50 protein-coding genes, 1 tRNA gene and 1 other RNA gene (1 of these 52 running past the window's edge) are annotated in these 56,699 nt (G+C 65.6%); 39 read left to right on the forward strand and 13 right to left on the reverse strand.

What is annotated here, in order from left to right:
* Positions 1 to 140 precede the first annotated feature (140 nt).
* Complete coding sequence (locus tag CAL19_RS02325; protein WP_170941494.1) at positions 141 to 617, forward strand: MmgE/PrpD family protein; 477 nt, start codon at positions 141 to 143, stop codon at positions 615 to 617.
* Positions 618 to 1,093: 476 nt separating this feature from the next.
* Here CAL19_RS02325 and CAL19_RS02330 read toward each other — a convergent pair whose 3' ends face one another.
* Positions 1,094 to 1,372: an SWIB/MDM2 domain-containing protein gene (locus tag CAL19_RS02330; RefSeq protein WP_026641087.1), complete on the reverse strand. Its 279-nt coding sequence runs from the start codon at positions 1,370 to 1,372 to the stop codon at positions 1,094 to 1,096.
* Positions 1,373 to 1,518: 146 nt separating this feature from the next.
* Here CAL19_RS02330 and CAL19_RS02335 point away from each other — a divergent pair, with 146 nt between their 5' ends.
* Both CAL19_RS02335 and pyrC read left to right on the forward strand, forming a co-directional pair.
* Positions 1,519 to 2,712 carry a M20 aminoacylase family protein gene (locus tag CAL19_RS02335; RefSeq protein ID WP_026641086.1) on the forward strand — a complete coding sequence of 398 codons (1,194 nt, stop codon included), beginning with the start codon at positions 1,519 to 1,521 and terminating at the stop codon, positions 2,710 to 2,712.
* Positions 2,713 to 2,731: 19 nt separating this feature from the next.
* Positions 2,732 to 3,790 carry a dihydroorotase gene (gene pyrC, locus CAL19_RS02340; RefSeq protein WP_094795928.1) on the forward strand — a complete coding sequence of 353 codons (1,059 nt, stop codon included), beginning with the start codon at positions 2,732 to 2,734 and terminating at the stop codon, positions 3,788 to 3,790.
* Positions 3,791 to 3,856: 66 nt separating this feature from the next.
* On the opposite strand, the gene CAL19_RS02345 is transcribed toward pyrC, so the two are convergent.
* Entirely contained in the window at positions 3,857 to 5,674 is a 1,818-nt protein-coding gene (locus tag CAL19_RS02345; RefSeq protein WP_026641084.1) for an ATP-binding cassette domain-containing protein, read from the reverse strand.
* 84 nt (positions 5,675 to 5,758) lie between these two features.
* Here CAL19_RS02345 and rnpB point away from each other — a divergent pair.
* The 16 genes from rnpB (at position 5,759) to lpxC (ending at position 24,733) form a co-directional block, all read left to right on the forward strand.
* Positions 5,759 to 6,172, forward strand: an RNA gene (rnpB, locus tag CAL19_RS02350) — RNase P RNA component class A.
* Between the two features lie 271 nt (positions 6,173 to 6,443).
* Entirely contained in the window at positions 6,444 to 6,872 is a 429-nt protein-coding gene (gene mraZ / locus CAL19_RS02355) for a division/cell wall cluster transcriptional repressor MraZ (RefSeq protein WP_026641083.1), read from the forward strand.
* Positions 6,873 to 6,880: 8 nt separating this feature from the next.
* Positions 6,881 to 7,972 (forward strand): 16S rRNA (cytosine(1402)-N(4))-methyltransferase RsmH, encoded by a 1,092-nt coding sequence (gene rsmH / locus CAL19_RS02360; protein WP_026641082.1) that lies wholly within the window; start codon positions 6,881 to 6,883, stop codon positions 7,970 to 7,972.
* Positions 7,972 to 8,262, forward strand: a complete 291-nt coding sequence (gene ftsL, locus CAL19_RS02365; RefSeq protein WP_026641081.1) for a cell division protein FtsL — start codon at positions 7,972 to 7,974, stop codon at positions 8,260 to 8,262. Before rsmH ends, ftsL begins: the two co-directional genes overlap by 1 nt.
* Positions 8,259 to 9,989: a peptidoglycan D,D-transpeptidase FtsI family protein gene (locus tag CAL19_RS02370; protein ID WP_026641080.1), complete on the forward strand. Its 1,731-nt coding sequence runs from the start codon at positions 8,259 to 8,261 to the stop codon at positions 9,987 to 9,989. The genes ftsL and CAL19_RS02370 overlap by 4 nt, the downstream gene beginning before the upstream one ends.
* On the forward strand, positions 9,986 to 12,814 hold the full coding sequence (murF, locus tag CAL19_RS02375) for a bifunctional UDP-N-acetylmuramoyl-L-alanyl-D-glutamate--2,6-diaminopimelate ligase MurE/UDP-N-acetylmuramoyl-tripeptide--D-alanyl-D-alanine ligase MurF (protein ID WP_038852600.1): 2,829 nt from the start codon (positions 9,986 to 9,988) through the stop codon (positions 12,812 to 12,814). Before CAL19_RS02370 ends, murF begins: the two co-directional genes overlap by 4 nt.
* On the forward strand, positions 12,804 to 13,973 hold the full coding sequence (gene mraY, locus CAL19_RS02380; RefSeq protein ID WP_026641078.1) for a phospho-N-acetylmuramoyl-pentapeptide-transferase: 1,170 nt from the start codon (positions 12,804 to 12,806) through the stop codon (positions 13,971 to 13,973). The genes murF and mraY overlap by 11 nt, the downstream gene beginning before the upstream one ends.
* Positions 13,970 to 15,502, forward strand: coding sequence for a UDP-N-acetylmuramoyl-L-alanine--D-glutamate ligase (gene murD, locus CAL19_RS02385; protein ID WP_094795929.1), 1,533 nt, complete (start codon positions 13,970 to 13,972; stop codon positions 15,500 to 15,502). The genes mraY and murD overlap by 4 nt, the downstream gene beginning before the upstream one ends.
* Positions 15,502 to 16,695 (forward strand): putative lipid II flippase FtsW, encoded by a 1,194-nt coding sequence (ftsW, locus tag CAL19_RS02390; RefSeq protein ID WP_026641076.1) that lies wholly within the window; start codon positions 15,502 to 15,504, stop codon positions 16,693 to 16,695. The genes murD and ftsW overlap by 1 nt, the downstream gene beginning before the upstream one ends.
* Entirely contained in the window at positions 16,692 to 17,765 is a 1,074-nt protein-coding gene (gene murG / locus CAL19_RS02395; RefSeq protein WP_094795930.1) for an undecaprenyldiphospho-muramoylpentapeptide beta-N-acetylglucosaminyltransferase, read from the forward strand. Before ftsW ends, murG begins: the two co-directional genes overlap by 4 nt.
* A complete protein-coding gene (gene murC / locus CAL19_RS02400) occupies positions 17,762 to 19,168 on the forward strand; it encodes a UDP-N-acetylmuramate--L-alanine ligase (RefSeq protein WP_026641074.1) in 1,407 nt (468 codons plus the stop codon). The genes murG and murC overlap by 4 nt, the downstream gene beginning before the upstream one ends.
* Complete coding sequence (locus tag CAL19_RS02405) at positions 19,165 to 20,145, forward strand: D-alanine--D-alanine ligase (protein WP_094795931.1); 981 nt, start codon at positions 19,165 to 19,167, stop codon at positions 20,143 to 20,145. Before murC ends, CAL19_RS02405 begins: the two co-directional genes overlap by 4 nt.
* Positions 20,146 to 20,157: 12 nt before the next feature.
* Positions 20,158 to 20,982, forward strand: a complete 825-nt coding sequence (locus CAL19_RS02410) for a cell division protein FtsQ/DivIB (protein ID WP_026641072.1) — start codon at positions 20,158 to 20,160, stop codon at positions 20,980 to 20,982.
* Positions 20,983 to 20,986: 4 nt separating this feature from the next.
* Entirely contained in the window at positions 20,987 to 22,213 is a 1,227-nt protein-coding gene (ftsA, locus tag CAL19_RS02415; protein WP_026641071.1) for a cell division protein FtsA, read from the forward strand.
* 192 nt (positions 22,214 to 22,405) lie between these two features.
* Positions 22,406 to 23,587, forward strand: a complete 1,182-nt coding sequence (gene ftsZ / locus CAL19_RS02420) for a cell division protein FtsZ (RefSeq protein ID WP_026641070.1) — start codon at positions 22,406 to 22,408, stop codon at positions 23,585 to 23,587.
* Between the two features lie 222 nt (positions 23,588 to 23,809).
* The gene (gene lpxC / locus CAL19_RS02425) at positions 23,810 to 24,733 is read left to right on the forward strand and encodes a UDP-3-O-acyl-N-acetylglucosamine deacetylase (RefSeq protein ID WP_094795932.1); all 924 of its coding nucleotides are present in this window, start codon (positions 23,810 to 23,812) and stop codon (positions 24,731 to 24,733) included.
* A 7-nt stretch (positions 24,734 to 24,740) separates the two neighbouring features.
* On the opposite strand, the gene CAL19_RS02430 is transcribed toward lpxC, so the two are convergent.
* A complete protein-coding gene (locus CAL19_RS02430) occupies positions 24,741 to 25,232 on the reverse strand; it encodes a flagellar hook-length control protein FliK (protein ID WP_026641068.1) in 492 nt (163 codons plus the stop codon).
* A 42-nt stretch (positions 25,233 to 25,274) separates the two neighbouring features.
* Between CAL19_RS02430 and CAL19_RS02435 the strand changes: the two genes are divergently transcribed.
* The 3 genes from CAL19_RS02435 to CAL19_RS02445 all read left to right on the forward strand — a co-directional run bounded on the left by CAL19_RS02435 (position 25,275) and on the right by CAL19_RS02445 (position 29,912).
* On the forward strand, positions 25,275 to 26,261 hold the full coding sequence (locus CAL19_RS02435) for a M23 family metallopeptidase (protein ID WP_170941506.1): 987 nt from the start codon (positions 25,275 to 25,277) through the stop codon (positions 26,259 to 26,261).
* A gap of 161 nt (positions 26,262 to 26,422) precedes the next feature.
* The gene (gene secA, locus CAL19_RS02440) at positions 26,423 to 29,182 is read left to right on the forward strand and encodes a preprotein translocase subunit SecA (protein WP_026641066.1); all 2,760 of its coding nucleotides are present in this window, start codon (positions 26,423 to 26,425) and stop codon (positions 29,180 to 29,182) included.
* A 10-nt stretch (positions 29,183 to 29,192) separates the two neighbouring features.
* Complete coding sequence (locus CAL19_RS02445; protein ID WP_026641065.1) at positions 29,193 to 29,912, forward strand: VOC family protein; 720 nt, start codon at positions 29,193 to 29,195, stop codon at positions 29,910 to 29,912.
* Between the two features lie 15 nt (positions 29,913 to 29,927).
* On the opposite strand, the gene CAL19_RS02450 is transcribed toward CAL19_RS02445, so the two are convergent.
* Positions 29,928 to 30,461: a cysteine dioxygenase family protein gene (locus tag CAL19_RS02450; protein ID WP_094795933.1), complete on the reverse strand. Its 534-nt coding sequence runs from the start codon at positions 30,459 to 30,461 to the stop codon at positions 29,928 to 29,930.
* Between the two features lie 191 nt (positions 30,462 to 30,652).
* Here CAL19_RS02450 and CAL19_RS02455 point away from each other — a divergent pair, with 191 nt between their 5' ends.
* Together CAL19_RS02455 and CAL19_RS02460 are read left to right on the forward strand one after the other, a co-directional pair.
* Positions 30,653 to 31,915 (forward strand): D-amino acid dehydrogenase, encoded by a 1,263-nt coding sequence (locus CAL19_RS02455; protein ID WP_094795934.1) that lies wholly within the window; start codon positions 30,653 to 30,655, stop codon positions 31,913 to 31,915.
* Between the two features lie 26 nt (positions 31,916 to 31,941).
* Positions 31,942 to 32,409 carry an Lrp/AsnC family transcriptional regulator gene (locus tag CAL19_RS02460; protein ID WP_026641062.1) on the forward strand — a complete coding sequence of 156 codons (468 nt, stop codon included), beginning with the start codon at positions 31,942 to 31,944 and terminating at the stop codon, positions 32,407 to 32,409.
* Positions 32,410 to 32,427: 18 nt separating this feature from the next.
* Here the strand turns inward: CAL19_RS02460 and mgtE are convergent, their stop codons facing one another.
* The 3 genes from mgtE to CAL19_RS02475 all read right to left on the reverse strand — a co-directional run bounded on the left by mgtE (position 32,428) and on the right by CAL19_RS02475 (position 35,161).
* Positions 32,428 to 33,903, reverse strand: a complete 1,476-nt coding sequence (gene mgtE / locus CAL19_RS02465; protein ID WP_094795935.1) for a magnesium transporter — start codon at positions 33,901 to 33,903, stop codon at positions 32,428 to 32,430.
* Between the two features lie 26 nt (positions 33,904 to 33,929).
* Positions 33,930 to 34,337, reverse strand: a complete 408-nt coding sequence (locus CAL19_RS02470; protein ID WP_026641060.1) for an acyl-CoA thioesterase — start codon at positions 34,335 to 34,337, stop codon at positions 33,930 to 33,932.
* Between the two features lie 125 nt (positions 34,338 to 34,462).
* A complete protein-coding gene (locus CAL19_RS02475; protein ID WP_026641059.1) occupies positions 34,463 to 35,161 on the reverse strand; it encodes a FadR/GntR family transcriptional regulator in 699 nt (232 codons plus the stop codon).
* A 216-nt stretch (positions 35,162 to 35,377) separates the two neighbouring features.
* Here CAL19_RS02475 and CAL19_RS02480 point away from each other — a divergent pair, with 216 nt between their 5' ends.
* The 4 genes from CAL19_RS02480 to CAL19_RS02495 all read left to right on the forward strand — a co-directional run bounded on the left by CAL19_RS02480 (position 35,378) and on the right by CAL19_RS02495 (position 38,505).
* Positions 35,378 to 36,070 (forward strand): molybdate ABC transporter substrate-binding protein, encoded by a 693-nt coding sequence (locus CAL19_RS02480; protein WP_094795936.1) that lies wholly within the window; start codon positions 35,378 to 35,380, stop codon positions 36,068 to 36,070.
* A gap of 28 nt (positions 36,071 to 36,098) precedes the next feature.
* On the forward strand, positions 36,099 to 37,079 hold the full coding sequence (locus CAL19_RS02485) for a Bug family tripartite tricarboxylate transporter substrate binding protein (RefSeq protein ID WP_094795937.1): 981 nt from the start codon (positions 36,099 to 36,101) through the stop codon (positions 37,077 to 37,079).
* Positions 37,080 to 37,135: 56 nt separating this feature from the next.
* On the forward strand, positions 37,136 to 37,531 hold the full coding sequence (locus CAL19_RS02490) for a RidA family protein (protein ID WP_170940277.1): 396 nt from the start codon (positions 37,136 to 37,138) through the stop codon (positions 37,529 to 37,531).
* 98 nt (positions 37,532 to 37,629) lie between these two features.
* Positions 37,630 to 38,505 (forward strand): fumarylacetoacetate hydrolase family protein, encoded by an 876-nt coding sequence (locus tag CAL19_RS02495; RefSeq protein WP_026641056.1) that lies wholly within the window; start codon positions 37,630 to 37,632, stop codon positions 38,503 to 38,505.
* Positions 38,506 to 38,531: 26 nt separating this feature from the next.
* On the opposite strand, the gene CAL19_RS02500 is transcribed toward CAL19_RS02495, so the two are convergent.
* Positions 38,532 to 39,575, reverse strand: a complete 1,044-nt coding sequence (locus tag CAL19_RS02500) for a YeiH family protein (protein ID WP_094795938.1) — start codon at positions 39,573 to 39,575, stop codon at positions 38,532 to 38,534.
* Positions 39,576 to 39,685: 110 nt separating this feature from the next.
* Here CAL19_RS02500 and CAL19_RS02505 point away from each other — a divergent pair, with 110 nt between their 5' ends.
* Positions 39,686 to 40,579 (forward strand): LysR family transcriptional regulator, encoded by an 894-nt coding sequence (locus CAL19_RS02505; protein WP_094795939.1) that lies wholly within the window; start codon positions 39,686 to 39,688, stop codon positions 40,577 to 40,579.
* Here the strand turns inward: CAL19_RS02505 and CAL19_RS02510 are convergent, their stop codons facing one another.
* Entirely contained in the window at positions 40,580 to 41,788 is a 1,209-nt protein-coding gene (locus tag CAL19_RS02510; RefSeq protein ID WP_026641053.1) for a M20 aminoacylase family protein, read from the reverse strand. It lies immediately after the preceding gene.
* 81 nt (positions 41,789 to 41,869) lie between these two features.
* Between CAL19_RS02510 and CAL19_RS02515 the strand changes: the two genes are divergently transcribed.
* The gene (locus tag CAL19_RS02515; RefSeq protein WP_026641052.1) at positions 41,870 to 43,555 is read left to right on the forward strand and encodes an AMP-binding protein; all 1,686 of its coding nucleotides are present in this window, start codon (positions 41,870 to 41,872) and stop codon (positions 43,553 to 43,555) included.
* 6 nt (positions 43,556 to 43,561) lie between these two features.
* Here CAL19_RS02515 and CAL19_RS02520 read toward each other — a convergent pair whose 3' ends face one another.
* Positions 43,562 to 44,434, reverse strand: a complete 873-nt coding sequence (locus tag CAL19_RS02520; protein ID WP_094795940.1) for an inositol monophosphatase family protein — start codon at positions 44,432 to 44,434, stop codon at positions 43,562 to 43,564.
* Positions 44,435 to 44,580: 146 nt separating this feature from the next.
* Between CAL19_RS02520 and mnmC the strand changes: the two genes are divergently transcribed.
* The 9 genes from mnmC to CAL19_RS02565 all read left to right on the forward strand — a co-directional run bounded on the left by mnmC (position 44,581) and on the right by CAL19_RS02565 (position 55,383).
* Positions 44,581 to 46,470, forward strand: coding sequence for an FAD-dependent 5-carboxymethylaminomethyl-2-thiouridine(34) oxidoreductase MnmC (mnmC, locus tag CAL19_RS02525; protein WP_094795941.1), 1,890 nt, complete (start codon positions 44,581 to 44,583; stop codon positions 46,468 to 46,470).
* Positions 46,471 to 46,701: 231 nt separating this feature from the next.
* On the forward strand, positions 46,702 to 48,927 hold the full coding sequence (locus CAL19_RS02530; protein WP_026641049.1) for a glycoside hydrolase family 31 protein: 2,226 nt from the start codon (positions 46,702 to 46,704) through the stop codon (positions 48,925 to 48,927).
* 194 nt (positions 48,928 to 49,121) lie between these two features.
* A complete protein-coding gene (locus tag CAL19_RS02535; protein ID WP_026641048.1) occupies positions 49,122 to 50,210 on the forward strand; it encodes a methionine ABC transporter ATP-binding protein in 1,089 nt (362 codons plus the stop codon).
* Positions 50,167 to 50,820, forward strand: a complete 654-nt coding sequence (locus CAL19_RS02540) for a methionine ABC transporter permease (RefSeq protein ID WP_026641047.1) — start codon at positions 50,167 to 50,169, stop codon at positions 50,818 to 50,820. The genes CAL19_RS02535 and CAL19_RS02540 overlap by 44 nt, the downstream gene beginning before the upstream one ends.
* A 29-nt stretch (positions 50,821 to 50,849) precedes the next feature.
* Entirely contained in the window at positions 50,850 to 51,647 is a 798-nt protein-coding gene (locus tag CAL19_RS02545) for a MetQ/NlpA family ABC transporter substrate-binding protein (RefSeq protein WP_026641046.1), read from the forward strand.
* A 50-nt stretch (positions 51,648 to 51,697) separates the two neighbouring features.
* Positions 51,698 to 51,773, forward strand: a tRNA-Lys gene (locus CAL19_RS02550).
* 298 nt (positions 51,774 to 52,071) lie between these two features.
* Entirely contained in the window at positions 52,072 to 53,697 is a 1,626-nt protein-coding gene (locus CAL19_RS02555) for a GMC family oxidoreductase (protein ID WP_094795942.1), read from the forward strand.
* Positions 53,698 to 53,739: 42 nt separating this feature from the next.
* Complete coding sequence (locus CAL19_RS02560) at positions 53,740 to 54,483, forward strand: YdcF family protein (RefSeq protein WP_026641044.1); 744 nt, start codon at positions 53,740 to 53,742, stop codon at positions 54,481 to 54,483.
* Positions 54,484 to 54,561: 78 nt separating this feature from the next.
* Positions 54,562 to 55,383, forward strand: coding sequence for an alpha/beta fold hydrolase (locus tag CAL19_RS02565; RefSeq protein WP_094795943.1), 822 nt, complete (start codon positions 54,562 to 54,564; stop codon positions 55,381 to 55,383).
* Here CAL19_RS02565 and CAL19_RS02570 read toward each other — a convergent pair.
* The 3 genes from CAL19_RS02570 to CAL19_RS02580 all read right to left on the reverse strand — a co-directional run.
* Positions 55,352 to 55,726, reverse strand: coding sequence for a winged helix-turn-helix transcriptional regulator (locus CAL19_RS02570; protein ID WP_026641042.1), 375 nt, complete (start codon positions 55,724 to 55,726; stop codon positions 55,352 to 55,354). The two genes, CAL19_RS02565 and CAL19_RS02570, sit on opposite strands and share 32 nt — an antisense overlap.
* A gap of 188 nt (positions 55,727 to 55,914) precedes the next feature.
* Positions 55,915 to 56,613, reverse strand: a complete 699-nt coding sequence (locus CAL19_RS02575) for an isochorismatase family protein (protein WP_038852595.1) — start codon at positions 56,611 to 56,613, stop codon at positions 55,915 to 55,917.
* A 4-nt stretch (positions 56,614 to 56,617) separates the two neighbouring features.
* Positions 56,618 to 56,699 carry the end of an FAD-dependent oxidoreductase gene (locus CAL19_RS02580; protein WP_094795944.1) on the reverse strand. The gene runs 1,136 nt beyond the window's last position, so 82 of the gene's 1,218 nt are visible here — the last part of the coding sequence; its start codon lies off the right edge, out of view; it ends in the stop codon at positions 56,618 to 56,620.

Here is a 56,699-nt window from a genome sequence, read left to right on the forward strand (position 1 = left end):
AACACCGAACGCCCGCATAGCGCGCTGGGATACTTAACGCCGGAGCAGTTTGCTCAGGCGCATCGACAACAACGGTTTTTAACCCTGGACTCTATGTCGGTGCCGTACTAAGTCTGGGGGCAGGTCATGATCACGTAAAGGTGCAGTGTGATCCCCACGCCGCAAGCCTGCCGCTTTGGTACAGCCGTGAAATCGAATCGGAAATCGAAGCCCAGATGAACGTGCCGTATGCTGTGGCGATGGTCGCCCTTGGGTTCAAGAGCGGCGCCGAGTGGCACGATGATGCTGCGATGAATGATCCTCGCGTGCGGGAATTCATGCAGCGTGTCACCGTGGCGTCGCACCCACACTTCGAAGAGGTGCTAAAAGAAGACTCTCAGGCACGCATAGGCAGCGCTGAGGTTCACGCACGCGGCAAGCGTTTCACGCACGAGCTCCGGTATCGCAAGGGCTCTCCCGCTACCGACGCATCGCGAATGACGGACGACGAGCTGACCGATAAGTTCCACCACTGCGCCTCACGGGTGTTGTCGGAAGAGCGCGCTCGCCGAGTTGCGGACACGGTCTGGAACCTTGAAAAGCTCCAGGATCTAACCGGGCTTGCGCAAATCTGGTGATCTGTTGCTGGCCGGTGCAATCAGACGTCGGCTGGCCAGCCCTGTTCTTGCCTTGGCGTGAACCACGATAAACGTTTCCAGGACCTTGGCCAACGCCTGGGCTTCGTGGAACCCGACCCGCAGGCAACAACTTTCCGAAGATGTAAACATTGCCGAGTGCGCCAAGGCGCCGGGCGGCATGGTGGCATCATGGCAGCCACCGTACACTGCGGCAGTGTGCCCGTAACGCGGTAAGACGGAATTGCCTGGATTTCGGGTGTAGGCAGACGTGGTTTGCCTTGGGCCGTCCTGGCCGAGGCTCTGGGGAAAGCCGGCCACCGGATGCCGGCCACCGGGTCTGCCGGCCGCCGCGTCTGCCGGCCACCGGATAGGCCGGGGCCGCTTGCTGGTCCGCGCATGCCTCGCTCGGGGGCCGAGGGGCTCGCGCCGGGCCGGCGGCGAGAGGCAGGGACGTACCGGGTACGCCCTTTGCCTGCTTATTTCAGGTGGGCGTTGACCAGTTTGGTCAGTTCGAACATCGTGACTTGATCTTTGCCGAAGATCGGACGCAGCTTGGCGTCGGCATTGATGTTGCGCTTGTTGCTGGCATCTTGCAGGTTGTGCTTTTTAATGTATTCCCAGATCTTTTTGGTGACCTCGGTACGCGGCACGGCGTCCGAACCGATGACGGCAGCCAGCTCGGCGCTGGGGGTCAGGGGCTTCATGAATGCGGCGTTCGGCTTGCGGGCGGTCGCGGGTTTGGAGGTTGTAGCCATAATGCGGCGCTCCTTCTCTGGCTGTTGGAAAAATTGTCCTGCGGGCGGAGCATAACTTGTCTCCCCCGCAAAGACAAAGGCATTTATGCTCTGTAGCAACTAAAATGGGGACTTCATTGCCCCCTTACCAAGGTGTGTAACGGCACATGTACGCGAGATCTGCGCTTGAGTCCATCCGGCTCTTTCATGACGAATTGACGGCCCTGCGCCGCGACCTGCATGCGCATCCCGAACTCGGTTTCGAAGAGGTGCGCACCTCCGGCATTGTGGCTGGGGCGCTTGAGGCGTTGGGCATCGAAGTGCACCGCGGCATCGGTAAAACCGGTGTGGTGGGCGTGATTAGGGGCCGTGGGCGCGACAGCGGCCGCATGATAGGCCTGCGCGCGGACATGGACGCGCTGCCCATGACTGAAGACAACGACTTTGTACACAAGTCGAGCAAACCCGGTCTGATGCATGGCTGCGGACATGACGGCCACACTGCCATTTTGATCGGCGCGGCGCGCTATCTGGCGCAGACCCGCAATTTTGACGGCACGGCCGTGCTGATTTTCCAGCCTGCCGAAGAGGGCCGTGGCGGCGCGAAAGCCATGATGGAAGACGGGTTGTTCGACACGTTTCCGTGCGACGCCATCTACGCGCTGCACAACTGGCCGGGCCTGAAGCCCGGCACGATAGGCATCAACCCTGGGCCCATGATGGCCGCGGCCGACCGTTTCGAGATCTCGATCGTGGGGCGTGGCGGCCATGGCGCGCACCCGTACCAGACGATCGACCCGGTCACTATCGCGGGCCACGTTATCACGGCGTTGCAGACGATTGTGTCGCGCAATGTGAATCCGCTGGATTCGGCGGTGCTGTCCATCGGATCACTGCAGGCTGGCCACCCTGGCGCCATGAGCGTGATTCCCCGCGAAGCCAAGCTTGTCGGCACGGTGCGTACGTTCCGCAAGTCGGTGCAGGAAATGGTGGAGACGCGCATGCGCGAGCTGGTGGGCGCGATCGCAGGCGGCTTCGGTGCGACGGCCGAGATCATCTACGAGCGTATTTATCCGGCCACCCTGAACACGCCTCAGCACGCCAACCTGGTGGCCGATATCGCGACGGACCTTGTCGGCAAAGAGAACGTGGTGCGCGACCTGGTGCCTTCAATGGGCTCGGAAGACTTTTCTTTTATGCTGCAGGCCAAGCAGGGCGCGTATTTCCGCCTGGGCCAGGGCGGCGCCGAATCGGGCTGCGTGTTGCATAATTCGCGATTCGATTTCAATGATGCCGTGATTCCGCTGGGCAGTGCGATGTTCTGCGCGCTGGCCGAGCGCGGCATGCCTCTGGCAGAGTAACCGCCCTTGTGGCTTGTCCATGTCTACCCAAACCCTTACCCAGCTTACGATTACCCGCCCCGACGACTGGCACCTGCACCTGCGTGATGGCACGGCGCTGCAGGCAGTGGTGGGCGACACGGCACGGCAGTTTGCCCGCGCCATCATCATGCCGAACCTGCGGCCGCCGGTGACGACGACCGGACAGGCGCTGGCCTATCGTGAACGCATCGAGGCCGCGCTGCAAAGGCACGACGGGGCCCGGCCGTTTACGCCCCTGATGACGCTGTACCTGACTGACAACACCCCGGCAGAAGAGGTCGTGCGCGCGCATGAGTCGGGCCAGGTGTATGCGGTAAAGCTCTATCCCGCGGGCGCCACCACGAATTCCGACGCGGGGGTCACCGACCTGCTGGGCAAGTGCGGCCAGGCCCTGCAGGCGCTTGAGCGCTGCGGCATGCCGTTGCTGGTGCACGGCGAGGTGACCGACCCAGGCATCGATGTGTTCGACCGCGAGGCAGTGTTCATCGAGCGGGTGATGCAACCGCTGCGGCGCGCCTATCCAGGCCTGAAGGTCGTGTTCGAGCACATCACCACCAAAGAAGGCGCAGAGTATGTGCGCGACGCCGAAGGCCCCATCGGCGCGACGATTACGCCGCAGCACCTGCTGTATAACCGCAATGCGATCTTCCAGGGCGGGGTGCGCCCGCACTGGTACTGCTTGCCCATCCTCAAGCGAGAAGTGCATCGCCAGGCGCTGCTCGAGGCTGCCACGAGCGGCAATCCGCGCTTCTTCCTGGGCACCGACAGCGCGCCCCATGCGCGTGGCCTGAAAGAGCACGCCTGCGGTTGCGCGGGCTGCTATACGGCGTTGCACGCCATGGAGCTGTATGCCACCGCGTTCGAGCGGGTGGGGCGGCTGGACCGGCTTGAGGCTTTCGCCAGCTTTCACGGAGCCGATTTTTATGGCCTGCCGCGCAACACCGACACGCTGACGCTGCGGCGTGAAACGTACGAGGTGCCGGCCGAGGTGCCGTTCGGCGATACGTCGCTGGTGCCGCTGGCGGCGGGCGAATCGCTGGAGTGGCGCGTGGCCTAGGCGCCCCGGCGCGCATCCTGCAGAGCGGGCGGGCTGCCCGCCCCGCGTTCTTGCGCCTTGCCGGCTTCAGTTGTCGGCGCGCCGGGCCTCGAGCAGTTCCCAGCGTTCGAACTTTTGTTCCAGTTCGGCTTGCAGCTTTGCAAGCTCTTTATTGATGCGTTCGATTTCGTCGGGCGCATCGCGATACAGGGTGCCGTCGGCCAACTGGTTGGTCAAGGCTGCTTGCCGCGCCTCGATGTCGGCGATGGCATCGGGCAGGTTATCGAGCTCGCGCAGTTCCCAGGCACTGAGCCGCGCCGGACGTGATGGCCGGCTTCGCGCGGCCGCTTGCGGCACGGCCGGCTCAACGGCTTGCGCACGCGCGGGCTTGCTGGCGGCCACGGGGGCAGGGCGCTGGGCTACCCATTCGTCGTATCCGCCAACGTAGTCGCGCCATGTTCCCTCGCCCTCGCTGGCAATGGTCTGGGTGACGACGTTATTCAGGAACGCGCGATCGTGGCTGACGAGCAAGACCGTGCCTGCGTATTCCTGCAGCAATTCTTCAAGCAGTTCGAGCGTTTCGATGTCGAGGTCGTTGGTGGGTTCGTCGAGCACGAGCACGTTGGCCGGCCGCGCGAACAGGCGAGCCAGCAGCAGCCGTGCGCGCTCGCCGCCCGACAGGCTGCGCACCGGCGAACCCGCGCGCGCGGGCGAGAACAGGAAATCGCCCAGGTAGCTCATCACGTGCTTGCGCGCCCCGCCGATCTCGACCCATTCGCTGCCGGGGCTGATCACGTCCGCCAGCGTGGCGTCTTCATCGAGTTGTGCCCGCATCTGGTCGAAGTACGCCACGGCGACATTGCTGCCCAGGCGCGTCGAGCCGCTGTCGGGCGCGAGCTCGCCAAGGATGAGCTTGAGCAGTGTGGTTTTGCCTGCGCCGTTGGGGCCCACAATGCCGATGCGGTCGCCCCGCAGGATGGTGGTGCTGTAGTCCCGCACGACGATCTTGTCGCCAAACGCCTTGCTGACGTTTTCCAGCTCGGCCACCAGCTTGCCCGACCGTTGTCCTTCGGCCAACGCCAGGCTTACATTGCCCAGGCGTTCGCGGCGATTGGCGCGTTCCACGCGCAGCTGCTCCAGCCGGCGTACCCGGCCCTCGTTTCGGGTACGGCGTGCTTCGATGCCCTTGCGGATCCAGACTTCTTCCTGCGCCAGCAGCTTGTCGAACCGTTCTTGTTCGAGGCGCTCGGATTCCAGCCATTGCGCCTTGCGTTCTTGCCATTGCGAGAAATTGCCCGGAAAGCTGAGCAGGCGGCCGCGGTCGAGTTCGACGATGCGCGTGGCCACGGCATCGAGAAAGCGCCGGTCGTGCGTGATGATGACCGCCGCGCCTTTCCAGCCGCGCAACAGGTCTTCAAGCCATGCGATGCCGTCGAAATCGAGGTGATTGGTGGGTTCGTCCAGCAGCAGCAGGTCGGGTTCATCGACGAGCGCCCGCGCCAGCGCGACGCGCTTTCGCATGCCGCCCGAAAGGCCCGCCACCGGCGAGTCGGCGGGCAGGCCCAGGCGTTCCAGTGCGGCGCGCACTCGGGCCGGACGCTGCCAATCTTCGAGATCGTCCGCGGCGCCATGCACGACGTCGAACACCGAGAGCGCATCGTCCAGCACGGGCTCTTGTTCGACTGTTGCCACGCGCAGCCCGGACAAGCGCGCGATCTCGCCGTCATCGGGCTGGCTGCGGCCGTCGAGCAAGCGCAGCAATGACGATTTGCCGGCGCCGTTGCGGCCGATGAGGCCGATGCGCTCGCCCGCCTGGATGGTGAAGTCGGCCTGCGCCAACAGGGCGTGATGGCCATAGGCGAGCTGCACGCCGGCCAGGGTAATGAGAGGAGGTGCCGTAGCCATGAATGGAAAACTGCCAGATGCGATACAGCCGCTATTGTCGCAGGAAGCCCGGGCGGCGCGCCGGCTGTACTAAAATGGCCAGGCAAGACAGGTCGGGCAATCGCGGCGGATGCGAATCCGTCGAGGAAGGTCCGGACTCCACAGAGCGGGGTAACGGTTAACGGCCGTCCGGTTGCGCGGCAGTTTGCTGCCGCCGCAACCGAGGAATAGGGCCACAGAGACGAGTCTGCGGGGCGGGCGCGCCTGGCGCGCACCGGCACGGCCATCTCCGTGCCGCGCCATCCGGAAACGGGTGGCGGCATCGCAGGGTGAAACGCGGCAACCTCTACCCGGAGCAACACCAAATAGGCATGCGCGGGCCCCTCGGGGCCTGAAGGGCGGCTCGTCCAAGCATGCGGGTAGGTGGCTACAGCGGTCCAGCAATGGCCCGCGCAGAGGAATGATTGCCCGCCGGGGCGACCCGGCGTACAGAATCCGGCCTATAGACCTGTCTTGCTCCTGAATCCGAGCCGCATGGGCCGTTCCGCCCGAGGCAAGAGCGGAACGTAAGGCATTGAAAGGACGCCTGCGCGGCGACTTCTGAAGAAGGACTTTTAGTTGTTACTGCAACCCCCTGATTTATCAGGGGGTTTTTGCTTTGCAAATTTGGCGAATTGCTCTAAGTCCTTGTTGTGATTGAAAAAATTGCAACCGTGCGCTTGACCCCGATTGCCCATTCCCGTAGAGTGGGAAAAAGTAGGAATTTGTGCAATTAAGTGGGGTGAAAGTGGTGTTTCAGGGAAGCAGCGCGCTGACGCTCGATGCCAAGGGACGGATCTCGATTCCGACCCGGCATCGTGACGCGCTGATGGCGCAGGCCGAAGGCCGGCTGACCCTGACCCGCCATCCCGATGGCTGCCTGTTGGTGTATCCGCGGCAAGAGTGGGAAAAGAAGCGCGAGCAGATTGCCGCGTTCCCCATGTCTGCCCGCGCGCTCCAGCGGCTGCTGCTGGGTAACGCCCAGGACGTCGAGATCGACGGCTCTGGCCGCGTGCTCATCGCGCCTGAACTGCGCAACGCTTCCGGTATGACGCGCGATGTGATGCTGCTCGGCATGGGCGGCCACTTCGAGCTCTGGGATGCCGCTTCCCTGGCCCGCCGCGAGGCGGAAGATTTAGCTCAGGGGATGCCGGACGTGTTGAACCAGTTTTCGTTCTGAAACCGAGTATGGAATTCGAGCATCGGCCCGTGCTGCTGGAGCCGACGGTGGACGCGTTGCTGCTGGCCGATTTCGGCGGCAAGGGCGCGTCACGGTCGGTTGCCCGGCAGGGTGGCGCACAGGCCGATGCCAGGCAGCAGCACGGGGTGTTCGTCGACGGCACCTTCGGGCGGGGTGGTCACAGCCGCGAGCTATTGCGCCGGCTGGGCCCGCAGGCCCGGCTGGTGGTGTTCGACAAAGACCCGCAGGCAATCGCCGTGGCCACCAGTCTGGCCGCGAGCGATGCCCGGGTAGAGGTGGTGCATGGCGGTTTTGCCACCATGCGCGACGCCTTGGCCGCGCGAGGCATCGACGCGATCGATGGCGTGATGCTGGACCTGGGGGTGTCTTCTCCCCAGCTGGATGATGCCGAGCGTGGTTTTTCGTTTATGCGCGAAGGGCCGCTCGACATGCGGATGGATACGACCCGCGGCCCTACGGTGGCGGATTGGCTGGCGCAAGCCAGCGTGGATGAAATGCGGGAGGTCATAGCGGATTATGGCGAAGAACGGTTTGCTTTTCAGGTTGCAAAGGCGATTGCTGCTCGCCGCGCAACACGGCCGCTGCGCACCACGCTCGAGCTTGCCGAGTGCGTCGCCAGCGCCGTCCGCACGCGCGAAAAGGGGCAGCATCCGGCCACACGCACCTTTCAGGCTTTACGGATTTACATCAATCGGGAACTCGAAGAGCTCTCGCGCGCCCTCGCGTCAGCTCTAGAGCTGCTTGCCCCGGGGGGGAGGTTGGCAGTGATCAGTTTTCATTCGCTTGAAGACCGCATGGTCAAGCAGTGCATCGCGGCGGCGGCCAGGCCGGCTGCCGCGCATGCGCGCCTGCCCTTGCGCGAAAGCGAACTGCCGCAACCCCTGGTGCGTTCCCTGGGTCGAGTCCTGGCCGACGAGCAAGAGGTGGCCGCCAACGCGCGTGCGCGCTCGGCGGTGTTGCGCGTGGCTGAGCGCACGGACACGCCTCTGGACACGGCAGGCGCCGAGGCCCTGGTGCCGGCGATGCGCGTGCCGGGCGAGGCCGCGCCCGCGCGCCGCACCAAACGGAGGCCGCACTGATGGCACGCGCCTCCTTGTTCCTGGCCGTATTGTTGATGCTGTCGGCGATATCGCTGGTGACGAGCCGTTATCAGTCGCGCCAGTTATTTATAGAGCTGGATCGCAGCCACGCGCAGGCGCGCAGCCTGGATGTGGACTGGCGCCGCCTGCAACTGGAACGGGCCGAGCTCGCGCGCAATGCCCGGGTCGACCGCGCCGCGCGCGAAGACCTGAAAATGATCCCCATCGTGCCCGACCGCACGATCTACCTTAATCAGCCGGTCGTTCCGGCCGCGGGAGGCACGCAATGAAGCGCGTGCCTTTCTTCGATAACCCCGTGCTGCGCGGCCAGCTGCCCACGTGGCGCGCGCGCCTGGTGCAGCTGATGCTGCTGGGCGGCTTCGTGGTGCTGGCAGGGCGCGCCCTGTATCTGCAGGGTTTGTCTACCGAATTCCTGCAACAGCAGGGCGAACGGCGATACGAGCGCACGCTGACGCTGTCGGCCACCCGGGGCAAGATCCTCGACCGCAACGGCGTCGTTCTGGCGTCAAGCGTGCCGGCGCGCGCTATCTGGGCAATACCGGAAGACGTCAAACCTGCGACGGGCGCACAGCTGGGCGACCTGGCCAAGCTGCTCGGAACATCGGTCGCCGATCTGCGCGGCCGTCTGGCCGATGAAGAGCGCAACTTCGTGTACCTGAAGCGCCAGGTGCCGATGGAAATCGCCGAGCAGATCAAGAAGCTGGATGTGCCCGGTATCCATCAGCAGCCCGAAACCCGCCGCTATTACCCGGATGGCGAAGTCACGGCGCATCTGGTGGGATTCACCAATGTCGAAGACAAAGGCCAGGAAGGCGTCGAGCTGGCGTTCGATGACTTGCTGTCCGGCACGCCCGGCAGCCGCCGTGTGATCAAAGACCGGTTGGGACGCGTGATCGAAGACGTGCAGGCGGTGACGATGCCGGTGAACGGCCGCGATCTGCACCTGTCCATCGACACCAGGCTGCAGTACCTGGTTTATCGCGAACTGAGCGAGGCGCTCGAGCGCCACCAGGCGTCTGCGGCCAGCGCCATCATCATGGACGTCGCCACCGGCGAAATTCTGGCGATGGCCAGCCTGCCGACGTTCGACCCCAACCGTCGCGAGACTTTCCGCTCGACCAATCTGCGCAACCGCGCCATCACCGATACGTTCGAGCCGGGCTCGATCATGAAGCCCTTTACCGTCGCGCTGGCGTTGGATCTTGGGCGTATCACGACCAACACGCAGTTCGACACCGGCAACGGCGCTTTCCGCTACCAGGGAAGCACCATTCACGATGTCAGCCGCAACGGCACGCTGACGGTGGGCGGCGTGTTGCGCCGCTCCAGCAACATCGGCATGACCATGATCGCCGACAAACTCGATTCGCGCGAAATGTGGGAACGCTTCACCGAACTGGGCTTCGGGCGGGCGCCGCAGCTGGGCTTTCCGGGCGCCGCGCCCGGACGCCTGCGGCCATGGGATCGCTGGCGCCTTATCGAGAAGGCCACCATGGCATATGGATACGGGCTGTCCGCATCCTTGCTGCAGGTGGCGCGTGCGTATACCGTTTTTGCCCGCGAGGGCGACATGGTGTCTCCCACGCTGGTCAAGCGCGACAGCGCCCCGACCAGCGTCAAGGTCTACACCCCCCAGGTGGCCGGATTGGTGCGCTCGATGCTCGAGGCAGCCGCCGGACCCGACGGCGCTAAGGCGGCTCAGGTGCAGGGGTATCGCGTGGCAGGCAAGAGCGGTACGGCGCGAAAAATTGTCGACGGCAAGTACAGCACCCAGCGTTACCGCAGTTCGTTCGTGGGTTTTGCGCCCGTGTCCAACCCCCGCATTGTGGTGGCTGTGTCCATCGACGAGCCCAGAACCGGCGGTTACTACGGCGGCGCGATTGCCGCGCCGGTGTTTTCCACGATCACGGGCGGCAGCCTGCGCATGATAGGCGTGCAACCCGATGCCCCGTTCGAATCGACGATCGTGGCCGGCGTCCAGGAGCCCGCGCGATGAGCCCCGCACGCGTCATTGCCACCGCGGCCGACGCACTGGCCTGGCTGCGCTCGCGCGTATCCGGCGAGGCGCATTTGCGCCTGGATTCGCGCGAGGTGAATGCAGGCGACGTCTTTGTGGCCTGCCCCGGCGGATCTGCCGATGGACGCGCCTATATCGAACAGGCGCTCGCGCAGGGCGCCGCCGCGGTGCTTTGCCAGTCGCCGGCCCCGGCCGGCGTGGCCGGAGATTCCCGCGTCCTGGCCGTGCAAGCGTTGCGCCCGATGCTGGGCGAGCTCGCCGACGATTGGTACGGGCGCCCGTCGTCGCAACTGAGCGTGGTGGCGATCACCGGAACCAACGGCAAGACATCATGCGTGCAATGGATTGCACAGGCGCTGAGCGCCGCCGGAAAGCCGTGCGGCAGCATCGGCACGCTGGGCGCGTTGCTGCCCGACGGCAGTTCGCTGGGCGGCCACTTGACGACCCCGGATGTCCTGAGCGTGCATCGCATCCTGGCGCAAATGCAGGCCGCGGGCGCCCAGGCCGTCGCCCTGGAGGCGTCGTCCATAGGGCTGGACCAGGGTCGGCTCGACGGCGTGCGCATTGCAGTGGCGGGCTTTACCAACCTGACGCGCGACCATCTCGACTACCACGGCTCGATGGAGCGCTACGAACAGGCCAAGGCCGGGTTGTTCAATTGGCCCGGCCTGGCGGCCGCGGTGATCAATGCCGATGACGCCGCCGGCGACCGCTTGTTGCGCGCATTGCCTGGCGAGCGGGCCGTGGGATACAGCCAGCAGGGCATGGCGGTGGCATTCCAGGCGCGCGACCTGCAGGCCACGGCGCACGGCCAGGTGTTCGTGCTGGCCTCGCCCGATGGCGAGGCCCAGATCGTCACATCGCTGCTGGGGCGCCACAACATATCGAACCTGCTGCTGGTAGCCGGCGTGCTGTACAAGCTGGGTGCGCCCTTGAGCCAGATTGCCAAGGCGCTGAGCGCCACGCGCCCGGTGGATGGCCGCCTGCAGGTGGTCGTTCCCGTGCCGTTGCGTGCTTCGACCGCTGCGAGCCGCGGGCCGCTGGTCGTGGTGGACTATTCCCACACGCCGGACTCGCTTGCGCGCGCGCTGCTGGCGCTGCGGCCGGTGGCCGATGCGCGCGGCGGCCGCCTGGTGTGCCTGTTCGGGTGCGGCGGCGAGCGCGATGCGGGCAAGCGGCCGGAAATGGGCCGTATTGCCGCGGAACTGGCCGACAAGGTCACCGTGTCCAGCGACAATCCGCGCGGCGAAGATGCCGAGGCGATCATCTCGCAGATTCTCGCGGGGGTTCCGGCAGGGACGCGCTTGCATGTAGACCCGGATCGGGCGCGCGCCATCCTGCAATCGATCTGGGCGGCCGATCCTGACGACGTGGTGCTGCTCGCTGGCAAGGGCCACGAAACCTACCAGGAAATCAACGGCAACCGCTTGCCGTTCGACGACCGCGAATGGGCCCGGCTGGCCTTGTTGTTGCCGCAGGCCGCCGCGCTGTCCACCGATACCCGGCGTATTGGCGAGAACGAAATTTTCCTGGCACTGGTTGGCGAGCAGTTCGACGGCCACGCCTATGTGCTCCAGGCGCAGGCCGCCGGCGCCTGCGCGGCGATCGTGGCGCATCCTGTCGAAGGCGTGACGCTTGCGCAACTGGTGGTGGGCGACACTCGCCAGGCGTTGCAGCGTATCGGCGCGGCGTGGCGGGCCCGGTATTCGCTGCCCGTGATCGGCGTGGCCGGCAGCAATGGCAAGACCACGACCAAAGAAATGGTCGCCGCCATATTGGCCGACTGGCAGGGCGAAGCGGGCCGGCTGGCGACGGCGGGCAACTTCAATAACGACATAGGCGTGCCGCTGACTCTGCTGCGGCTGCGTCCGCAACACCGTGCCGCAGTGTTCGAGCTGGGCATGAACCATCCGGGCGAAATCGCGGGCCTGGCGGCGATGGCGGCTCCTTCCGTTGCGCTGATCACCAACGCGCAGCGCGAGCACCAGGAGTTCATGCATTCGGTCGAGGCGGTGGCGCGGGAAAACGGCGCCACGATCGAGGCCTTGCCGGTCGACGGCGTGGCGGTGTTCCCGGGCGACGACCCGCATTGCGGTATCTGGGAGGCCCAGGCGGGCGCGCGCCGCGTGCTGCGCTTTGGATTGCAGCCGGGGCTGGATGTCTATGCCGAACAGATCGACGCCACGCCGCAGGGCACGCGCTGCCAGGTGGTGACCCCTGCCGGCACCGCCACATTGGCGTTGCCCGTTCCGGGGCTGCATAACTTGCGCAATGCCCTGGCCGCCATTGCTGCAGCGCTGGCAGCCGGCGCACCCTTGGCCGGTGCGGTGCGCGCCCTGGCCGGGTTCAGCGCCGTGGCGGGCCGCATGCAGCGCGTGGTGCTGGAAGACGGCGCCGTGCTGATCGACGACACCTATAACGCCAATCCCGATTCGGTGCGCGCCGCGGTGGATGTGCTGGCCACGATGCCGGCACCTCGCGCCCTGGTGCTGGGCGACATGGGCGAGGTAGGAGAAAACGGCCCGGCCATGCACCGCGAAGTGGGCGAATACGCCCGCGAGCATGGCATCGACAGGCTCTATACGCTGGGCGAGGCCAGCCGCGATAGCGCGGCTGCGTTCGGTCCGGGCGCGGCCGTGTGCGATACGGTTGAAGACATTGTGGCCGCGTTGCGCGGCGCGGGCCACGCAAGCATTCTGGTGAAAGGTTCGCGCTTTATGCGCATGGAGCGGGTAGTGAAGGTGCTGTCGACGAACAATAACAAGACCACGGCCGGGCGCCAGGGAGACCCGCATGCTGCTTGAGATTGCCCGCTGGCTGTCCGATGACGTCCGTGCGATCGGCGTGCTGGAATACATTACGCTGCGCGCCGTGCTGGCCTGCGCCACCGCGCTGTTGATCGGCCTGTTGGCCGGGCCGCGGGTGATCCGCAAGCTTACCGAAATGAAGATCGGCCAGGCCGTGCGCGCCTACGGCCCCGAGTCGCACCTGGTCAAGACCGGCACGCCGACGATGGGCGGCGCGCTTATCCTGATTGCCATCGCCATCAGCACGGTGCTCTGGGCAGACTGGACCAACCGTTTCGTGTGGGTGGTATTGCTCGTGACCTTCGGTTTCGGCTGGATCGGCTGGATGGACGACTACCGCAAGGTGGTGTACCGCGATCCGGAAGGGATGCCGGCGCGGCAGAAATTCTTCTGGCAAGCCACCATAGGCCTGGTTGCGGCGGTATATCTGGCTTTCGCGGTATCTGCGCCCGCCAACACCGAACTGTGGCCTTTGTTCAAGGCATGGGTGAGCAGCGGCTTTGCCATGCCCTTGCCGACGCGCGCCGACCTGATCGTGCCGTTTTTCAAGTCGGTGAGCTACCCGCTGGGCGTGCTGGGCTTCGTGGCCCTGACCTGGGCGGTGATCGTGGGAACGAGCAATGCCGTCAACCTGACCGACGGCCTGGACGGGCTGGCCATCATGCCCACCGTGATGGTGGGCAGCGCGCTAGGCATATTTGCCTACGTGGTCGGGCGGGTCGACTATTCCAAGTACCTGTTGTTTCCCTACATTCCGGGCGCCGCAGAACTGATGGTGCTGTGCGCGGCCATTGCGGGCGCCGGCCTGGCTTTCCTGTGGTTCAACGCATACCCGGCCCAGGTGTTCATGGGCGACGTCGGCGCGCTGGCACTGGGCGGCGCCCTTGGCACCATCGCGGTGATCGTCCGGCAGGAAATCGTGCTTTTCATCATGGGCGGCGTGTTCGTCGTGGAAACCCTGTCGGTGATGATGCAGGTGACCTGGTTCAAGTACACCAAGCGCAAGTACGGACAAGGGCGGCGCATATTCCGCATGGCGCCGCTGCACCATCATTTCGAGGTCGGCGGCTGGAAGGAAACCCAGGTCGTCGTGCGCTTCTGGATCATCAGCATGATGCTGGTGCTGATCGGCCTTTCCACTTTGAAGTTGCGATGAACAGTAGTACCGAGCCCCTTCGCACCGATGCGCCGCGCGTCCTGATCCTTGGATTGGGCGAGACCGGCGTGGCTGCCGCGCGCTGGTGCGCGCGGCAAGGTGCGGCCCTGCGCGTGGCGGACACGCGCGACGCCCCTGGGGGGCTCGCTGCGCTGCGCGAGGCGCTGGCGGACGCGCAAGTAGAGTATTGCCTGGGGTGCGGCGACGTCTTCGACCCGGCGCTGCTTGATGGCGTGGCGCAGCTGGTGCTGAGCCCGGGGCTGGCACCGGCGCAGTCGCCGGCCCGCGAGCTTCTGGGCGAGGCCGCCGCGCGCGGCATCGAAGTGGTGGGTGAAATTGAACTGTTCGCCCGCGCACTGGCTGAATTGGCCGAATCGCGCGAGTATCGGCCGAAGGTGCTGGCGGTGACCGGCACCAACGGCAAGACCACCGTTACCGCACTGACCCGGCAGCTTGTCGAGGCAGGCGGGCTCTCGGCGCGCGCGGCCGGCAATATCGGGCCGGCCGCATTGGCCGCGCTGCTCGAAGCCCTGGACACGGATGCGTTGCCCCAGGTCTGGGTGCTGGAGCTGTCCAGCTTCCAGATCGAAACCACCCGCAGCCTGATGGCCGACGCCGCGGTCGTGCTCAACGTCACGCAAGATCACCTGGACTGGCACGGCGGCATGGACGCCTATGCCAGCGCCAAGGCACGCCTGTTGCAGATGGCGCGCGTGGCCATCGTCAACCGCGACGATTCGCGCGTAGCGGCGATGGTCGAGGCACTGGAAGGCATGCAGGTGCGCAGTTTTGGGCGGGAAGCGCCGGTGCTGGTGGGCGACATGGGGCTGGAGTCGGGCCAGGGCATGGCATGGCTGGCCGCCAGCGAGCCTAACGATTTCGACGAGCCCGCGCCGCCGGTGCGGCGCAAGAAGAATGCGCCGCCGCCGACCCGGGCGGTGGGGCGGCTGAGCCGCCTGATGCCGCTGGACGCGCTGCGCATCCGTGGCCTGCACAACGGCCTGAACGCGCTGGCCGCGCTGCAGCTCGCGCGCGTGCTGGATATCGGCTGGGGGCCGATGCTGCGCGCCTTGCGCGACTATGCCGGCGAGCCGCATCGCGCCGCTTTCGTGCGTACCATCGGCGGCGTCGACTATATCAACGACAGCAAGGGCACCAATGTGGGCGCCACCGTGGCGGCGCTGGAAGGCCTGGGCCAGCCCGTGGTGCTGATCGCGGGCGGGCTGGGCAAAGGGCAGGACTTCTCGCCGCTGTCGCGGGTGGTCGCCCGTCATGCGCGGGCGGTGGTGCTGATCGGCGCCGATGGCCCGCAGATCGGCAGCGCGCTTGAAGGCACGGGCATACCGTGCGTGGCGGCAGCCGACATGCGCGACGCGGTGCGCCGCGCGGCTGACCTGGCCCAGCCGGGCGATGCCGTGTTGCTGTCACCCGCCTGCGCGAGCATGGACATGTTCCGCAATTATCCTCACCGCGGCGCCGTGTTCATGGAAGAGGTCGAAGACCTTGCCCGCGACCGGGGAGAAGTGTGATGAGCCTGTTCGCCGACCTGACCGCCAGCGTCAATGCCGTACGGCCGGGACGCACCCGCATGCGCAACTACGATGCGCCGCTGGCGCTCGCGGCCACGACGCTGCTGCTGCTCGGCCTGCTCATGGTGTATTCGGCATCCATCGCCCTGGCCGACGGCCCGCGATACGCGTCTTACGGGCGCTACTATTTCGTGCTGCGCCACGGCCTGTTCATGTGCGCCGGCCTGCTGGCAGGCGCCGTCGTGCTGACAATACCTTTGCGCGTCTGGCAGCGCCTGGCCATGCCGGGCTTCATGGTGTCGCTGGCCTTGCTGGTGCTGGTGCTGATACCGGGCGTGGGCAACGAAGTCAACGGCGCGCACCGCTGGATCCCGCTGGGTCCGCTGAATTTCCAGCCGTCCGAACTCATGAAGCTGGGCGCACTGCTTTACGCGGCGGACTACACCGTGCGCAAGCAGGAACACATGCAGGCGTTTGCGCGCGGCTTCTTGCCGATGGCTTGCGCGCTGGGCGGCGTGGGCATGCTGCTGTTGCTGGAGCCCGACCTGGGCGCGTTCATCGTGATCGTGGCCATCGCCGTGGGCATCCTGTTTCTGGGCGGCATCAATGGCAAGTATTTCAGCAGCCTGCTGGCGGTGCTGGTTGGCACCTTCCTGGCCCTGATCTGGCTGTCTCCCTGGCGTCGCGCGCGGCTGTTCGCGTATCTCGACCCCTGGAATGAGGCCAATGCCTATGGCAGCGCCTACCAGTTGTCGCACTCGCTGATCGCCCTGGGACGCGGCGAATGGCTGGGCGTGGGCCTGGGCGCAAGCGTAGAAAAACTGCATTACCTGCCCGAGGCCCATACAGATTTCCTGATGGCCGTGGTGGGCGAAGAACTGGGATTTGCCGGCGTGTTGCTGGTCATCGTGCTGTTCGTGGTGCTCATCCAGCGCGGCTTTGATATCGGCAGGCAGGCCATCGCCATGGAGCGCACTTTCGCGGGCCTGGTCGCGCACGGCGTGGCGATCTGGTTCGGCGTGCAGGCGTTTATCAATATGGGCGTATGCCTGGGCCTGCTGCCTACCAAAGGGCTGACGCTGCCGCTGATGAGCTATGGGGGGTCTGGCCTCGTCATGAATCTTTGCGGCCTGGCGCTGTTGCTGCGGGTCGACATCGAGAACCGCATCATGATGCGAGGAGGCCGCGTATGAGCGCGCGCACGATCCTCATCATGGCCGGGGGCACGGGCGGGCACATCATGCCGGGCCTGGCCGTGGCCGACGTGCTGCGCGAACGCGGCTGGCGCGTGCAGTGGCTGGGCAACCCCGACAAGATGGAGGGCCGCCTGGTCCCGCCGCGAGGCATCGAACTGTTGCCCCTGCACTTCCAGGGCGTGCGCGGCCGCGGGGCCGCCGCGTTGCTGAAACTGCCGTTCTTGCTGTTGCGCGCCTGCGCACAGGCATGGGGCCATTTGTCCAGATCCCGCCCCGATGTCGTGCTGGGCATGGGCGGTTATGTGGCTTTCCCGGGCGGCGCGATGGCGGCCTTGCGCGGATTGCCGCTGGTGGTGCATGAACAGAACGCGGTGGCCGGCAGCGCCAACCGCTGGCTGGCGCGCATGGCGCGCCGCGTGCTCAGCGGCTTCCCGGATGTATTGCCGCGTGGAGAAGTGCTGGGCAATCCGGTGCGCCGGGCCATGACCGAGCTTGCCGAGCCCGCCACGCGCTACGCTGAGCGTACGGGCCCGTTGCGCCTGCTGGTGGTGGGCGGCAGCCTGGGCGCGCAGGCGTTGAACACCACGTTGCCGCGCGCGCTCGCGATGCTCGATCCGCAGGACCGCCCGCACGTGACACACCAGGCCGGCGAGCAGCATCTGCAGCCGCTGCGGCAAGGCTATGCCGACGCAGGCGTGCAGGCCGATTGCCGCGATTTCATCGACGACATGGCGGCCGAGATGGGCCGCGCCGACCTCTTGGTATGCCGGGCCGGCGCCATGACGGTGGCCGAAGTGGCGGCGGCCGGCGTTGCCGCGCTTTTCGTGCCGTTTCCGCACGCGATCGACGACCACCAGACCGCGAACGCGCGTTTTCTCAGCGACTCGCAGGCGGCGTGGCTGTGCGCGCAGTCCGATCTGACTCCCGAGTGGCTGGCCGGGTGGCTGCGCCAGCGCTCCCGCCCCGAACTACAGGCCGTGGCCGAGCGGGCGCGCCAACATGCGCGCCCCGACGCGGCGGCCCATATCGCCGATGTCTGCGAACAGGCAGCGAGGCGCACACCATGAAACACAGAATCCAGCATATTCATTTCGTCGGCATCGGCGGTTCGGGCATGAGCGGCATCGCCGAGGTGCTGCTCAACCTGGGCTACACCATCAGCGGTTCCGACCTGCAGGAATCGGCCGTGACGCGCCGCCTGTCTTCGCTTGGGGCGCAGGTAACCATAGGCCACACCGCGGCGAACGTAGCCGGCGCCGACGCCATCGTCACGTCCACGGCCGTGGCGGGCGACAACCCCGAAGTGCTGGCCGCCCGCGCCGCCGGCATTCCGGTGGTGCCGCGCGCCATCATGCTGGCCGAACTCATGCGCCTGAAGCGCGGCATCGCGGTGGCGGGCACGCACGGCAAGACCACCACCACCAGCCTGGTGGCCAGCGTGCTGGCCGCCGGCGACCTGGACCCCACTTTTGTCATCGGCGGCCGCCTGACATCGGCCGGCGCCAATGCGCGGCTGGGGCAGGGCGAGTACATCGTGGTCGAGGCCGACGAATCCGACGCATCGTTCCTGAACCTGCTGCCGGTGATGGCGATCGTGACGAATATCGATGCCGATCACATGGACACCTATGGCCACGATGTGGCGCGGCTCAAGAGCGCATTTATCGAATTCACCCAGCGCCTGCCGTTCTATGGCAGCGCCGTGCTGTGCGCCGACGACGCCAATGTGCGCGAGATCATGCCGTTCGTGTCGCGCCCCATTACCACCTATGGCCTGAGCGACGACGCCCACGTGCGCGCCGACAATGTGCAGGCCGATGGCACCCGCATGTGCTTTACGGTACAGCGCCGCAACCGTGACGAGGTGCTGCCGCCATTGAGTATCGAGCTGAACCTTCCGGGCCTGCACAACGTGCGCAATGCGCTGGCGGCCGTGGCCATCGCAACCGAACTCGGCGTGCGCGACGAGGCCATCAGCCAGGCCCTGTCTTCGTTCAAGGGAGTGGGGCGGCGGTTCACGCAGGTGGGCGAGTTCGCCGTGCCTGCCTCGCACGGTGGCGGCCGGTTTACCGTGATCGACGATTACGGCCATCACCCCGTGGAAATGGCCGCCACGCTGGCAGCCGCGCGCGGCGCCTGGCCCGACCGCCGCATCGTGCTGGCGTTCCAGCCGCACCGCTACACGCGCACGCGCGACTGCTTCGAGGACTTCGTGCGGGTGCTGGGCGGCGCCGATGCCGTGCTGTTGACCGAGGTCTACGCCGCGGGCGAGCAGCCGCTGGTGGCGGCCGACGGGCGTGCCCTGGCCCGCGCGTTGCGCGTGGCGGGTCGTATCGAGCCCGTGTTCGTAGAAGATGTGGCCGACCTGCCAGCCGCCGTGCTGGACTTCGTGCGCGACGGCGATGTGGTGGTCGTGATGGGCGCCGGCTCTATCAGCAAAGTCCCCGGCCTGATCGGAGAACTGGCATGAACCAGAAACCGCCAACCCGGAATATTGATGTGCAGGCCCTGGGCAAAGTGGGCGTGCTGTACGGCGGTCGATCTGCCGAGCGCGAGGTGTCGTTGATGTCCGGCGCAGGCGTGCATCAGGCGCTGTGTTCGGCGGGCGTGGACGCGCACCTGTTCGACACGGGCGAGCGATCGCTGGCGGAACTGGCCGCGGCCGGATTCGACCGCGTTTTCATCGCGCTGCATGGCCGCTACGGCGAAGACGGCACGCTGCAGGGCGCGCTTGAGCTGCTGGGTTTGCCTTATACGGGCAGCGGCCCGATGGCCTCGAGCCTGGCCATGGACAAGACGATGACCAAGCGGGTCTGGCTGCAGCACGGGCTGACCACGCCTGCTTTCGAGTTGCTGGACGCCGGTTCGGAGCTGCGCACGGTGCCCGACCGGCTGGGCCTGCCGCTCATCTTGAAGCCGCCGCACGAAGGCTCCACGGTAGGCATTACCAAGGTGGTCGGTTATTCCGATATGCAGGATGGTTACGCGCAGGCGGCAAAGTTCGACGACCGCGTGCTGGCCGAACAATTCATCGCGGGACGCGAACTGACCGTGGCGGTGCTGGGCACCGGGCGATCGGCGCGCGCGCTGCCGGTGATCGAGATCGTGGCGCCCGGCGGCAACTACGACTACGAACACAAATATTTTTCGGATGACACGCAGTACTTCTGCCCGGCCGACTTGCCCGATGCCGTGGCGTCGCGCGTGGCCGAGCTGGCGGTGGATGCGTACCGGGCGCTCGATTGCGCGGGCTGGGGCCGCATCGACATGATGCTGGACGCCAACCACCAGCCGTGGCTGCTGGAGGCCAACACGTCGCCCGGGATGACGAGCCATTCGCTGGTGCCCATGGCGGCCAAGGCCGTAGGCATGAGCTACGCCGAACTGTGTGTGTCTATTGTGGCCGAGGCAGCGTGCAAGGTACGCAGCCCCGCACGCAACTCTTGACCAGGACTGTCTGTGTGGAACGACGCGCGCACTACCAACCTCATCGCCAACACGCTGGCCGTGCTGGCGGTGTTGGCCATGCTCGCGGCCGCGGTCGTGTGGGTGGCGCATCGTCCGTACTTCACCCTGTCGGCGATCGAGCTGGAACCATCGGCCGAGGGCGAGCTGCGCTATGTGTCGCCCGAATCGGTGCGCGCCGTGATCGCACGCCGTTTCGAGGGCAATTTCTTTACGGTCGACCTGGACCAGGCCCGCGAGGTGTTCGAGTCGGTGCCCTGGGTGCGTCGCGCGTCCGTCCGGCGGATCTGGCCGGACACGCTGCGTGTGCGCATCGAGGAACAGCAGCCGCTGGCGCTGTGGAACGAAAACCAGATGATCAATACCTGGGGCGAAGCCTTTACGGCCAATACGGGCGAGCTGGAAGACGACAGCGAACTGCCGCAGTTTTCCGGCCCGGAAGGCTCGGAGGGGCTGGTGGTGCAGCGCTATGCGGAACTGGCTCGCTGGTTCGCGCCGCTGGATCTGCAAGTGCGCGAACTGGACCTGAGCCCGCGCTATGCCTGGAAGGCCACCCTGTCCAACGGCATGGCGCTGGACCTGGGCCGCGACCCCGGCGCCGATGCGCCCGATCCGCATGGGCTGCCCGGCGCCCTGCCGTTCGCCGCGCGCATCCAGCGATTCGTGCAGGCCTGGCCCGCGGTGACCAGCCGGCTGGAAGGGCGCGGCGTCACGCAGGCGGACTTGCGTTACCCCAATGGTTTTGCGCTGGCCCTGGCGCCGCTGCCGGACGAATCGGCCAAATCCAAATCTCCATCCATCTCTTCGAAGAAGCGTTAACGCCATGACCCGTGACATCAAGGACCTTATCGTCGCCCTGGACATCGGCACCAGCAAGGTGGTCGCCGTGGTCGCCGAAATCCTGCCCGAGGGCCGCTTCGAAGTGCTGGGCCTGGGCCAGCATGAGTCGCGCGGCATGCGCAAGGGCGTGGTCGTCAATATCGAGACCACCGTCAACTCTATCCAGCGTGCGCTGGAAGAGGCCGAGCTGATGGCCGACTGCAAGATCCGCGACGTCTATACAGGGATCGCCGGCAGCCATATCCGCAGTTTCAACTCCAGCGGCATGGTCGCTGTGAAAGACAAGGAAGTCACCGCCACCGACGTGGCGCGCGTGATCGAGACCGCCAAGGCCGTCAATATTCCCACCGACCAGCAGGTGCTGCACGTGCTGACCCAGGAATTCATCGTCGACGGCCAGGAAGACATCCGCGAGCCCATCGGCATGAGCGGCCTGCGGCTCGAGGTCCGCGTGCATATCGTCACCGGCGCGGTCAGCGCGGCGCAGAACATTGTCAAGTGCGTGCGGCGCTGCGGGCTCGAGGTGCAGGACCTGATTCTGCAGCCGCTGGCTTCCAGCCTGTCGTGCCTGACATCCGACGAAAAAGAACTGGGCGTGGTGCTGGTCGATATCGGCGGCGGCACGACCGACGTGGCCATTTTCACCGGCGGGGCGATACGCCATACCGCGGTGCTGCCCATTGCTGGCGACCAGATCACTAACGATCTTGCCGCCATGCTGCGTACGCCGACGCCCGACGCCGAAGAGATCAAGCTGCGCTATGGCGTGGCCAAGCAGGTGCTGGCGCGTCCGGACGAGGCGGTCGAGGTGCCGGGCCTGGGCGATCGTGGCCCGCGCCAGGTCAAGCGCCAGGCGCTGGGGGCGGTGATCGAGCCGCGCGTCGAAGAACTGTTTTCGCTGGTGCAGCAAGTGGTGCGCGACTCGGGCTACGAAGACCTGCTGTCGTCCGGCGTCGTGCTGACTGGCGGCACGTCGCAGCTGCCCGGCATGGTCGAGCTGGCCGAGGATGTGTTCCTGAAGCCGGTGCGCGTGGCCGTGCCCGAATACGAAGGCAGCCTGGCGGACGTGATGCGCAACCCGCGCTTCTCGACCGTGATGGGCCTGCTTCAAGAGGCACGCATGCAACGGGTGCGCGGCCGCAAAGTGGCGGCGCAGACCGGTAGTTTCAAGACGCTGCTGGCGCGTATGAAGGAGTGGTTCATGAACTGATCAAAGGAGCAGGCAGGGCCTGTTCCTGGCGGCTGCAGCCCAAACAGACAACAGGGCGGCATTCGCCGAACCGAGGCGTTTCAAAACCGTTGCGGACCACATGGCCGGCTTCGTTTTTGAGGCGACTCACAAAAATAGGCTGTCGGGGAATTTTTTTGTGAATTGCAAATCCAGACTTGTGAGGGAGTCATCATGATGAACTTTGAGATGTTAGAGAGCAACACCAAAGGGACCGTTATCAAGGTCGTCGGTGTTGGCGGCGCGGGCGGCAATGCCGTCGCGCACATGATCCGCAGCGGCGTGCATGGCGTGGATTTCATCTGCGCCAATACCGACGCCCAGGCGTTGGCGGCCACCAACGCGCCGGTGCAGATTCGCCTGGGCCGCACCGGCCTGGGCGCCGGCGCCAAGCCCGAGCAGGGCCGGGCATCGGCGGAAACCGCCCGCGAGGAAATCCGCCAGGCCCTCAATGGCGCCCATATGGTGTTCATTACGGCCGGCATGGGCGGCGGCACCGGCACGGGCGCCAGCCCGGTCGTGGCCGAGGTTGCCAAGGAACTGGGCATCCTGACCGTGGGCGTGGTGACCAAGCCCTTCAGCTTCGAGGGCAACAAGCGCCTGAAGATGGCCGAAGACGGTATCGGCGAGCTCGCCAAGCACGTTCATTCGCTGATCGTGGTGCTGAACGAGAACCTGTACGAGCTGATGGACGAGGACGCGACGCAGGAAGACTGCTTCCGTTCGGCCGACGATATCCTGCACAACGCTTGCGCCGGCATTGCCGAGATCATCAATGTCGAAGGCAATGTGAACGTCGACTTCGAAGACGTGAAGACGATCATGGGCGAGCAGGGCCAGGCCATGATGGGCACGGCCACGGCCAGCGGCGCGGATAGGGCACGGGTTGCAGCCGAACAGGCCATTGCCTGCCCGCTGCTCGAGGGCGTGGATCTGAACGGCGCGCGCGGCGTGCTGGTCAACATCACCGCCAGCCGCACCCTGAAGATGCGCGAAACGCGCGAAATCATGGAAACCATCCGCAGCTATGCTTCGGACGACGCCACCGTGATCTTCGGCACCGCCTACGACGAGTCGATGGGCGACAACCTGCGCGTCACCGTGGTGGCCACCGGCCTGGGCCGCAATGTCGCGCGCCCGCAGTTGGTGCAGAATGCCGCCGAAGCGCTGCGTACCGGCACCGACAACCTGCCGATGGCCGGCATGATGGGCCAGGGCGGCGACTACCGTAACCTGGACATGCCGTCGGTGATGCGCAACCCGCGCACGCAGGCGTCGGCCCAGGTGCGCGCGCTGGAAAGCTCGGGCATGGACCACTTCGACATCCCGGCGTTCCTGCGCAAGCAGGCCGACTGACGGTGTTGCAACGGGCCGGGGAACCGGCCCGACTCCCTCGACGCCGGCCCGTCCTTCCCCAGGCGGGCCGGTCATGGGCGGCATTGTGCCGCCCGAAAAGGGGACATATCAGCGGCAAATATTACGTGCACATGGCACCCGGGTCTCCACAGGGTTACAATATGCACTTATGCCGGTGATTTCATTGATCTTTACTGGCGCAGGCTTCCCGCACAATTTCCCATGTTCCGACAGCGCAGCATTCAGAATCTCGTCCGTACCACTGGCGTAGGCGTCCATTCCGGCCGCCGGGTCGAGCTCACGTTGCGCCCTGCCGAAGCCAATACGGGCATCGTGTTTCATCGCGTCGACCTGCCCGAAGTCGTCGATCTGCCGGCGCAGGCCATGACCGTGGGCGACACCCGCATGGCGTCGGTGCTGCAGCAAGGCGACGTGCGCGTCTCCACAGTCGAGCACCTGATGTCGGCGCTGGCGGGCCTGGGCATCGACAACCTGCATGTCGACCTTACCGCCGAAGAAGTCCCCATCATGGACGGCAGCGCTGCCACCTTTGTGTACCTGCTGCGTTCGGCCGGCATTGTGGAGCAGAACGCGCCCAAGCAATTCATCAAGGTGCTCAAGCCGGTTGAAATCCGCGAAGGCGAGGGCCGCAGCCTGAAATGGGCGCGCCTGGAACCGCACGACGGCTTTGCCTTGGCCTTCTCGATCGATTTCCGTCATCCGGCTATCGATTCCACCGCGAATTTCGCCGAAATCGATTTCGCCACCCATTCCTACGTGCGCGAGATCGCCCGCGCGCGCACCTTTGGCTTTGTCAACGAAGTCGAGGCCTTGCGTTCCATGGGGCTTGCCCGGGGCGGCAGCCTGGACAACGCCATCGTCATGGACGAGTACCGGGTGCTCAACAGCGATGGCTTGCGCTACGACGACGAGTTCGTCAAGCACAAGATCCTGGACGCCATCGGCGACCTTTATCTGTTGGGCAAGCCGCTGGTGGCCCGCTACGTGGCATGCAAATCGGGCCACGGGCTGAACAACCAGCTGGCCCGCGCGCTGCTGGCGCAGCGCGATGCCTGGGAATTGGTCACTTACGAATCCCAGGCGGCGGCCCCGCAGGCGTTCCGCCACGAATGGAAGCTGGCCTGACGGCCAGTCAGCGGGGTTTGTGATGGGCCAGCAGCCTGGCCACTGCATCGGCCAGCGGACCCGGCCGCAGTGTTCCCTTTAGCTGTTCAAAGGCGCCCAGCGCGGTTTCGCCCAGGGGCTCGGCTTCTTTGGGCGGGCGCGGCATTTTCGCGCCGGGCTTGGGCATTCCCGCTTGAACGCGAACCGCAATTTCGTTAAGGTTCCAGCCTTGGGCGCAGAGCGCCTGTGCGATCCGCGGCGCCATCTGGCGAAGCTTGGCCGCATGGGCGGCACTGGGCACCGCCAGCGTCAGGCGCTGGCTTTCCAGTTTGGCCACCACGCACATGACGCCTAGCGCAGGCGGCAGCACGGCGGCCACGGCTTGTTGTATTTGCAGATGCGTGCGTGCCGTAGCCAGTACGCCGGCGGCGCGCGTATCGTGACCCAGCCACCCCAGGGCGGTGTTGCCTTCCCGCCGGCCGGTGGCCGAACGTGTGCGGTATGGAATGGATCTGTTCATGCCGGCTCGAATAACAGGATACGTACCTTGAAAATCGTGATTATGCATGCCCGCGACGGGCAGCCTGGCCAGTTCGCCCTGGGGGGCGCGCAGCTGGTCCTGGTGCTGGCGGCCTTGCTGGCCACGGCCGCGCTCATCGGCGCCACCGTACAGCGCTACCTTACTCCAGTTGCCCCCGCCGCGTATTCGGTCGACTGGGCGGCCTACGCCCAGGATGCCCAGCCGGGGCGCGAGGCGGCGTTCCTGCGCGAAAACGTCAGCATGCTGGCCGCCAAGGTGGGCGAATTGCAGGCCAAGCTGGTGGGCATCGACAGCCTGGGCCGGCGCGTGGCCCAGGTCGCCGGCGTGGCCTATACCGATCCCGAACTGGCTGCCGAGCTCAATGCGCCCGCTCACGCCGAGCACGTCATGGACGATCTTTTCACCGACCGCCAGCCCCCGGGATACGAATCGGCCGAAGAGCTCGGCCGGCGTCTGGACGAGCTGCAGATGCGCCTGACGCAGCAGACGGACAATCTGCGCATGCTGGATGTGGCGCTGACGCGGCGTTCGGCCGACCAGGCCAGGCTGCCCTCCGGCGCGCCCATTGCCGATTATCCCTACCTGAGTTCGTCATACGGATGGCGCCGCAACCCGGTCACCCACCGCTACGCGATGCACGAGGGCCTGGATTTCTCCGCGCCGTCGGGTACCCCGATCCTTGCGGCGTCGGGGGGCGTGGTGCTCGAGGCCAGTTACCTGGCTGGCTACGGCAATACGGTCGAGATCGACCATGGCGACGGCCTGATCACCCGTTATGCCCACGCGTCCAAGCTGCTCGTCAAGCCCGGCGATGTGGTCGCGCGCGGCCAGGAGATCGCGCGCGTCGGCTCTACGGGCCGCTCTACGGGCCCCCACCTGCACTTCGAGGTGCGCCTGGCGGGCCAGCCCCTGGATCCCCGCCTGTTCCTGCAGTCGCCCGAGGCCCGGCCGCCGGTGGTCGCTCAGGGCCCGGATACCGCCGCGGCCGGCGAACCGCTCACCCAATGATCCGGTGCGACGCTTTTGCGGTTGGTCCTGTCACTGCCGCGCAGGTGCGTTAAACTCGATTGTTTCCCAGCGGAGTTGTCCGCTCAACCAAATAACAATCCGCCCCGGGCGGAGTCCGGCCCATCGGGGGGCGGGCGCCGCCGGTGCCGCCACCGACACGCATGGTTTCTTTGCTCAAAAAACTCATAGGCAGCCGCAACGACCGGTTGCTTAAGCAGTATCGCAAGCTGGTCGTCCAGATCAACGCACTGGAACCCAAGTTCGCCGCGCTTTCCGACGCAGAGCTGGCGGCCAAGACCCAGGAATTCCGTACCCGCCACGCCGACGGCACGTCGCTGGACGACTTGCTGCCCGAAGCGTTTGCGGTGGTTCGCGAAGCCGGCAAGCGCGTGTTCGGCATGCGCCACTTCGATGTGCAGCTGCTGGGGGGCATCGCCCTGCATAACGGCAAGATCGCCGAAATGCGTACCGGCGAAGGCAAGACGCTCATGGCCACGTTGCCCGTGTACCTGAACGCCATCGCCGGCAAGGGCGTGCATGTGGTCACGGTCAACGACTACCTGGCCCGACGCGACGCCGAATGGATGGGGCGGTTGTACCGATTCCTGGGCATGAGCACCGGCGTGGTGGTGCCGCAGCAGCCGAACGACGAGAAAATCGCCGCCTACGCTGCCGACATCACGTACGGCACCAACAACGAGTTCGGCTTCGACTACCTGCGCGACAACATGGAATACCGCGTCGAAGACCGGCGCCAGCGCAGCCTGACGTACGCCATCGTCGACGAAGTCGACTCCATCCTGATCGACGAAGCCCGTACGCCGCTGATCATCTCGGGCCAGGCCGAAGACCACACCGAACTGTACGTGCGCATGAACGCCGTGCCGCCGCTCCTGAAGCGCATGGCGTCCGAGCCCAAGCCGCACGAACCCGAACCCGAAGGCGACTACTGGGTCGACGAGAAATCCCAGCAAGTGTTCCTGTCCGAGAGCGGCCACGAAAACGCCGAGCGCATTCTTGCCGAGCTGGGCCTGCTGCCGGCGGGCGAATCGCTGTACGACCCCCGCCACATCGCGCTCATGCACCACCTGATGGTGGCGCTGCGCGCCAATACGCTGTTCTTCCGCGACCAGCAATATGTGGTGCAGGACGGCGAAGTCGTCATCGTCGACGAGTTCACCGGCCGCCTGATGGTGGGCCGGCGCTGGTCCGATGGCCTGCACCAGGCCGTCGAGGCCAAGGAAGGCGTGAAGATCCAGCACGAAAACCAGACGCTGGCCTCCATCACGTTCCAGAATTACTTCCGGATGTACGACAAGCTGGCCGGCATGACCGGTACGGCGGATACCGAGGCCTACGAATTCCAGGAAATCTATAGCCTGGAAACGGTCATCATCCCCACCAACAAACCCATGGTCCGCAAGGACCAGAACGACCAGGTCTTCAAGACGGCGAATGAAAAGTACAACGCCATCCTGAACGATATCCGCGACTGCCACGAACGCGGCCAGCCGGTACTGGTCGGTACGACCAGTATTGAAAACTCCGAGCTGCTGTCCAACCTGCTCAAGCAGGCCGGGCTGCCGCACGAGGTGCTCAACGCCAAGCAGCATGCGCGCGAAGCCGAGATCGTTGCCGAAGCGGGCAAGCCGGGCCACATCACCATTGCCACCAACATGGCCGGGCGCGGCACCGACATCGTGCTGGGCGGCAGTGTCGACAAGCAGGTCGACCTGATCCGCGCCGACGAAACGCTGTCCGACGCCGAGAAAGAAGCGCGTATCGAGAAAGTGCGGTCCGAATGGCAGCCAACCAACGAGGCGGTCAAGGCCGCAGGCGGCTTGCGCATCATCGGCACCGAGCGCCACGAATCGCGCCGCATCGACAACCAGTTGCGCGGCCGTGCCGGCCGCCAGGGCGACCCGGGATCGTCGCGCTTTTACCTTTCGCTTGAAGACCCGCTGATGCGCATTTTCGCGGGCGACCGCGTGCGCGCCATCATGGAACGCCTGAAGCTGCCCGAAGGCGAGCCCATCGAGGCCGGCATGGTGACGCGTTCCATCGAGACCGCGCAGCGCAAGGTCGAAGGCCGCAACTTCGACATCCGCAAGCAGCTGCTCGAGTACGACGACGTTGCCAACGACCAGCGCAAGGTGCTGTACTCGCAACGCAACGAAGTCCTCGAATCCACGTCCATCCGCGCTTCGGTCGAGGGGCTCAGCGAATCCGCGGCCACCGATCTGGTGCGCCGGTTCATTCCGGCCGAGTCGGTCGAAGAACAATGGGACGTGCCGGCTCTGGAGCAGGCGCTGGCGGGCGACTGGCAGATCCATCTGCCGCTGGCCGACATGCTGGAAAAAGAGCCCAACCTTACCGACGACGACATCCTGCAGCGGGTGCTGCAGGCGGTGCGCGACGTGTACGCGGCCAAGATCGCACAGGTGGGCGAAGAGCCCTGGGCGCAGTTCGAGCGTTCGATCATGCTGCAGGCCATCGACACCCATTGGCGCGAACACCTGTCGGCCCTGGACTACCTGCGCCAGGGCATACACCTGCGCGGCTATGCGCAGAAGAACCCCAAGCAGGAATACAAGCGCGAGGCGTTCGAGCTGTTTTCGAACATGCTCGACCGTATCCGCGACGATGTCGTCCGGGTACTGCTGACGGTGCGTGTCCAGACGGCCGAGCAGGTCGAGCAGGCGGCCGAGGCCGAAACCAGCCAGCCGCACGTGCAGAACGTCCAGTACCACCATTCCGACTACGACGAGGCGCTGGGCGACGCCAACGCGCCGGCGCAGCAGCCGGCCCAGCCCCCGGCCCAGCAACCGGTACGCAACTACATGCCCAAGGTCGGCCGTAACGACCCTTGCCCGTGCGGCAGCGGCAAGAAGTTCAAACACTGCCACGGCAAGCTGGCCTGAGGGCGCCGCCATGTTGCACGACGCGGGGCGCACGGAATTCGACCACGCCGTGGTCATGGTGCGCGACCGGCTCGACGAGCTGGCGCCACACTACGAACGGCAGGGCTTTCTGCTGAGCGACAAGTCGGTGCACAACCTGGGTTCGTGCAACCGGCTCGTCGTACTCGACAGTACGTACATCGAATTGCTGGGCTGGCCGCCCGGCGCGCCGCCCGCACGCAAAGAAATTGCCGATTCGCCGTTCGGGCTCGAGGCCCTGGTGTTTCGCACCGATGACGCCCAGCGCACCTACCAGCGGTTGCACGACGCGGGTTTTGCGGTGAACCCCGTACAAGACCTGACGCGACCGGCCCAGGTCGATGGCCGCGAAGTGCAGGCCCGTTTTCAGACGGTGCGCTTTTCGCAGCAGCCGCTGCCCGGTTTCCGGATGTACTTCTGCCGCCACCTGACGCCGGAATGTGTATGGAATCCGGCGCTGATGTCGCACGCCAACGGCGCGCGGCGCATTCACAGCATCGAGGTGCGGGCCTCGGACGCGCGCGAGGTGGCCAGGCAGCTGGCAACAGTGGCAGACGTTCCCGTCGAGGCCGCCGGCGACGGCTGGGATGTGCCGCTGGGCAACATGCACCTGCATGTCGTTCCGGACGCGGGCGCTGTTCAGCCCACGCTGGCCCGCCTGGTGCTCGAAAACCGCGACGGCGTGCGCTACGCGCTGGACACCGGGCTGTAGCCGCGGCACGCAAGCTCAGGCGGCGGCCGGCACCAACTGGTTCACGCCCGATTGCGCGTCGGCCTGTGCCACCCCATAGATGTGCAAGGATATCGCCACGCGGTCGCCCGCATTGCGCAGCCGGTGTATCTGGTGCAGGCCGGGAGTGGCGGTGGCCACGTCGCGCGGCCGCCGCAGCGCCTCGCCCACGGGGCGGGCCACGCACGCTGCGGCGTCCCACTGGTAATGGGTTTCCTGAAGTTCTCCCTGCAGCACCCGGTAGGCGCACCAGGTCTTGTGGCCGTGCACCGGCGTCGCCTGGCCGGGGCGCCATACCAGGTAGAAAACCGTGAACGTGCCCTGCGGATCGCTGTAGGCGATGTGACGCAGGTAGGTATCCGGATGGCCGTCGCGCAAATGCACCGGCAGGTGCTCGAGCAAGTCCGGTGCGTCGGCGGCGCTCCTGGCCAGGATATCCAGCAGATGGCGCTGCGCCTGGCGCTGCGCGGCGCGCACGGCAAAGCATAGGGAATCCAGGCAAGTCACGGTGGTTGCGCTGATGTGCTGCATGGCGTTCTTGAAAGGCAGGTTGACCCGACCATGCTATCGCCTTGCCCCGGAACGGTTTTGCCAAATGCGCCCGCCGGCGGCGCGGGATTAGAAAAAATTTGCGTGACCGCCGGGGGTTCTATGCACGTTTGCCCGCGCAGCGCATAATTCGCGCACGCAAGCGTGTGTAGACCAGGCTATCAGGAGCGGACATGAAGGTCGCAGTGTTGGGGGCGGGTGTCGCCGGCGTCGCCGTGGCGTATTACTTGTGGCGCGACGGGCATGAAGTCACGGTGCTGGACCGCCAGCCAGGCCCCGCGATGGAGACCAGCTTTGGCAACGCCGGCGGCCTGTGCCCCAGCTTCGCCGGCCCTTGGGCCGCGCCGGGCATGGTGGGCAAGGTGTTGAAAATGGCCCTGCAACGCCAGGCGCCCATCCGTTTTTCGTTTGCCCCGAATCCACGCAAGCTGGCCTGGCTGGCGCGCTGGCTGGGCAACTGTACCGCCGAGCGCTTCCGCGACAACAAACTGCGCATGCAGCGGGTGGCCCATTACAGCGATGCCTGCCTGCGGGAACTGGCGGACTCGGGCTTGCCCATCGAGTTCGATCATCACCGCGACGGCACCTTGCAAGTGTTTCGCGCGCAAGCCGACATGAAAGCCGTGCCTGCCATTACGCGCGCCCTGGATGAATTCGAGGTTCCGTGGCAATTGCTCGATGCGAGCGGCGTGCGTCGCCTGGAGCCTGCTTTGGCATCGGCCCAGGCCCCGATTGCGGGTGCGCTTTACTTGCCGCTGGACGGCTCGGGCGACAGTCACAAGTTTGCCAATGACCTGGCCGCCTATCTGGCGTCGCAGGGCGTGACCTTTCGGTACGGCGCGCGCGTCAGCGCATTGGCACGGGCGGGCGACCGCATCGAGGGGATACGCATCGACGGCGCCGCCGGTCTGCTGGCGGCCGATGCATACGTGGTGGCCCTGGGAACGCAGGCGCCGTTCCTGTTGCGTCCGCTGGGCCTGAAGCTGCCCGTGTACCCCTTGAAAGGCTATTCGATCACGGCGCGCATTACCGACGATGCCCGCGCGCCCCGTGCCGCCATCATGGACGAATACAACAAGGTCATGATCTCGCGCCTGGGCGATCGCGTGCGGGCGGCCGGCATGGCCGAACTCAAGGGCTATAGCCTGGCCGTGGACCCCGGCCGCGTGGCATTTCTTGCCGGCGTGGTGCGCGAATGGTTTCCGCAAGGCCTGGACCTGGATGGGGCGCAGCCCTGGGCGGGGCTGCGCCCCATGACACCCGACGGGCCGGCCATACTGGGCAAGACACGCTATGCCAATCTGTTCCTGGATTGCGGCCATGGATCCAATGGCTGGACGCAGGCCTGCGGCACCGGCAAGATCGTGGCGGACGTCGTGGCCGGGCGCACGCCGGAAATCGACCTGGACGGCCTGACTGCAGACCGTTATGCCTGACACCTTTTACGCCGGCGGACCGCTACATGGACCAGATTGATCTCAAAATACTGAGCCTGCTGCAGAAAGACGCCACGCGCCCGGTGGCCGAGATTGCCGAACAGGTCAATCTGTCGGTCACGCCGTGCTGGCGCCGCATACAGAAGCTGAAAGAAGACGGCGTGATCGAACGCACCACCGTGCTGGTCGACCCGGGCGCCGTGGGCCTGGGGCTGACCGTTTTTGTGTCGATCAAGACCAGCCAGCACAATGCCAAGTGGACGCAGAACCTGATCGGCGCCGTGACGTCCCTGCCCAACGTCGTCGAGTTTCATCGCATGGCGGGCGACCTGGACTATCTCTTGAAAGTGGTCGTGGCGGATATGGCGGCCTACGACCGCTTCTATCAGCGGCTGATCAAGGCGGTGGACCTGCTCGATGTCAGCGCCAGCTTTTCGATGGAAGTGATCAAGAGCACAACCGAACTCCCGCTGGAGCCCGCCGGGCGGCCGTAGGATGGCGGGCCGCCGTGGCTACAGCAGGAAAATGGTGGCCAGGCCCAGGAAGATGAAAAAGCCCAGCGAGTCGGTGGCGAATGTCAGCAGTACCGACGAGCCGATGGCCGGGTCTTTGCCAAAGCGCGCGCGCACCATGGGCACCAGCACGCCGACCGACGCGCCTACCAGCATGTTGCAGATCATGGCCGCCATCATCACGATGGCAATGGCGACGGAATTCGATATGCCCCAGGCAAACAACGCCGCCACCACGCTGCCGCACAGGCCCACCAGCAGGGTGACGAGCATTTCGCGCTTGACCAGCTGCCACAGGTTGCGGCCGGTAATGCGGCCCACGGCCAGCGCGCGGATGATCATGGTCATCGTTTGGTTGCCCGAGTTTCCGCCGATGCCCGCCACGATGGACATCAGGAAAGCCAGGATCACGATGTGGCTGACGGTGTCTTCGAACCGCGAGGCGACAAACGACGCGGTTGCCGCCGTGCACAGATTGAACAGCAGCCATGGCGCCCGGTTGCGCAGGGCCATCGCGACGGGCGCAAAGATGTCTTCTTCTTGCAGGCCGGCGCGCGACAGCGCTTGTTCTTGCGAGTCTTCGCGCATCACGTCGACCACGTCGGCAATGGTGACCCGCCCGATCAGCCGGCCCTGGTCGTCCATGACAGGCGCCGACACGAGATCGTAGCGCTCGAATGCACCGGCGGCATCGGCGTCGGAATCCAGCGGATTGAGCGTCAGGAAATCCGTGCTCATGACCTCGCGCACTTCGGTTTCGGGTTCGCTGACCAGCAGCTTCGACAAGGGCAGGACGCCCTGCAGCTTGTCTTGCCGGTCGACCACGAAAACCTGGTCGGTGTGGTCGGGCAGTTCGTGCAGGCGACGCAGGTAGCGCAACACCACTTCGAGCGTGACGTCTTCGCGTACACGCACCATTTCGAAGTCCATGATGGCGCCCACGCTGTCCTCGGGGTACCCCATGGCCTCGAGCAACTGCGCGCGCTCTTCTTCGGTCAGGCCTTTCTGCACTTCGGCCACGACATCGGGCGGCAGGTCGGGCGCCAGGTCGGCCAGCTCGTCGGCATCCATGTTGCCGGTGGCGGCCACGAGGTCCTGGCGGTCCATTGCCTCGATGAGCGATTCGCGGACCCAGTCTTCGACCTCGAGCAGGACGTCGGCGTCATGGTGAGGGCTCACCAGGCGCCAGACCGTCTGCCGTTCTTCCTTGGGCAGCGATTCGAGGATGAACGCGATGTCCGCCGGATGCAGGTCGTTGACCAGCGCCGCGAGCTCGGTCTCGTGCTGGCGATGCACCAGGTCTTCGACCAGCGAGGCCTTGCTGTCGCCTTGTTCTTGCCGATGGACCAGGTCTTCGACCACCTGCTGGCGGCGCAGCAGGTCCTGGACTTCGGCCAGGGCGTGCTGGGCGTCTTCGGGGTCGAGCCGGCGAGGCGTCGCCTTCGGCTTGGTGGCGGCGGCGGGCTGCTGCGTCATAGGAGTACGGCCGGGCGGGTTAGGGACTAAAGGGCGGGCAGAGGCCGGCTACGCCGGGCTTCGTCGGTGGCGACGTAGGTAAGCGTGGCTTCGGTGACCTTGACGACTTCGGCATCCAGACGGTGGCGCTCGGCATAGACCTCGACCGATACGGTAACCGATGTGGTGCCGGTTTTCGTGATGGCGGCGTAGAAGCTGAGCAGGTCGCCCACGAAGACAGGCTGCTTGAACTGAAAGGCGTTGACCGCCACCGTGGCCACCCGGCCCGCGGCTCGCCGGGCCGCGAGCACCGACCCGGCAATGTCCACCTGGGCCATGATCCAGCCGCCGAAAACATCACCATGAATGTTGGCGTCGGCCGGCATGGGCATGACGCGCAACACCGGGTCGCGGCCTTGCGGCAGCCGGGTTGTAAAAGCGTTGGACGCAGACATGGCGCGCTCCTGTACAGGGTGGAGACGGGCCGATTATGCAGGAAAACGCCCTGCCATGCGGAGGCATGCCGCGCGCGCGGGGCAACGGCATGACCTGGACAGCGATGCTCGGCAGGGCTACCGGGTCAAACCCTTCCCAGCAGATTGAAGCGTACGTTGACTAGGTGTTCGAGGATGTGCTGCTTGGCCGTGTCGGCGTCACGGTTTTTCAGCGCCGCCACAATCTGCCGGTGTTCGTGCTGATAACGGGCGCGTCGCTCCGGCGTTACGCTTTTTTTCTTGAGCAGGCCCCATTCCCCACTGTTGCGAACTTCGGCCAGCATCTGGAAGACACGCACGAAAAAGCCATTGTGCGTCGCCAACGCCAAGTGTTCATGCAGGGCGCTGTCCCAGTGTTCGAATTCTTCAAGCGTGCCGGCTGCCTCTGCCTGGGCGCAGCACTCGTCCAGGTGTTCAAAGTCGCCGGCAGTGGCATTGCTGACGATCAAGTCAACCAGCATCGGCTCCAGCAGCAGACGGGCTTCCATGATTTCGGCGGGGCTGATGCTGGACGGCTCGAACTCTTGGCCATCCCTTGCACCCGCGGCGCCCTCGGTGACATAGGTGCCGCTGCCAACCTTTTGTTCGATCAGGCCCATGTCGCGCAGTTCTTGCAATACGCGGCGCAGCGCGGACCGGCTTACGCCGAAATCCGCGCACAACTTGCGCTCGGTGGGCAGCCGGCCACCGGCGGGCCAGCGGCCGCGTTTCAGGCCTTCAAGCAATTCTGTGCGGACGATTTGCGCGGGGTCGGAAGTAACGACGAGCTTGGGTGCACTGGACATGGCGTTTCAATAATTGGTCTTTATTGGTTATACCACTGGGCGCGCTATTTGATAGCTGCTGAGGGAGTTTTTAAGGGTAACCCCTAGAGGGCTTGAGAAAAAATTGGGATATATTCTCGATCTATCGAGATCAATCAATATCAATTTGAACCAATTGGCGTGTCGCCTTCAATGCGGTGCCGGCCGGAGAGGTTCACCACCCCCAAGGGAGAAGACATGCCCACGATTCACTTGTTCAGCGGCGGGGCCGCACAGGGCCTGGTCAAGGCGCTGGAGCCCGATTTCATGCGCGAGTCCGGCGGCGGCATCCAGGGTACGTTCGGCGCAGTAGGCATGATGAAAGAAAAGTTGCTACGAGGCGAGCAGTGCGACCTGGTGATCTTGAGCCAGAAGCTGGTCGATGAGTTGGCGGCCGACGGCCATGTCGTGCCAGCCAGTATGCGGGCAATCGGCGTCGTGCACACAGGCATTGCAGTACGCGACGCAGACGCGGCCGTGGATGTGGGCGACGCCGATGCGCTTGGACGCGCCCTGCGAAACGCGAAGGCGATTTATTTCCCCGATCCGGAAAAGGCGACGGCGGGAATCCATTTCATGGGCGTGCTCAAGAAACTGGGGTTGGATCTGGAGCTGGCTGACCGGCTGCGACCGTATCCCAATGGCGCCACCGCCATGCGGGAAATGGCCAGCGCCGGCACTGGGGTGATCGGTTGTACCCAGGTTTCGGAAATAGTCAGCACACCCGGTGTTCGGCTGGTTGCCTCGCTGCCGCCGGAGTTTGCCTTGGCGACGACCTATACGGCTGCAGTCACGAGCCGGGCCGCCGAGCCGGCCCTGGCCGCGCGGCTTATCGATTTGCTGACCCGGCCCGAGACGCTTGCGGACCGCCGCAACGCCGGCATCGAGTAATCAGGCCAGACATCCAACCACGAGGACCATGATGAAAACCGCATTCTTTCGGCATGCCGCCACGGCGCTTTGTATCGTCGCAGGAGCGACAACGGGGGCGTACGCCCAGGATTATCCGTCCAAGCCTATTCAGCTTATTGTTCCCCAGGCCGCCGGGGGCGGATCCGACACCATCGCACGGTTTATCGGCGAGCGCCTGGGCGCCAGGCTTGGGCAACCGGTGGTGGTCGAGAATCGTCCAGGAGCGGCCGGCATCCTTGGCGCGGAATATGTAAAGCGTGCCGCGCCTGACGGCTATACGTTGCTGCTGGGGGCTATCGATACCATCACGGCGCCCATGGTGAACCCCGGAGTGACGCTGGACGTGCAGAAAGATTTCGAGCCGGTCACACAGCTGGCGCAGTCACCCAACGTATGGGTGCTCAGCCCGTCGTTCGAGGGCAAGACCATGGCCGACCTCGTGCGCATTGCCAAGAGCAAGCCCGACCAGATCGACTTCGCGTCGTCGGGCGTGGGCGGCATGCAGCACCTGGCAGGCGAGCTGTTGAACCAGATGGCAGATATCAGGCTGGCGCACGTGCCCTATAAAGGGGGTCCGCCGGGATTTGCCGATGTGATCGGCGGGCGGGTGCCTGCCATGGTGTCGGGCTTCCAGGGGGCCTTGCCGCAGGTGCAGACCGGCAAGGTGGTTGCGGCGGCGGTGACCGACGTCAAGCGTTCCAAGGCATTGCCCGACGTGCCCACGGTGGCCGAGGCCCTGAATCTTCCGGGGTACCAGGCCATGAACTGGCAAGGTTTGTTCTTTCCGGCCGGGACCCCACGCGCCAGCGTGGAACGCGTGGCGTCGGAAATCACGCAAATCCTTGCCGAGCCCGATACGCGCAAGCAACTTGAAGACATGGGCTACGAGCCTGTAGGCAACACGCCCGACGCATTTGCAGCGATCATCAAGGCAGACCACGATAAATGGGCCGAGCTGATCAAATCGGCCGATATCAAGATCAACTGAGACGGCGCCGGTGGCGAACCGCCCGCCGTGTTTCGCAAGGTTCAACAGGAGTAATCATGGCAATCATTCGTGGAAATCCCCCGTCGATGAAGAACGTGCGGGCGTCGGTATACAACCACTATGTGCGGGTGGACCAGCCCAAAAGCCTGATCTTTGTGTCGGGGCAATTGGCGCGCGATGACGAAGGCAATCAAGTGGGCGTCGGCAGCATGCTGGAACAGACCCGGCAGTGTCTGCGCAATGTTGAAAAATGTCTTGAAGCGGCTGGCGCAGCGTTATCGGACGTGGTGTGGACGACTGTCTACACCACCGACATCCGCGAATTCAAGCAGATCGTTGCCGCGCGCGAAGAGTTCTGCAAGACGAACCTGCCCACCAGCACTATGGTGGAAGTCAGTCACCTTAGCGAGCCTGGCCTGTTGGTCGAGATCCAGGTGATTGCAGCGGCGTAACCCGGGCTCGGCCGGTGTGCCCCAAGGCCGGCCCTTTGAAACCCCTTGCCGCGGCCCTGCCGCTCGGCAAGCCGGAGTATTTGCATTAAAGGAATGGAATGCGATTTGCAACTTATGAACAGAACGGCGAGCAGCACGTGGGAGTCGTGTCGGCCGATGGGAAAAGTATCGCCAAGCTGAACCTTCCGGCCGGCCAGGCTGCGCGGGGAGTGCTTGCCGTAGTGGATCTGGCCAGCCAGGGCGGCGTGGCGGACTCGCTCGTGGGGCAGAGCGTGCCGATCGGCGACGTGCGGCTCAAGGCCCCCGTTCCGCGGCCCCGGCGCAATATATTCTGCGTGGGCCGCAATTACCACGCGCACGCCCAGGAGCTGTCGAAGTCCGTGTTCAAGGACAACAATGCGGATGTGGCGGCTTGGCCCATTGTTTTTACCAAAGTGCCCGAGTGCGTAGTCGGGCCGACCGACGCGGTCATTTTGCCTGGCGATGTGTCGGGGCAGATAGACTACGAGGCCGAACTGGCCGTCGTGATCGGTACCGGAGGCAAAAATATCCGCGCCGAAGATGCCGTGAAGCACGTGTTCGGCTACACCATTGTCAATGACGTGACTGCGCGCGATGTGCAGATGCGCCACCAGCAGTGGGACCTCGGCAAATCATTCGATACGTTCTGCCCGATGGGGCCGTGGGTCGTGACGGCCGATGAGCTCGACGGGGCCGATACACGCGTGCGTTGCTGGGTAAATGGAGTGCCGCGCCAGGACGGTCGTACGCGGGATTTCATCTTTGATATACCCGCGCTCATCGAGACCTGCTCACGCGGCGTCACCCTCTATCCCGGGGACATCATCGCCACAGGTACCCCTTCCGGAGTAGGCATGGGGCTCAACCCGCCGCAGTACCTCCAGGACGGCGATGTGGTGCGCATAGAGATCGATGGTATTGGCGCTATCGAGAATCGCTTTGTGCTGCCCTGAGCCATGCGGGGCCTCGGCAGCGCCGCTTACGCCGCCAGCTTGACGATGCCGTAGCCCCCGAACAGCAGCCATGCGTACAGGATCAGGCCCAGCGCCAGCACGCGCGGGCCGGCCTTGCGGATCTGGCTGAACCGGGTTTCGATGCCCAGCGCGGTCATGGCCATGGTGAGCGCAAAGACGTCCAGCCGGCGGGCCGCCGTGACCAGGTCGGGGGGCAGGATGGCCAGCGAATTGATAATGGCCAGTACCAGGAAACCTACCGCGAACCAGGGGATAGGCAGGCGCGCCCGGGGCTGGCCCGGCTCGGCGCGGGCGGCGGCGCTGCGCAGCCACATTCCCAGTATCAGCAGCACGGGCACCAGCAGCGCCACGCGCGTCATCTTCACGATGGTGGCGACTTCGGTGGTGGCCGGGTCGATATTGCTGGCCGCGCCCACCACTTGTGCGACTTCATGCACCGTGCCGCCGATATAGATGCCCAATTCCTGCGTATCGAGCGGCAGCCAGCCGGCGTGGTAAAGCACCGGATACAGGAACATGGACAAGGTGCCGAACAGCACGACCGTGGCCACGGCCACGGCGCTTTTGTGCGGCGCGGCCCGCAAGGTGGGCTCGAAGGCCAGCACGGCGGCAGCGCCGCAGATGGCGCTGCCGGCGGCAGTCAGCATGGCGGTGTCGCGATCCAGGCCCAGCAGCCGCTGGCCGGCAATGGTGCCCAGCAGCAGCGTGCCCACGACGACCGCCACCGACACCGCCAGCCCCGGCAGGCCTACGGCCGCGATCTGCTGGATGCTGATGTTGAGCCCGTAGAACGCCACGGCAATGCGCAGCAGCCTGCGGGCCGTGAAGTTGACGCCGGCTGCCCAGTCGGCCGGCATGGTGCCGCGCAGAAAATTGCCGTACAGCATGCCGCATACGATGCCCACCACCAGCGGCGAGAAGCCCAGTTGGCGGATGACGGGCAGGTCGCTCAATTGCATGACGGCGACCGTCATCAGCGCGACAAAAAGCACGCCATTGAGCTTGTCGCGCCAGGGGGTGGCAAGCGGCAGGGTGGTAGAGGACGACATGCGGATTCGGAATTTCTAAATAACTTCACGCAATATTAAATCGGCCCCTATTATTTGAAAAATTATTTAATTGGATATTCAATATCGGAAAATCCGATATCTAGCCTGCCATGACGCCTGATCAGTTATTGACCTTTGCCTACGTGGCCGACACCGGCAACATCAGCCGCGCCGCCGCTCTGCTGCATCTGTCTCAGCCGGCGGTTTCGGGTCAGCTGCGCTTGCTGCAGGACTGGTTCGGCGAGCCGCTATACCGGCGCAGCGGCCACGGCGTGGCCCTGACTGCGGCCGGCGAGCGATTGGCCGAGCAGGCGCGCCAGCTGCGCCAGGTTTACCTGCAGGCCCAGGCCGCGCGGGACGCCTGGCGCGGGCTGGACACCGGCAGCCTGCGCCTGGGGGCCAGCACGACGCCCGCCAGTTATCTGCTTCCGGGCCTGGTGGCGCAATTCAGGCGTCGCTTCCCCGCTGTCAGCCTGCATTTGTCGGATGGCAATACCCGCCAGATTGTGGAGCGGCTGCCGGGGCTGGACCTGGCGTTTATTGAGGGCGAAGTGCCGGCCGGCCTGCCGGCGGACACGGCCGTGCACGGCTGGCGCCAAGACGAGGTGGTGGCCATTGTTCAGGCCGATCATCCCCTGGCCGCCAGGGGGGCGGCCAGCCTGAACGAATTGGCCGACCAGCCGCTGGTGATGCGCGAGCCGGGTTCCGGCGTCAGGCAACTGGTCGAGCGCGCCTTTGATGGCGCCGGCCTGGCGCCGGCCGTCGGCCTGGAGCTGGCCGGTGTTGAAGGGGTGAAGCAGGCAGTGCGCGCGGGCCTGGGCATTGCCTTTGTGTCGCTGATGTCCATGCGGCACGAGGACGGCACCCTGGCCGTGGTGCGCGTGCTGCCCCGGCCCTTGACGCGCACGCTCAGCATCCTGGTGCCGCATGCCAACGCATGCGCGCGCGCGACGGAAAGGTTTCTGCAGGCCTGCCTGGCGCTGCCCGACGATTCCGAAGCCTGATTACGCGCCGGGTGCGGGGCGCGCCAGCCACTGCCGCGCGAGTTCTACCCAGTACGTGCCGCCCAGCGGCAGCAGGTCGTCGTTGAAGTCGTAGCTGCCGTTGTGCAGCATGCAAGGGCCCATGCCATGGCCTGCTTCGCGGTGCCTGCCGTCGCCATTGCCGATCCAGACATAGCAGCCGGGGATTTCCTGCAGCATGTAGGCGAAATCTTCTGCGCCCATGGTGGGCTGCACGTGGTCATTGACGTTGTCGGCGCCGACGATGCTGCGCATGACATCGACGCAGAATTCGGTCTCGCGCGCATGATTGATGGTGGGCGGGTAATTGCGGCGGAAATCGAATTCGACGTCGCAATCGAGCGCCGCGCAGGTATGGCGGGCGATTTCTTCCATGCGCCGTTCGATCAGGTCGAGCGTTTCGTGCGTGAAGGTGCGCACCGTGCCGCGCATGACGGCCTGGTTGGGCACGACGTTGTCGGCGCTGCCGGTGTGTATCTGCGTGATGCTGAGCACCGCCGCATCGAGCGGGTTGCGGTTGCGCGTGATGATGGTCTGCAGCGATTGCGCCAGTTGCACGGCTGTCATGACCGGGTCGACGCCCAGGTGCGGCATGCCGGCGTGCGTGCCCTTGCCCTGGATGGTGATGATGAATTCGTTGCTCGACGCCATGATGGGGCCGGCGGTGACGCCGAAGTAGCCCACAGGCAGGCCCGGCCAATTGTGCATGCCGAACACGGCTTCCATGGGAAAACGCGTGAACAGGCCGTCTTCGATCATGCGCCGGGCCCCCCCGCCGCCTTCTTCGGCGGGCTGGAAGATGGCGTACACGGTGCCGGCGAAGTCGCGATGCTGCGCCAGGTAACGCGCCGCGGCCAGCAGCATGGCCGTGTGGCCGTCGTGGCCGCAGGCGTGCATCTTGCCCGCGTGCTGGCTGGCGTGCTCGAAGGAATTGGCTTCTTGCATGGGCAGCGCGTCCATGTCGGCGCGCAGCCCGACCGCGCGCGTGCCGGGCGTGTTGCCGCGGATAATGCCCACGACTCCCGTGCCGCCCAGGCCGCGGTCGACCTCGATGCCCCATTCTTGCAGGCGTGCGGCGACGAGGTCGGCCGTGCGGAATTCTTCGAATGCCAGTTCGGGGTGGGCATGGATGTCGCGCCGGATCTCGGCGATATCACGGTGCCAGGCGACGATGGGGTCCAGGAGTTTCATCGGGGTCTCGTTGATATGGAGCCAGAGGCAACGAAGGTATTATCAAGCAAAATGACTTAAAACAACGCTCGGAGGCAAGATATGACACGTCCCTGGCTCGCGCAATACCCCGAAGGCGTCCCGGCCGAGATCACCATCGACGGCTACAAGTCTCTTACTCAGCTGCTCGACCGGTCGTGCAGAAAGTACGCGAAGCGGGTGGCCTGCACGGCCATGGGCAGCGACTTGTCGTATGCCGACCTCGACCGCCAGGCGCTCGCCTTTGCCGCCTGGCTGCAGGGTCTGGGGTTGCAGAAGGGCGCGCGTGTGGCGCTGATGATGCCCAATGTGCCTGCCTATCTCGTGTGCCTGCTGGGGACGCTGCGGGCGGGCCACGTGGTGGTCAACGTCAACCCGTTGTACAAGTCCGACGAATTGCAGCGCCTGCTGCACGACAGCGAGGCCGAGGTCATCGTGATACTCGAGAACTTCGCCCGCACGCTGCAAGACGTGCCCGACCGGGCGCAGCTGCGCCATGTCGTGGTCACCGGCCCCGGCGACCTGCTGGGTGGATTGAAGGCGCCGCTGGTCAACCTGGCGGCGCGCTATGTGAAACGCATGATCCCCGAGTGGCGCATCGATGGCGCGTTGCGCCTGACCAGCGTGCTGGCGCGGGCCGATTCGGCGTCCTTCAAGCGGCCCGCGCTCTCGCACGACGATGTGGCGGTGCTGCAGTACACCGGCGGCACCACGGGGGTGCCCAAGGGCGCCATGCTGACGCACGGCAACTTGCTGGCCAACGTGTTGCAACTGCAGGAAGTCGCGCGGCCCGCATTGCGCGACCTGGAACATACCCAGCTCACGATCATCAGCGCCCTGCCGCTGTACCACGTGTTTGCCATGACGGTCTGCGGCCTGTTCGGCATATATGCCGGCATGCGCAACCTGCTCATCATCAACCCGCGCGACCAGCCCGCGCTGATCGCGGCGTGGCGCAAGGCGGGCGTGAACATCTTTCCGGGCGTCAACACCTTGTTCAACGCGCTTGCGCACAACGAGGAGTTCGCGCGGCTCGATTTCTCGGGCCTGCGCCTGACGCTGGGCGGCGGCATGGCGGTGCAGCGCCAGGTGGCCGAACGCTGGCTGGAAATCACCGGGCGGCCCCTGATAGAAGGCTATGGGTTATCTGAAACGTCGCCGGTGGCGACGGTCAACCCCACCAATTCCACCGAGTATTCCGGGTCTATCGGCCTGCCTCTGCCGTCTACCGATGTGGCGATTCTTGACGACGATGGCCGGCCCGTGCCCCTGGGCGAGCGCGGCGAAGTGTGCATACGCGGTCCGCAGGTCATGCTGGGCTACTGGAAAAAACCCGAGGAAACGCGCAACAGCATGACCGAGGACGGTTTTTTCCGCACGGGCGACATCGGCATCATGGACGAAAAAGGCTATACCCGCATCGTCGACCGCAAGAAGGACATGATCGCAGTGTCGGGCTTCAAGGTGTACCCGAACGAGGTCGAGGCCGTGATCGCTTCGCACCCCGGCGTACTCGAATGCGCGGTGGTGGGCGTGCCCGATCCGCGCACAGGCGAGGCGGTCAAGGCGTATGTCGTGAAGAAAGACCCCGCGCTTACCGAGGCGCAGGTCATAGACTGGTGCCGCGAGAAACTTACCAACTACAAGCGCCCGCACGCGGTGGAGTTTCGCGGCGAACTGCCCAAGAGCAATGTGGGCAAGATACTGCGGCGTGAATTGCGGCCGGGCGGCGAATCGGGCGCCGCCTAGCCGCGCCTAGGACGCCTGCAGGTGCGGGGCGACCATGTTGTGCAGCGCTTGGACGATGGCGGGGTTGCCGGCCACCACGCGCCCGCCGACGGGCCAGGGGTCCTGGCGGTGCATGTCGTGGCAGACGCCGCCGGCTTCGCGCAGGATCAGGGTGCCAGCCGCCACATCCCAGGGCGCCAGGCCCATTTCCCAGTAGCCGTCGTAACGGCCGCAGGCGGTCCAGGCCAGGTCGAGCGCGGCCGCCCCCATGCGCCGCACGCCGCGCGCGGTGCAGATGGCGTCTTGCAGCATGGGCATGTACTGGCTTGCAAATGAAAAGTCGCGGAACGGGAACCCGGTGGCCAGCACCGCGTCGTTGAGCGATTGCGTCCGCGAGCAGGCGATGCGGCGCCCGTTGAGCCACGCCCCGATGCCATGCACGGCGGTGAACAGCTCTTCGCGGCTGGGGTCATACACGACGCCGATGACGGGGGTGTCGACCTCGAGGGGGCCGCCGCCGGACACGCGTGTACCGCCGTGCGCCACCAGCGCGATGGAAACCGCGTAGTGCGGGATGCCATGCAGGAAGTTGGTCGTGCCGTCCAGCGGATCGATGTACCAGGTGGCGCTGCCCTGGGCCTTGCCACCCGTTTCTTCGGCCACGATGCCGAACTGGGGCGTGCGGGCCCGCAGGGATTCGATAATGGCGGCTTCGGCTTCGCGGTCGGCCTGCGAGACCAGATCGTTGCGGGCCTTGTGATCGATCACCAGGTCGGCACGATGGTGCGCGTACGATTGCAGGACGGCGGCGCCGGTGTGGGCCGCCGAAACGGCCGTGTCGATGGCGGATGCCAGGTCCAGGGGCGCCGCCTGGGTCGGGGGAGAATCGGTCGTCGGCATAAATCCAGTGTAAGCCTTTGTGGCAACGAGCTTATCGCACTGCGCCAAATACAGTCGCGCGGCGTGGCTTTCAGCCAACGTAACACGCTTGTCGCTTTGGTTATTCTGGCGGGCATTCAGGTATTTGCATACTGCCGTCGAGATTCATGTCTTCCTACGTTCCCCTGACACCTCCCGCCGCCAGCCTCGGCCCCGACGGGCGCCTGCGCAGCGCCGCCTATGGCGATGTCTATCACAACATTTCGAGCGCGCTCGGGCAGGCCGAACACGTTTTCCTGAGGGGCAACGGCCTGCCGCAGCGTTGGCGCGGCAGGCCGGCCTTTACCGTATGCGAAACCGGTTTCGGGCTGGGGCTGAACTTCCTGGCGCTGTGGCAGGCTTGGCGGCAGGATGGGGCCAGGCCGCGGCGGCTGCATATGCTGTCGATAGAGGCGCATCCCTTCAGCCGCGCCGAATTGCACGATTGGCTGGGGCAGGTCGCGCCCGACACATTGCAGGATCTGGCCGGGCAGCTGGCAGATCAATGGCCGGCCTGCCTGCCGGGGCTGCATCGCCTGGAATTCGAAGGCGGGGCGGTGACACTGACGCTGGCTTTCGGCAGGGCGGCCGACATCGCGCCGCTGTTGCGCGCACGTGTCGATGCGTATTTTCTGGATGGCTTCGCCCCGGACCGCAACCCGGATCTGTGGCAACCCGAATTGCTCAGGGACCTGTCGCGCCTGGCCGCGCCCGACGCCACGGTGGCTACATGGGCCAGTGCGGGCATGGTGCGCCGGGGTTTGGCGCAGGCCGGCTTCCAGGTTGGCAAGCAGCCCGGCTACGGGGGCAAATGGTCGATGACCGTGGGCGTGCGGGCGGATCCGACAGGGCCGATTGCGGGCCACGAGCCGTGGCTGCAGGCGCGAGCCGCCGATGACGCCGGCGCCGGCGAAGTGGTGGTGGTGGGCGGCGGGCTGGCCGGCGCCGGCATCGCCCAGGCGCTGGCGCTGCGGGGGCGGCCTGTCTGCGTCATCGATGCGTCGGGGCCGGCGGCGGCCCATCAGGGCCATGCCGCAGCCGCACTCACGCCGGTCATTGCGCGCGACGACAACCCCCGCGCACGGCTGTCGCGGGCCGGCAGCCTGCGGGCGCTGGCGCGATGGGCCGGCCTGCCACCCGCCGCCGCGCCCCGGCGCTGCGGCACGGTACAGCTCGAACGCGATGCGGGGCGCACCGCGGCCCTGGCCGAAACCTTGCGATTGTTGCAGTTCCCGGCGGATTGGGTGCGGGCCGTCACGCGCGACGAAGCGGCGGCCCTGGCAGGGGTGCCGGTGTCGCGCGGCGGCCTGTTCTTTGCCGATGGCCTGCTGGTGCGGCCCGCCGCGCTGGCGGCGGCGCTGCTCGATATGCCCGGGGTGCGCATGGTGACCGGACAGGCCGCGGCGCTGCGCCAATGCGGTTCCGCATGGAAGGTGCTGGACGCGGGGGGGCGGCTGCTGGGGCAGGGCGCCACGGTGGTACTGGCCAACGCGTTCGGCGCGCAGGCGCTGCTGCGCGCTTCCGGATTGCTGGAGCCGCTGCCGCGCATGGCGCAGATGCATGCGCTGGCGGGCGAAGTCACCTTGCTGCCTGCGCATGCCCTTGACGGCGGGCCACGCTGCATCGTCGGGGGTGAAGGGTATTTGCTGCCGGCCCTGGACGGGTGGTGCGTGGCTGGCAGTACATACGAGCACGGCGCCGCCGCGGCCGTCGTCAGCGACGCCGGCCAGCAGGCCGTGCTGCACAAGGCGGCGCGGCTGCTGGACCAATGGCCGGCCGACCGGTCGGAGCTGACCCCCGGCCAGTTGCCAGGGTGGGCGGGGTGGCGCGCGGTGCTGCCGGGCCGGCTGCCCGCCATCGGGCCCCTTGCACACGCGCCCGGCGTCTGGCTGGCGGCCGGATACGCGTCTCGCGGGCTGACATGGTCGGCCCTGGCCGGTGACCTGATTGCCGCCGGGCTGCACGACGAACCCTTGCCGCTGGCCGCTGACCTGCTGGCGGCCGTCGCGCCCCGCTAGCGCAGAAGCGGCCGTGATGGCAGATGATGCGCGTAAAACCCGGCCATATACGGCCCCGGACGACTTCCGGCAAGGTAGCGAGTGAGTAATTGCTGCGCTGCGAAGGGTCTCCGTTCGCGGCCCGCTGGGCTTCGCAACAAGGTGCGAAAACAGGGACCGAGTTTATTTCGAGGGCCAAATCCGTCAAAATAGCGTCTTTTAATTGGTTTTGGCTTAAGCCGGGGGATACCTGTGCCGCCCAAATTCGACTATGCCCACACTACCCAACTCGAATCGATCGAGTTGCTGTCGTCGCGCTCCAGCCGCATCGACTTCGATGCCGGCGACGGGCTGCGCCTGGTAGTCGAGGCGCATGCGCCTGGGGTGTTCCGCCTGCGTTTCGGCCAGGCGAACCTGCTCACCGACGAGAAACCCGGCGCGCGCGCGCGGGCCGTGGCCGAGATGCTGCTGGCGCGCCAAGAGGCCGTGGGCGAATGCACCATCGCCCCGCGCGATGACGGCAATGGCTGGCGTATCGCCCAGGGCGACGTCGTGCTCGAAGTCCAGCCCGATCCCGTCCGCATCACGCTGCACCGGGGCGATGCAAGGCTGCTGGCTTCCGATGTCTCGGCCCACCAGCCCGCCTTCGGGTTCAATGCGCTCGACGAGGCCGAGCATGCGGTCTGGAACGCGGCCTTCACGCTCGAGCCGGGCGAACGCGTCTACGGCCTGGGCGAGACCTCGGGCGACCTGAACCGTCGCGATGAATCCGTCGTTTCCGACGATCCCGAGCACCGCGCCCTGCCGCTGGCCTGGAGCCCGCGCGGCTGGGGAGTGTATGTCAACACCATGCAACGCGTGCACCATGACGTGGGCGTGGCGCCGGCCGACAGCGCCTATGCCTTGTCGGTCGAAGACGCTGTCCTCGACGTGTTCCTGTTCGCCGGCGAACCATGCGAAGTGCTGAATCAGTACACCGCCCTGACCGGCCGGGCCGGGCAGCCGGTGCTGTGGGCGATGGGCGCCTGGCTGCAACAGGCCGACGGCGAAATGGCCACGCAAACCGCGGCCCTGGTGGCGCAGATGCGCGAGCAGCAGTTGCCCCTGGATGCCGTCAAGTTGGCGGGCCCCGCAGCGTGGGGCTTTCAGGCCGACAAACCCGTATTCGAATGGGACGCGCAGCGCTTTCCCGATGCGCGCCAGATGCTGGCCTTGTTCCACAAGCATCATGTGCATGTCGCGGCCATCGGCTTTCCGGGCGTCATCAAGTCCACGCTTTTGTTCGAAGAGCTCGAAGACCGCGGCTGGCTGCTGACGCGCGAAGACGGCAGCGCCCAGGTCTTTGACGGCAATGCGGCCAGCGGCGGCCGGCCGTATGGCTTGCTCGACCTGACCTATCGCGACGTCTACAACCTGTGGATCGAGCGGCATCGCCAACTGCTCGACGACGGGCTGGATGCGCCCGCCTGTGATGCGCAGATTGCCATTCCCGATGGCGTCAGCGCGCGTAACGGCGAAACTGGCGCCTTATTGCGCACCATGTATCCGCTGCTGGCGCGCCGCGCGCTGTTCGACGCCGTGGCAGGCCACAAAGTGCCGCCCGAGGGCGTCGTGCCCAGCACCGACCTTTTCCCGGCCGCGCAGCGCCTGCCCTGGCAGGTGGGCCCGCAGGTCACCAACGACTGGGACGGGCTGCAACATACGTTGCGCACGGCCTTGTCCACAGGCGCCAGCGGCGTGCCCGTGCAAGTGCATTCCATCGGCTCGGCTTCGGCGCCGCTGGACGGCATGACGCCCGAGCTCTACCTGCGCTGGCTCACCATGGGCGTGTTTTCCGCCAACTTCTGCTTCCAGGGGGTTGCGCCACTGATGCCGTGGGCGTTTGGCGATGACGTGCTGGAACAGGCGCGCATGTGGCTGCAGTGGCGCTACCGCCTTATTCCGTACGTGCTGGGCGCCATTGAAGATTCCGTGCGTACCGGACTGCCCGTGCAGCGGTCCATGGCGCTGAGCTTCCCGAACGACCCCGACGCCCACGACTGGGACCTGCAGTACTTGCTGGGCCCGGCGCTGCTGGTGGCGCCGGTCACCCAGCCCGGCAGCAGCGTGCGTGTCTATTTGCCCAAGGGCGAAGCCTGGTGGGACCTGAACACCGGCCACCGCTACGAGGGCGGCACCACCTGGACACTGGAATGCGGCACCGACAAATTCCCGGTGTTCGGTCGCGAAGGCCACATGCTGTGCCTGGGTCCGGTTGCGCAGCACGCCGGCGAATTCAATTCGGCCCGCATTCTCGACGAAGTCTGGATGTTCGGCATGCCCATGCACAACCCGGTGGTCATGCGCAACAAGATCCGCGTGATGCAGATGCAGGGCTCCAGCTATATCAAGGGCCTGGAAGGGCTGCGTATCCTTCCGTCCGAAGGCCTGGAAGTCAAACGCCGCGGCGCCGAAGTGCGGATTTCCCGCGCCAGGTAGCACGGTCCGCAACACAGCGCCGGCGCCTTCGGCGGCCGGCGCTGTGTTGCGGCGTGTGCTATGGTTCGCCGCGCGGCGCGGGGGCTTATCCGTTCCCGGCGCGCCATCGGCCGGCTTTAAATAACTAAAAGTTATTAAAAAGAGAATAATCAGTCGTTCTCTTTGGATGGCCGGTCCTCCAAAATCGCACCGTCATGATTCACATAGAAAATCTCTCAAAGAGCTACGCCACGCCGCATGGCCGCTTTGAGGCGCTACGAAACATCAGCCTGCATATCGAGCAGGGCGAGGTGTTCGGCATTATCGGCCCCAGCGGGGCCGGCAAAAGCACCCTGGTGCAATGCATCAATCTGCTGGAACGCCCCGATCACGGCGAGATCGTGATCGGCGGCACGCCCCTGACCGGCCTGGACGAGGCGCGCCTGCGCAGCCAGCGCCGCCGCATCGGCATGGTGTTCCAGGGCTTCAACCTGCTGGCGCGCCGCACGGTATATGGCAACGTGGCGCTGCCGCTCGAAATCGCCGGCGTGCCGCGCAGCGAGATTCCCGCCCGGGTCGAGCGCCTGCTGGCGCTGGTGGGCCTGGAGCATCTGCGCGACCGCTATCCCGGCCAGATCAGCGGCGGCCAGAAGCAGCGCGTGGGCATTGCCCGTGCGCTGGCCAACGACCCCGACGTGCTGCTCAGTGACGAGGCCACGTCGGCGCTGGACCCCGAAACAACGCACAACATCCTGGCCCTGCTGCGCGACATCAACCGCCAGACGGGTATTACCGTGGTGATGATCACGCACCAGATGGAAGTGGTGCGCGAGATCTGCGACCGTGTGGCGGTGCTGTCGCATGGCGAGGTCGTCGAAATGGGGCGCACGCAGGATATTTTCGCGAGTCCGCGGCACGAGGTCACGCGCGCGATGGTGTCTGCCGCCACGGCGTCCGACCTTACCGACGCCACCCTGGCCGCGACCCGCGAGCGCATTGCCGCGCTGCGGGCCGCGCATCCGGACCGGGCGGTGCGGTTGCTGCGCCTGCGGTTGGCCGGCGGCGCCTCGGCCGGCACGCTGCTGTCCGACCTGACGCGCGAGCACGCGCTCGACGTCAGCCTGGTGCAGGCGCGAGTCGAAGACATACAAGGCGTTGCCGTCGGCACGCTGTTCCTGTTGGTGCAGGGCTCCGCCCAGGCACTGGGCCAGGCGCTGGCCGCACTGGCCGCCCAGGACATATCAGTAGAAGAAATTGCTTATGAGCCCGCAACTGATCGATCTGCTCGTCAACTCGCTGCTTGAAACCCTGTTGCTGGTGGGCGTTCCCAGCCTGATCGCCGTGCTGGTGGGCATTCCCATGGGCGTGGTGCTGGTCGTGACTGCGCGTGGCGCGATGCTGCAGCACCTGCTGGTCAACCGCGTGCTGGGCGCCATCGTCAACATTACCCGGTCGGTGCCGTTCATCATCCTGATGGTGGCCATCATTCCGTTTACGCGCCTGGTTGCACAGACGTCGATCGGCACCACGGCGGCCATCGTGCCCCTGTCGGTGGCCGCCATTCCGTTCATGGCGCGCATTGCCGAGAACGCCATGCGCGAGGTCGATTCCGGCCTGCTGACCGCGGCGCGCGCCATGGGCGCGAGCCCGCTGCAGATCATCATGAAGGTGCTGCTGCCCGAAGCCCTGCCGGGCCTGGTGGCCGCGACCATCGTCACCATTATCAGCCTGATCGGGTATTCGGCCATGGCGGGCGCCATCGGCGGAGGCGGCCTGGGCGACCTGGGCATCCGCTACGGCTACCAGCGGTTTCTTCCCGAAGTGATGCTGGCGGTGGTGGTGGTGCTGGTCGTGCTGGTGCAGGTGATCCAGGGCCTGGGCGACTGGCTGGTGCGCCGCATGTCGCATCGTTGATACCGTTTTTTCACTGGAACCCAAGCAACATGAGCATCAAATTCATCAAGTCGCTGGCCGCGCTGACCTTGGGCGCCGCCGTCGTTGCGCAACCCGTCCTGGCGCAGGACAAGCCCCTGAAAGTGGGCGTGACGGCCGGGCCGCACGCGCAGATTTTCGACGTGGTCAAGCAGGAAGCCGCCAAGCAGGGCATCGAAGTCGAGATCATCGAGTTCAGCGACTACGTGCAGCCGAACGCGGCCTTGTCGGCAGGCGATCTGGACATGAACAGCTACCAGCACCAGCCCTACCTGGATGCCGCCAATGCCGACCGCGGCTACAAGCTCGTCAGCATTGCCAAGACGGTGATTTTTCCCATTGGCATCTACAGCAAGAAGGTCAAGAGCCTGGATGAGCTGAAGCAGGGCGCGCAGATCGGCATTCCCAATGACCCCACCAACGGCGGCCGCGCCTTGCTGCTGCTGCAACAGCAAGGCCTCATCAAGCTGAATCCGGATGCCGGGTTGAAAGCCACGCCGATCGATGTGGCCGAGAACCCGCGCAAGCTGCGCTTTGTCGAGCTCGACGCCGCCCAGTTGCCGCGCTCGCTGGACGATACCGATGCGTCCGCGGTAAACACCAACTTCGCGCTCGAAGCCGGCCTGGACCCCAATACCGACGCCATCGCGCGTGAATCCTCGGAATCGCCCTATGCCAATGTGCTGGCGATCCGCGAGCAAGACCAGGGCCGTGCCGATCTGCGCAAGCTGGTGGAAATCTATCAAAGCCCGCCGGTGAAGGCATTCATCGCCGAGAAGTTCAAGGGCGCGGTGGTAGCCGCCTGGTAAGGCCTTTTTGACAGCCCGGCTGAAGTACGTCATAATTTCGCGCTTCGGTCGGGTCGTTAGCTCAGTTGGTAGAGCAGCGGACTTTTAATCCGTTGGTCGCGCGTTCGAGTCGCGCACGACCCACCACGAATTCGCAGCATGCACATGATCAGCGCCACCCTTTTGGGTGGCGCTTTTCTTTTGGCGTCGCCCCCCATGAAAACGCACGCTTGCCGAGGCCGAAACGGCGCCGCGGTAAGTTCCTTACTATCTCGTGCGTTCTTGAAAGGTTGCGCAACACTGCGCAGAATTGCGTCCGCACCGGCCTGATCACCTGGTGCTCATGTTCGCCCCCCTCGCATCCCGATAACCAGGCAAGGCGCCAGATGGCTGGTTGTTTGCGTCTCGCGGGCGTTCTACTCAAACTCAACGACGCGATTTATTCATGAACATTGATACGCAAGCGCAACCTGATCTCCAAGCCATCGATGCGGCCTTTGCGGGGCCATTGCAGGACTCTTACGACTTTATCGTGTGCGGCGCCGGTTCGGCCGGGTGTGTGGTGGCCGCGCGCCTGGCAGAAGACGGCGATGCGCGCGTGCTGTTGCTCGAGGCCGGCGGGCACGATGCGCACGAGCGGATTGCCGACCCGGCGCTCTGGCCCACCAATCTGGGGTCCACCCACGACTGGGCGTTCGTGGGCGAACCCACCGCAGCGCTCAACGGCAGGCGCCTGCCATTGAGCATGGGCAAGGGCCTGGGCGGCGGCTCCAGCATCAATGTGATGGTGTGGGCGCGTGGCCACCAGTCTGACTGGGACTTCTATGCGGCCGAGTCCGGTGATGCAGGCTGGGGCTATCAATCCATACTGTCGTACTACCGCAGGATAGAGGACTGGCAAGGCGCGCCGGACAGCGTGCGCCGGGGCATCGGCGGGCCGGCTTATGTGGCGCCCGCTGCCTCGCCGCAGACGTTGGCGCACGCCACGGTCGAAGCCGCTGGCGCGATCGGCATTCCCCGCTACGACAGCCCGAATGGCGAAATGATGGAACGCCCTGGCGGGGCCGCCTTTGCCGACCTGCGCATCCGCGACGGCAAGCGCGAGTCGGTCTATCGGTCGTACGTGCACCCGATGTTGCAACGGCCCAATCTGACGGTGGTCACCGACGCGCTCGTGGAGCGGCTGGTGCTGGACGGCAAGAAGGTGGTCGGCGTGGCGCTGGCGGTGCGGGGCCAGCGGCGCACCGTCCACGCGCGGCGCGAAGTGGTGCTGTCCATGGGAGCAGTCAATACTCCGAAGGTGCTGATGCAGTCCGGCATCGGCCCCGCCGATCTGCTCAGGCAGCACGGCATTGCGGTGCACGCACATTTGCCGGGCGTGGGCGAGAACCACCAGGACCACATTGCATTCGGATGCACATGGGAATACAAGACGCCGCAGCCGGTGGGCGCCGGCGGGTGCGAAAGCACGGTGTACTGGAAGAGCGACGCCCGCATGAGCGAACCGGACGTATTGCTGTGCCAGCTGGAGTTCGCGGTGCCGTCGCCGCCCGAAACCGGTGTTGTGGCGCCCGAGCATGGCTGGACAATGTTTGCGGGGCTGGGGCGGCCCAAGAGCCGCGGCACGGTTCGCATTTCAGGGCCCAACCCCGGCGACCCCGTGCTGATCGATCCGAACGCGCTGAGCGACCCCCGGGATCTGGACGCCGCGGTGGCCACGTTGGAGCTGACGCGCGAGATCGGCAACCACCCTGCGCTCAGCGGACTGGTCAAGCGGGAAGTGGCCCCGCGCTACCGCCACCGGGCAGACATGGTCCAGTTCCTGAAAAACGCCGCGATCACCTACTGGCATCAGGCGGGTACCGCCAAAATGGGCAGGGACGAGATGTCGGTTGTCGATGCGCAACTGCGGGTGTATGGCATCGAGAACCTGCGCGTGGCCGACGCCTCGATCATGCCTCGCATCACGGCGGGCAACACCATGGCGCCTTGCGTAGTCATTGGCGAGCGGGCCGCGGACTTCATCAAAGCGGCGCACGGCATGCGCGCGACCCCCACCCCGATCGCGTGACGGCCGGGCATTTTATTTCTTGAAATCGTTGGAGATCCAGGCGTGGCGTCGTTTTTTCTGGTGTTGCTTATTGCGGTGGCGGCCTGCTGCCTGATCTTGCGCTGGCGGCGCGCCGGCCTGGCGATTTGCGCCGTGCTGGCGTTGTATGGCGTGGCGGTGGGCTGCGGGCCCGCCGCCCGCGCGCTGGCCGACGGCCTGCAATCGGACTTCGAACAGAAGCCGGACGTGCACTGGGGCGCGCGCAACGTCATTGTGGTGTTGGGCGCGGGCTTGCAACAGGTGGCTGACCGCGCCGAGCCGGGCCCGTTTGCTTATGCAAGGATTGCAGAGGCCGCACGTCTGTACGCGGCCTGCCGGCAGGCCAGCGGCGAATGCAAGGTGCTGCTAAGCGGGGGCGACCCCGCCGGGCTCGGCGTGTCCGAGGCGGAAATCTACGGGCAACTGCTTGTCCGCTTGGGCGTGGACAGCGCGCAACTGGTGCTGGAGCCCCGCAGCCGGAACACGTGGCAGAACGCGCAGTTTTCCAGCCCGATGTTGAACGCCGATGCAGGCGACCGCATCGTGCTGGTCACATCAAGCATGCACATGCGGCGCAGCCTGCTTTATTTCGGCCATTTCGGCGTGTCTGCCACGCCCGCGCGTGCTGACTACTTCGGTGTCCTGTCGTCGGCCATGCCGGTGGCCTACAACTTTGCCGTTGCAGACCTGGCGCTGCACGAATACCTGGGTATTGCCCGCTATCACGTCTATAACCTGATGGGCTGGAATCCGCCCAGGGTGTCCTGAGCGCGCCGCCCATGCCGGGCGGATAGCGCCCGCAGGGCTTGTCGACCATTGCCTGTACAGTTTTCCCGGAGCCAGTTCATGCGAATATCAACGCGACACGACGTCGTCACATCGCACGGCCGCATTGCCACAGAAGTCCAGGGCAGCGGCTTTCCCATTGTGTTCATACACGGCAACTCCGCGTGCCGGCGCGTGTTTCAGAACCAGTTTTCTTCCGGGCTGCTGGACGGCTACAAACTGGTGGCGCCAGACCTGCCCGGGCATGGCGAGTCAGAAAACGCCCACGACCCAGGGCGCAGTTATATCCTGCCGGGCCTGGCCGGCATGATGCTGGAACTGCTGGACCAGCTGAATATCAAACGCGCCGTTGTCGTTGGCGCGTCGCTGGGCGGGCATGTCGCCATCGAGATGCTGGCCCGTTCGGCCGTGCCTGGCGGGCTTTTCCTGATGGGCTCGCCGCCGGTAGGCCTGGATATCGCGCAGGGGTTCAACGGCAAGCCACTGAACGGGCTGGCCTCGAAAGGCGAGTTGACGCCGCAAGAGGCGGCGTACTTTGCCTCGGCGGTTTTTGGCCCGTGCGTCGAACCCTTCATGCGCCAGGCGATCGAACGCACCGATGCCGTCTTCAGGCCTACGTTGTTTGGCGAAGCCGGGCGCGCCGCAGGCGTGAACCAGCGCGAAACGGTGGCGGCAGCGGCCGTGCCCACCGCCATCGTCAATGGCGCCGACGACCGCATCATCAACGTGGATTATGTCGACAGCGTGCCTTACGCGCGTTTGTGGCGAGGCGAATGCCTGCGCATTGCCGACGCGTCCCATTCAGCGTTCTGGGAAACGCCGGACGTGATCAACCGGCTGTTGCGGGAGTTCACCCAGGACGTGATTGAGGGGCGGGCGTAGCGGCAACGGAATCATGCGCCGGCGGGCGTTGTTCGAACCACAGCAACATGGCGTCAAAGGCCGGGCACAGCGCCTTGCCCCATTCCGACAGTTGATATTCGACCTTGGGCGGGACTTCGGGGTACAGCGTGCGCACGACGATGCCGCAGCTTTCCAGCTGGCGCAGCTGCTGCGACAGCATCTTCTGCGATATGCCCGGGATCGATCGTTCGAGTTCGGAATAGCGCAGCACCTTTTCCGAGAACAGGTGGAACAGGATGATCAGCTTCCAGCGCCCTTCGAGCAGGCGGATAACGGTCTCGACATCGGCTGCAGCCGACTCGGGGGTGTATTGCTTTCTCATGGGCTGGTGTCGTTAAGTGCGATAATAGTTATCGCGATATAAAAATCTTACGCTGTAGGGGTTCTCCGTGTCAAGAAAAATCTCGGGTCCGCCTTTGAAGCGCCCCGGGTGTCGAGCCGCAGGAGCCCGGAATCGGGGGCATCGCCCTGCGGCCCGGATGTGGCGACACCCGGGCCGCCGGCGCCCGCCTACTTGAGGGCCCGAAGCAGTGTGACGAGATCGTCGGTAGGCATGACGTCGGCGTACTTGCTGGCCATGTCGAACAGGTTGACGGCGTGCGATACCTGCGAGCGGTCGTAGACCGCGTCCTGAGGCACCACCACCTTGTAGTTCAACGCGCATCCGTCGACCACCGTGGCCCGCACGCACCCGCTGGTCGTGCAGCCGGTGACTACCAGGGTATCGATGCTCCGGCCAACCAAGTAGCTGGCCAATCCTGTGCCATGGAAGGCGCTGGCCTGGAACTTGGGAATCTGGATATCGCCGGCCTTCGGACTGACTTCTTTCACGAAATCGTAATCAGAAGGTGCCACAGACATCACCTTCGGCACTTTGGATTCGAACTGGCCGCGGTCATGGGATTGTTTAGGCGCGACATAAGGATAAATGACCGGCGCACCCATTTCGTGGAACACATCGAGCAAGCGCGCAATGTGCGGCACGGCTTGCCAGCCATGCTCGCCGCAGCTGGTAGGCATTGATTCGATGGCTTGTTCGATAGGCATGGGCGCATAACCCATCGACCGGTACTGCACATCGATAACCAGCAGTGCGGCGCGCTTGCCGATGCCCGCCGGGGCGCCCCAGCCCGCCTTCTGGTAAATATCGATCTCGTTTTCGGGGATGATCCCGTGCCACGGGCGTCGCTTGACCTGTACCTGCGTCATTGCCTTAGATCTCCACCGTGGTTGCATCGTACTGGAGCAGCCAGTCGTAGCGTTCGCGCACTGCTTCGGTGGACCACTGCCGGTCG

Source organism: Bordetella genomosp. 7 (assembly GCF_002261265.1).
Classification (GTDB): Bacteria; Pseudomonadota; Gammaproteobacteria; order Burkholderiales; family Burkholderiaceae_B; genus Bordetella_A.

Bases quoted from the DNA above. Each gene is read 5' to 3' on its own strand.
- secA (WP_026641066.1), top strand. From the start codon at position 26,423: ATGGTTTCTTTGCTCAAAAAACTCATAGGCAGCCGCAACGACCGGTTG.
- murD (WP_094795929.1), top strand. From the start codon at position 13,970: ATGAACAGTAGTACCGAGCCCCTTCGCACCGATGCGCCGCGCGTCCTG.
- CAL19_RS02445 (WP_026641065.1), top strand. From the start codon at position 29,193: ATGTTGCACGACGCGGGGCGCACGGAATTCGACCACGCCGTGGTCATG.
- lpxC (WP_094795932.1), top strand. From the start codon at position 23,810: ATGTTCCGACAGCGCAGCATTCAGAATCTCGTCCGTACCACTGGCGTA.
- rsmH (WP_026641082.1), top strand. From the start codon at position 6,881: ATGGAATTCGAGCATCGGCCCGTGCTGCTGGAGCCGACGGTGGACGCG.
- CAL19_RS02345 (WP_026641084.1), bottom strand. From the start codon at position 5,674: ATGGCTACGGCACCTCCTCTCATTACCCTGGCCGGCGTGCAGCTCGCC.
- CAL19_RS02335 (WP_026641086.1), top strand. From the start codon at position 1,519: ATGTACGCGAGATCTGCGCTTGAGTCCATCCGGCTCTTTCATGACGAA.
- CAL19_RS02515 (WP_026641052.1), top strand. From the start codon at position 41,870: ATGACACGTCCCTGGCTCGCGCAATACCCCGAAGGCGTCCCGGCCGAG.
- CAL19_RS02330 (WP_026641087.1), bottom strand. From the start codon at position 1,372: ATGGCTACAACCTCCAAACCCGCGACCGCCCGCAAGCCGAACGCCGCA.
- CAL19_RS02430 (WP_026641068.1), bottom strand. From the start codon at position 25,232: ATGAACAGATCCATTCCATACCGCACACGTTCGGCCACCGGCCGGCGG.
- CAL19_RS02495 (WP_026641056.1), top strand. From the start codon at position 37,630: ATGCGATTTGCAACTTATGAACAGAACGGCGAGCAGCACGTGGGAGTC.
- mnmC (WP_094795941.1), top strand. From the start codon at position 44,581: ATGTCTTCCTACGTTCCCCTGACACCTCCCGCCGCCAGCCTCGGCCCC.
- CAL19_RS02500 (WP_094795938.1), bottom strand. From the start codon at position 39,575: ATGTCGTCCTCTACCACCCTGCCGCTTGCCACCCCCTGGCGCGACAAG.
- CAL19_RS02435 (WP_170941506.1), top strand. From the start codon at position 25,275: ATGCATGCCCGCGACGGGCAGCCTGGCCAGTTCGCCCTGGGGGGCGCG.
- CAL19_RS02520 (WP_094795940.1), bottom strand. From the start codon at position 44,434: ATGCCGACGACCGATTCTCCCCCGACCCAGGCGGCGCCCCTGGACCTG.
- pyrC (WP_094795928.1), top strand. From the start codon at position 2,732: ATGTCTACCCAAACCCTTACCCAGCTTACGATTACCCGCCCCGACGAC.
- murG (WP_094795930.1), top strand. From the start codon at position 16,692: ATGAGCGCGCGCACGATCCTCATCATGGCCGGGGGCACGGGCGGGCAC.
- CAL19_RS02505 (WP_094795939.1), top strand. From the start codon at position 39,686: ATGACGCCTGATCAGTTATTGACCTTTGCCTACGTGGCCGACACCGGC.
- CAL19_RS02565 (WP_094795943.1), top strand. From the start codon at position 54,562: ATGCGAATATCAACGCGACACGACGTCGTCACATCGCACGGCCGCATT.
- CAL19_RS02540 (WP_026641047.1), top strand. From the start codon at position 50,167: ATGAGCCCGCAACTGATCGATCTGCTCGTCAACTCGCTGCTTGAAACC.
- CAL19_RS02405 (WP_094795931.1), top strand. From the start codon at position 19,165: ATGAACCAGAAACCGCCAACCCGGAATATTGATGTGCAGGCCCTGGGC.
- mraY (WP_026641078.1), top strand. From the start codon at position 12,804: ATGCTGCTTGAGATTGCCCGCTGGCTGTCCGATGACGTCCGTGCGATC.
- CAL19_RS02455 (WP_094795934.1), top strand. From the start codon at position 30,653: ATGAAGGTCGCAGTGTTGGGGGCGGGTGTCGCCGGCGTCGCCGTGGCG.
- CAL19_RS02555 (WP_094795942.1), top strand. From the start codon at position 52,072: ATGAACATTGATACGCAAGCGCAACCTGATCTCCAAGCCATCGATGCG.
- CAL19_RS02480 (WP_094795936.1), top strand. From the start codon at position 35,378: ATGCCCACGATTCACTTGTTCAGCGGCGGGGCCGCACAGGGCCTGGTC.
- CAL19_RS02450 (WP_094795933.1), bottom strand. From the start codon at position 30,461: ATGCAGCACATCAGCGCAACCACCGTGACTTGCCTGGATTCCCTATGC.
- CAL19_RS02485 (WP_094795937.1), top strand. From the start codon at position 36,099: ATGATGAAAACCGCATTCTTTCGGCATGCCGCCACGGCGCTTTGTATC.
- CAL19_RS02575 (WP_038852595.1), bottom strand. From the start codon at position 56,613: ATGACGCAGGTACAGGTCAAGCGACGCCCGTGGCACGGGATCATCCCC.
- CAL19_RS02510 (WP_026641053.1), bottom strand. From the start codon at position 41,788: ATGAAACTCCTGGACCCCATCGTCGCCTGGCACCGTGATATCGCCGAG.
- murC (WP_026641074.1), top strand. From the start codon at position 17,762: ATGAAACACAGAATCCAGCATATTCATTTCGTCGGCATCGGCGGTTCG.
- CAL19_RS02535 (WP_026641048.1), top strand. From the start codon at position 49,122: ATGATTCACATAGAAAATCTCTCAAAGAGCTACGCCACGCCGCATGGC.
- CAL19_RS02370 (WP_026641080.1), top strand. From the start codon at position 8,259: ATGAAGCGCGTGCCTTTCTTCGATAACCCCGTGCTGCGCGGCCAGCTG.
- mgtE (WP_094795935.1), bottom strand. From the start codon at position 33,903: ATGACGCAGCAGCCCGCCGCCGCCACCAAGCCGAAGGCGACGCCTCGC.
- CAL19_RS02570 (WP_026641042.1), bottom strand. From the start codon at position 55,726: ATGAGAAAGCAATACACCCCCGAGTCGGCTGCAGCCGATGTCGAGACC.
- CAL19_RS02460 (WP_026641062.1), top strand. From the start codon at position 31,942: ATGGACCAGATTGATCTCAAAATACTGAGCCTGCTGCAGAAAGACGCC.
- ftsL (WP_026641081.1), top strand. From the start codon at position 7,972: ATGGCACGCGCCTCCTTGTTCCTGGCCGTATTGTTGATGCTGTCGGCG.
- murF (WP_038852600.1), top strand. From the start codon at position 9,986: ATGAGCCCCGCACGCGTCATTGCCACCGCGGCCGACGCACTGGCCTGG.
- ftsZ (WP_026641070.1), top strand. From the start codon at position 22,406: ATGATGAACTTTGAGATGTTAGAGAGCAACACCAAAGGGACCGTTATC.
- ftsW (WP_026641076.1), top strand. From the start codon at position 15,502: ATGAGCCTGTTCGCCGACCTGACCGCCAGCGTCAATGCCGTACGGCCG.
- CAL19_RS02470 (WP_026641060.1), bottom strand. From the start codon at position 34,337: ATGTCTGCGTCCAACGCTTTTACAACCCGGCTGCCGCAAGGCCGCGAC.
- ftsA (WP_026641071.1), top strand. From the start codon at position 20,987: ATGACCCGTGACATCAAGGACCTTATCGTCGCCCTGGACATCGGCACC.
- CAL19_RS02475 (WP_026641059.1), bottom strand. From the start codon at position 35,161: ATGTCCAGTGCACCCAAGCTCGTCGTTACTTCCGACCCCGCGCAAATC.
- CAL19_RS02490 (WP_170940277.1), top strand. From the start codon at position 37,136: ATGGCAATCATTCGTGGAAATCCCCCGTCGATGAAGAACGTGCGGGCG.
- CAL19_RS02545 (WP_026641046.1), top strand. From the start codon at position 50,850: ATGAGCATCAAATTCATCAAGTCGCTGGCCGCGCTGACCTTGGGCGCC.